Source organism: Staphylococcus sp. HMSC035D11 (assembly GCF_001836075.1).
Lineage (GTDB): Bacteria > Bacillota > Bacilli > Staphylococcales > Staphylococcaceae > Staphylococcus > Staphylococcus hominis.
On sequence record NZ_KV827283.1, the window covers coordinates 1 to 46,537 of the forward strand.

Annotated in this window: 62 protein-coding genes and 1 pseudogene; 53 read left to right on the forward strand and 10 right to left on the reverse strand. The window is 32.3% G+C overall.

What is annotated here, in order from left to right:
• Positions 1–46: 46 nt before the first annotated feature.
• The gene (locus HMPREF2647_RS09410; protein ID WP_019835268.1) at positions 47–829 is read right to left on the reverse strand and encodes a CHAP domain-containing protein; all 783 of its coding nucleotides are present in this window, start codon (positions 827–829) and stop codon (positions 47–49) included.
• 618 nt (positions 830–1,447) lie between these two features.
• On the opposite strand from HMPREF2647_RS09410, the gene HMPREF2647_RS09415 reads away from it, so the two are divergent.
• The 7 genes from HMPREF2647_RS09415 (at position 1,448) to HMPREF2647_RS09445 (ending at position 7,571) form a co-directional block, all read left to right on the forward strand.
• Positions 1,448–2,302 (forward strand): helix-turn-helix transcriptional regulator, encoded by an 855-nt coding sequence (locus HMPREF2647_RS09415; RefSeq protein WP_019835267.1) that lies wholly within the window; start codon positions 1,448–1,450, stop codon positions 2,300–2,302.
• A 177-nt stretch (positions 2,303–2,479) separates the two neighbouring features.
• Entirely contained in the window at positions 2,480–3,208 is a 729-nt protein-coding gene (locus HMPREF2647_RS09420; protein WP_019835266.1) for a transcriptional regulator, SarA/Rot family, read from the forward strand.
• A 273-nt stretch (positions 3,209–3,481) separates the two neighbouring features.
• Positions 3,482–3,826 (forward strand): transcriptional regulator, SarA/Rot family, encoded by a 345-nt coding sequence (locus tag HMPREF2647_RS09425; RefSeq protein ID WP_002448494.1) that lies wholly within the window; start codon positions 3,482–3,484, stop codon positions 3,824–3,826.
• A gap of 145 nt (positions 3,827–3,971) precedes the next feature.
• Entirely contained in the window at positions 3,972–5,117 is a 1,146-nt protein-coding gene (locus HMPREF2647_RS09430; protein ID WP_049334583.1) for an acyl-CoA dehydrogenase family protein, read from the forward strand.
• Positions 5,118–5,209: 92 nt separating this feature from the next.
• Positions 5,210–6,151 carry a nucleoside hydrolase gene (locus tag HMPREF2647_RS09435; RefSeq protein ID WP_070859993.1) on the forward strand — a complete coding sequence of 314 codons (942 nt, stop codon included), beginning with the start codon at positions 5,210–5,212 and terminating at the stop codon, positions 6,149–6,151.
• Positions 6,152–6,225: 74 nt separating this feature from the next.
• The gene (locus HMPREF2647_RS09440; RefSeq protein ID WP_002448536.1) at positions 6,226–6,771 is read left to right on the forward strand and encodes a biotin transporter BioY; all 546 of its coding nucleotides are present in this window, start codon (positions 6,226–6,228) and stop codon (positions 6,769–6,771) included.
• A gap of 35 nt (positions 6,772–6,806) precedes the next feature.
• Entirely contained in the window at positions 6,807–7,571 is a 765-nt protein-coding gene (locus HMPREF2647_RS09445) for a GNAT family N-acetyltransferase (RefSeq protein ID WP_049434073.1), read from the forward strand.
• Between the two features lie 38 nt (positions 7,572–7,609).
• Here the strand turns inward: HMPREF2647_RS09445 and fdhD are convergent, their stop codons facing one another.
• Positions 7,610–8,404, reverse strand: coding sequence for a formate dehydrogenase accessory sulfurtransferase FdhD (gene fdhD, locus HMPREF2647_RS09450; RefSeq protein ID WP_017174872.1), 795 nt, complete (start codon positions 8,402–8,404; stop codon positions 7,610–7,612).
• A gap of 187 nt (positions 8,405–8,591) precedes the next feature.
• Between fdhD and modA the strand changes: the two genes are divergently transcribed.
• The 5 genes from modA (at position 8,592) to HMPREF2647_RS09475 (ending at position 12,298) form a co-directional block, all read left to right on the forward strand.
• A complete protein-coding gene (gene modA, locus HMPREF2647_RS09455; protein ID WP_017174871.1) occupies positions 8,592–9,383 on the forward strand; it encodes a molybdate ABC transporter substrate-binding protein in 792 nt (263 codons plus the stop codon).
• 11 nt (positions 9,384–9,394) lie between these two features.
• Complete coding sequence (modB, locus tag HMPREF2647_RS09460) at positions 9,395–10,066, forward strand: molybdate ABC transporter permease subunit (RefSeq protein WP_017174870.1); 672 nt, start codon at positions 9,395–9,397, stop codon at positions 10,064–10,066.
• The gene (locus HMPREF2647_RS09465) at positions 10,067–10,672 is read left to right on the forward strand and encodes an ATP-binding cassette domain-containing protein (RefSeq protein WP_017174869.1); all 606 of its coding nucleotides are present in this window, start codon (positions 10,067–10,069) and stop codon (positions 10,670–10,672) included.
• 101 nt (positions 10,673–10,773) lie between these two features.
• Entirely contained in the window at positions 10,774–11,778 is a 1,005-nt protein-coding gene (locus tag HMPREF2647_RS09470; RefSeq protein WP_070859994.1) for a ThiF family adenylyltransferase, read from the forward strand.
• A gap of 13 nt (positions 11,779–11,791) precedes the next feature.
• Positions 11,792–12,298: a MogA/MoaB family molybdenum cofactor biosynthesis protein gene (locus HMPREF2647_RS09475; protein WP_017174867.1), complete on the forward strand. Its 507-nt coding sequence runs from the start codon at positions 11,792–11,794 to the stop codon at positions 12,296–12,298.
• A gap of 87 nt (positions 12,299–12,385) precedes the next feature.
• Here HMPREF2647_RS09475 and moaC read toward each other — a convergent pair whose 3' ends face one another.
• Complete coding sequence (moaC, locus tag HMPREF2647_RS09480; RefSeq protein ID WP_017174866.1) at positions 12,386–12,880, reverse strand: cyclic pyranopterin monophosphate synthase MoaC; 495 nt, start codon at positions 12,878–12,880, stop codon at positions 12,386–12,388.
• A 142-nt stretch (positions 12,881–13,022) separates the two neighbouring features.
• Here moaC and glp point away from each other — a divergent pair, with 142 nt between their 5' ends.
• From glp to HMPREF2647_RS09515, 7 genes are all read left to right on the forward strand, one after another.
• The gene (gene glp, locus HMPREF2647_RS09485) at positions 13,023–14,282 is read left to right on the forward strand and encodes a molybdopterin molybdotransferase MoeA (protein WP_070508203.1); all 1,260 of its coding nucleotides are present in this window, start codon (positions 13,023–13,025) and stop codon (positions 14,280–14,282) included.
• A complete protein-coding gene (gene mobB, locus HMPREF2647_RS09490; RefSeq protein WP_017174864.1) occupies positions 14,279–14,770 on the forward strand; it encodes a molybdopterin-guanine dinucleotide biosynthesis protein B in 492 nt (163 codons plus the stop codon). The genes glp and mobB overlap by 4 nt, the downstream gene beginning before the upstream one ends.
• The gene (locus HMPREF2647_RS09495; protein ID WP_017174863.1) at positions 14,757–15,206 is read left to right on the forward strand and encodes a molybdenum cofactor biosynthesis protein MoaE; all 450 of its coding nucleotides are present in this window, start codon (positions 14,757–14,759) and stop codon (positions 15,204–15,206) included. The genes mobB and HMPREF2647_RS09495 overlap by 14 nt, the downstream gene beginning before the upstream one ends.
• Entirely contained in the window at positions 15,207–15,440 is a 234-nt protein-coding gene (gene moaD / locus HMPREF2647_RS09500) for a molybdopterin converting factor subunit 1 (protein WP_017174862.1), read from the forward strand.
• A gap of 2 nt (positions 15,441–15,442) precedes the next feature.
• Complete coding sequence (gene mobA, locus HMPREF2647_RS09505; protein ID WP_017174861.1) at positions 15,443–16,048, forward strand: molybdenum cofactor guanylyltransferase MobA; 606 nt, start codon at positions 15,443–15,445, stop codon at positions 16,046–16,048.
• 14 nt (positions 16,049–16,062) lie between these two features.
• Positions 16,063–17,085: a GTP 3',8-cyclase MoaA gene (gene moaA, locus HMPREF2647_RS09510; protein ID WP_017174860.1), complete on the forward strand. Its 1,023-nt coding sequence runs from the start codon at positions 16,063–16,065 to the stop codon at positions 17,083–17,085.
• Between the two features lie 232 nt (positions 17,086–17,317).
• Positions 17,318–17,668 (forward strand): SarA family transcriptional regulator, encoded by a 351-nt coding sequence (locus tag HMPREF2647_RS09515; protein ID WP_017174859.1) that lies wholly within the window; start codon positions 17,318–17,320, stop codon positions 17,666–17,668.
• 74 nt (positions 17,669–17,742) lie between these two features.
• Here the strand turns inward: HMPREF2647_RS09515 and HMPREF2647_RS09520 are convergent, their stop codons facing one another.
• Positions 17,743–18,948 carry an MFS transporter gene (locus HMPREF2647_RS09520; protein ID WP_070813343.1) on the reverse strand — a complete coding sequence of 402 codons (1,206 nt, stop codon included), beginning with the start codon at positions 18,946–18,948 and terminating at the stop codon, positions 17,743–17,745.
• Positions 18,935–19,378 carry a MarR family winged helix-turn-helix transcriptional regulator gene (locus HMPREF2647_RS09525; RefSeq protein WP_070813344.1) on the reverse strand — a complete coding sequence of 148 codons (444 nt, stop codon included), beginning with the start codon at positions 19,376–19,378 and terminating at the stop codon, positions 18,935–18,937. Before HMPREF2647_RS09525 ends, HMPREF2647_RS09520 begins: the two co-directional genes overlap by 14 nt.
• A 170-nt stretch (positions 19,379–19,548) precedes the next feature.
• On the opposite strand from HMPREF2647_RS09525, the gene HMPREF2647_RS09530 reads away from it, so the two are divergent.
• From HMPREF2647_RS09530 to HMPREF2647_RS09545, 3 genes are all read left to right on the forward strand, one after another.
• Positions 19,549–20,319: a VOC family protein gene (locus HMPREF2647_RS09530; protein WP_019834797.1), complete on the forward strand. Its 771-nt coding sequence runs from the start codon at positions 19,549–19,551 to the stop codon at positions 20,317–20,319.
• Positions 20,320–20,733: 414 nt separating this feature from the next.
• Positions 20,734–21,996: a lipid II:glycine glycyltransferase FemX gene (locus HMPREF2647_RS09540; protein ID WP_017174855.1), complete on the forward strand. Its 1,263-nt coding sequence runs from the start codon at positions 20,734–20,736 to the stop codon at positions 21,994–21,996.
• A 106-nt stretch (positions 21,997–22,102) separates the two neighbouring features.
• Positions 22,103–25,276: an efflux RND transporter permease subunit gene (locus tag HMPREF2647_RS09545; protein ID WP_049420248.1), complete on the forward strand. Its 3,174-nt coding sequence runs from the start codon at positions 22,103–22,105 to the stop codon at positions 25,274–25,276.
• 67 nt (positions 25,277–25,343) lie between these two features.
• Here the strand turns inward: HMPREF2647_RS09545 and mspA are convergent, their stop codons facing one another.
• Together mspA and HMPREF2647_RS11230 are read right to left on the reverse strand one after the other, a co-directional pair.
• Positions 25,344–25,661 (reverse strand): membrane stabilizing protein MspA, encoded by a 318-nt coding sequence (gene mspA, locus HMPREF2647_RS09550; RefSeq protein ID WP_019834800.1) that lies wholly within the window; start codon positions 25,659–25,661, stop codon positions 25,344–25,346.
• A gap of 72 nt (positions 25,662–25,733) precedes the next feature.
• Positions 25,734–25,901: an SE1832 family protein gene (locus HMPREF2647_RS11230; RefSeq protein ID WP_101804312.1), complete on the reverse strand. Its 168-nt coding sequence runs from the start codon at positions 25,899–25,901 to the stop codon at positions 25,734–25,736.
• A 132-nt stretch (positions 25,902–26,033) separates the two neighbouring features.
• Between HMPREF2647_RS11230 and HMPREF2647_RS09555 the strand changes: the two genes are divergently transcribed.
• Positions 26,034–26,942 (forward strand): AEC family transporter, encoded by a 909-nt coding sequence (locus HMPREF2647_RS09555; RefSeq protein ID WP_070813345.1) that lies wholly within the window; start codon positions 26,034–26,036, stop codon positions 26,940–26,942.
• A 68-nt stretch (positions 26,943–27,010) separates the two neighbouring features.
• Here HMPREF2647_RS09555 and HMPREF2647_RS09560 read toward each other — a convergent pair whose 3' ends face one another.
• Positions 27,011–27,802 (reverse strand): glucose 1-dehydrogenase, encoded by a 792-nt coding sequence (locus HMPREF2647_RS09560; RefSeq protein WP_019834801.1) that lies wholly within the window; start codon positions 27,800–27,802, stop codon positions 27,011–27,013.
• Between the two features lie 21 nt (positions 27,803–27,823).
• Positions 27,824–28,687, reverse strand: a complete 864-nt coding sequence (locus tag HMPREF2647_RS09565; protein ID WP_017174849.1) for a GRP family sugar transporter — start codon at positions 28,685–28,687, stop codon at positions 27,824–27,826.
• Positions 28,688–28,973: 286 nt separating this feature from the next.
• Here HMPREF2647_RS09565 and HMPREF2647_RS09570 point away from each other — a divergent pair, with 286 nt between their 5' ends.
• Together HMPREF2647_RS09570 and HMPREF2647_RS09575 are read left to right on the forward strand one after the other, a co-directional pair.
• Positions 28,974–31,109: a DNA topoisomerase III gene (locus HMPREF2647_RS09570; RefSeq protein ID WP_070813346.1), complete on the forward strand. Its 2,136-nt coding sequence runs from the start codon at positions 28,974–28,976 to the stop codon at positions 31,107–31,109.
• A gap of 112 nt (positions 31,110–31,221) precedes the next feature.
• Positions 31,222–32,556, forward strand: coding sequence for an NCS2 family permease (locus HMPREF2647_RS09575; protein ID WP_002448576.1), 1,335 nt, complete (start codon positions 31,222–31,224; stop codon positions 32,554–32,556).
• Between the two features lie 57 nt (positions 32,557–32,613).
• On the opposite strand, the gene HMPREF2647_RS09580 is transcribed toward HMPREF2647_RS09575, so the two are convergent.
• The gene (locus tag HMPREF2647_RS09580) at positions 32,614–33,006 is read right to left on the reverse strand and encodes a hypothetical protein (protein ID WP_017174846.1); all 393 of its coding nucleotides are present in this window, start codon (positions 33,004–33,006) and stop codon (positions 32,614–32,616) included.
• Between the two features lie 385 nt (positions 33,007–33,391).
• Between HMPREF2647_RS09580 and rpsJ the strand changes: the two genes are divergently transcribed.
• The 28 genes and pseudogenes from rpsJ to HMPREF2647_RS09720 all read left to right on the forward strand — a co-directional run.
• The gene (rpsJ, locus tag HMPREF2647_RS09585) at positions 33,392–33,700 is read left to right on the forward strand and encodes a 30S ribosomal protein S10 (RefSeq protein WP_001118667.1); all 309 of its coding nucleotides are present in this window, start codon (positions 33,392–33,394) and stop codon (positions 33,698–33,700) included.
• A 27-nt stretch (positions 33,701–33,727) separates the two neighbouring features.
• Positions 33,728–34,390: a 50S ribosomal protein L3 gene (gene rplC / locus HMPREF2647_RS09590; protein WP_002448523.1), complete on the forward strand. Its 663-nt coding sequence runs from the start codon at positions 33,728–33,730 to the stop codon at positions 34,388–34,390.
• 27 nt (positions 34,391–34,417) lie between these two features.
• Complete coding sequence (gene rplD, locus HMPREF2647_RS09595) at positions 34,418–35,041, forward strand: 50S ribosomal protein L4 (protein ID WP_002448327.1); 624 nt, start codon at positions 34,418–34,420, stop codon at positions 35,039–35,041.
• On the forward strand, positions 35,041–35,316 hold the full coding sequence (gene rplW, locus HMPREF2647_RS09600; protein ID WP_002448403.1) for a 50S ribosomal protein L23: 276 nt from the start codon (positions 35,041–35,043) through the stop codon (positions 35,314–35,316). Before rplD ends, rplW begins: the two co-directional genes overlap by 1 nt.
• A 36-nt stretch (positions 35,317–35,352) precedes the next feature.
• Positions 35,353–36,186 carry a 50S ribosomal protein L2 gene (rplB, locus tag HMPREF2647_RS09605; protein ID WP_002448473.1) on the forward strand — a complete coding sequence of 278 codons (834 nt, stop codon included), beginning with the start codon at positions 35,353–35,355 and terminating at the stop codon, positions 36,184–36,186.
• A 64-nt stretch (positions 36,187–36,250) separates the two neighbouring features.
• A complete protein-coding gene (rpsS, locus tag HMPREF2647_RS09610) occupies positions 36,251–36,529 on the forward strand; it encodes a 30S ribosomal protein S19 (protein WP_002448348.1) in 279 nt (92 codons plus the stop codon).
• 30 nt (positions 36,530–36,559) lie between these two features.
• Complete coding sequence (gene rplV, locus HMPREF2647_RS09615; RefSeq protein WP_001829734.1) at positions 36,560–36,913, forward strand: 50S ribosomal protein L22; 354 nt, start codon at positions 36,560–36,562, stop codon at positions 36,911–36,913.
• Between the two features lie 23 nt (positions 36,914–36,936).
• Positions 36,937–37,590: a 30S ribosomal protein S3 gene (gene rpsC / locus HMPREF2647_RS09620; RefSeq protein WP_017174845.1), complete on the forward strand. Its 654-nt coding sequence runs from the start codon at positions 36,937–36,939 to the stop codon at positions 37,588–37,590.
• A 2-nt stretch (positions 37,591–37,592) separates the two neighbouring features.
• Entirely contained in the window at positions 37,593–38,027 is a 435-nt protein-coding gene (gene rplP, locus HMPREF2647_RS09625) for a 50S ribosomal protein L16 (protein WP_002448374.1), read from the forward strand.
• Entirely contained in the window at positions 38,017–38,226 is a 210-nt protein-coding gene (gene rpmC, locus HMPREF2647_RS09630; protein WP_000644737.1) for a 50S ribosomal protein L29, read from the forward strand. The genes rplP and rpmC overlap by 11 nt, the downstream gene beginning before the upstream one ends.
• Before the next feature lie 26 nt (positions 38,227–38,252).
• Positions 38,253–38,516 (forward strand): 30S ribosomal protein S17, encoded by a 264-nt coding sequence (gene rpsQ / locus HMPREF2647_RS09635; protein WP_002448443.1) that lies wholly within the window; start codon positions 38,253–38,255, stop codon positions 38,514–38,516.
• Positions 38,517–38,547: 31 nt separating this feature from the next.
• Positions 38,548–38,916: a 50S ribosomal protein L14 gene (gene rplN / locus HMPREF2647_RS09640; RefSeq protein ID WP_002432661.1), complete on the forward strand. Its 369-nt coding sequence runs from the start codon at positions 38,548–38,550 to the stop codon at positions 38,914–38,916.
• A gap of 35 nt (positions 38,917–38,951) precedes the next feature.
• Positions 38,952–39,269 carry a 50S ribosomal protein L24 gene (gene rplX / locus HMPREF2647_RS09645; RefSeq protein WP_002448459.1) on the forward strand — a complete coding sequence of 106 codons (318 nt, stop codon included), beginning with the start codon at positions 38,952–38,954 and terminating at the stop codon, positions 39,267–39,269.
• Between the two features lie 25 nt (positions 39,270–39,294).
• On the forward strand, positions 39,295–39,834 hold the full coding sequence (gene rplE, locus HMPREF2647_RS09650) for a 50S ribosomal protein L5 (protein ID WP_002448593.1): 540 nt from the start codon (positions 39,295–39,297) through the stop codon (positions 39,832–39,834).
• 22 nt (positions 39,835–39,856) lie between these two features.
• On the forward strand, positions 39,857–40,042 hold the full coding sequence (locus HMPREF2647_RS09655) for a type Z 30S ribosomal protein S14 (protein WP_001140799.1): 186 nt from the start codon (positions 39,857–39,859) through the stop codon (positions 40,040–40,042).
• Positions 40,043–40,073: 31 nt separating this feature from the next.
• On the forward strand, positions 40,074–40,472 hold the full coding sequence (gene rpsH, locus HMPREF2647_RS09660) for a 30S ribosomal protein S8 (RefSeq protein WP_002448514.1): 399 nt from the start codon (positions 40,074–40,076) through the stop codon (positions 40,470–40,472).
• 24 nt (positions 40,473–40,496) lie between these two features.
• The gene (rplF, locus tag HMPREF2647_RS09665; protein WP_002448579.1) at positions 40,497–41,033 is read left to right on the forward strand and encodes a 50S ribosomal protein L6; all 537 of its coding nucleotides are present in this window, start codon (positions 40,497–40,499) and stop codon (positions 41,031–41,033) included.
• Between the two features lie 31 nt (positions 41,034–41,064).
• Positions 41,065–41,427 carry a 50S ribosomal protein L18 gene (gene rplR / locus HMPREF2647_RS09670; RefSeq protein WP_017174843.1) on the forward strand — a complete coding sequence of 121 codons (363 nt, stop codon included), beginning with the start codon at positions 41,065–41,067 and terminating at the stop codon, positions 41,425–41,427.
• Between the two features lie 20 nt (positions 41,428–41,447).
• A complete protein-coding gene (rpsE, locus tag HMPREF2647_RS09675) occupies positions 41,448–41,948 on the forward strand; it encodes a 30S ribosomal protein S5 (RefSeq protein WP_002448405.1) in 501 nt (166 codons plus the stop codon).
• Positions 41,949–41,964: 16 nt separating this feature from the next.
• A complete protein-coding gene (gene rpmD, locus HMPREF2647_RS09680) occupies positions 41,965–42,144 on the forward strand; it encodes a 50S ribosomal protein L30 (protein ID WP_001096576.1) in 180 nt (59 codons plus the stop codon).
• Positions 42,145–42,163: 19 nt separating this feature from the next.
• Positions 42,164–42,604 carry a 50S ribosomal protein L15 gene (gene rplO, locus HMPREF2647_RS09685; RefSeq protein WP_017174842.1) on the forward strand — a complete coding sequence of 147 codons (441 nt, stop codon included), beginning with the start codon at positions 42,164–42,166 and terminating at the stop codon, positions 42,602–42,604.
• Positions 42,604–43,896: a preprotein translocase subunit SecY gene (secY, locus tag HMPREF2647_RS09690; protein WP_070859996.1), complete on the forward strand. Its 1,293-nt coding sequence runs from the start codon at positions 42,604–42,606 to the stop codon at positions 43,894–43,896. The genes rplO and secY overlap by 1 nt, the downstream gene beginning before the upstream one ends.
• Positions 43,897–43,914: 18 nt before the next feature.
• Entirely contained in the window at positions 43,915–44,565 is a 651-nt protein-coding gene (locus tag HMPREF2647_RS09695) for an adenylate kinase (protein WP_002448556.1), read from the forward strand.
• Positions 44,566–44,764: 199 nt separating this feature from the next.
• Positions 44,765–44,983, forward strand: coding sequence for a translation initiation factor IF-1 (gene infA / locus HMPREF2647_RS09700; RefSeq protein ID WP_001829792.1), 219 nt, complete (start codon positions 44,765–44,767; stop codon positions 44,981–44,983).
• A gap of 31 nt (positions 44,984–45,014) precedes the next feature.
• Positions 45,015–45,128 carry a 50S ribosomal protein L36 gene (gene rpmJ, locus HMPREF2647_RS09705; protein WP_001829709.1) on the forward strand — a complete coding sequence of 38 codons (114 nt, stop codon included), beginning with the start codon at positions 45,015–45,017 and terminating at the stop codon, positions 45,126–45,128.
• A gap of 22 nt (positions 45,129–45,150) precedes the next feature.
• Entirely contained in the window at positions 45,151–45,516 is a 366-nt protein-coding gene (gene rpsM, locus HMPREF2647_RS09710) for a 30S ribosomal protein S13 (RefSeq protein WP_002448629.1), read from the forward strand.
• A 23-nt stretch (positions 45,517–45,539) separates the two neighbouring features.
• On the forward strand, positions 45,540–45,929 hold the full coding sequence (gene rpsK, locus HMPREF2647_RS09715; RefSeq protein WP_000101625.1) for a 30S ribosomal protein S11: 390 nt from the start codon (positions 45,540–45,542) through the stop codon (positions 45,927–45,929).
• An 82-nt stretch (positions 45,930–46,011) separates the two neighbouring features.
• Positions 46,012–46,537, forward strand: a pseudogene (locus HMPREF2647_RS09720) (DNA-directed RNA polymerase subunit alpha); the annotation flags it as partial.

The window sequence follows — 46,537 nt, forward strand, 5'->3', positions numbered from 1 at the left end:
ATCTAGATACTTTATGTCCCGGACTCTTTTTTCTTTATCAATTTAATTAATGAATGAAATTATATGAAGCAGCTTCACTTGAAGAAAGTGTACGAGATGTTACTACACCTACACCATGTCCATAATTCATTTCAGATACTGTGATTGAACCATTACTATTTACACTTTCAACATATGCTACGTGACCGTAAGCACCAGCAGTAGATTGCATAATTGCACCTGCAGATGGACGGTTATTTACTGTGTAACCAGCAGATGCTGCAGCATTTGCCCAGTTATTTGCGTTACCCCAAGTCGAACCGATTTTACCACCTACACGGTCATATACATAATATGTACATTGGCCAGAAGTATAGTAGTTTCTACCTGAGCTAACAGAGTTAGAAATTGAAGCTCCCGTTGATGAAGGTGCAGTTACAGTAGTTACTTTTACATTATTATTAGAAGTAGAAGCAGAAGCTGAACCTAAACCACCAGTGTGTTGATTATTTGTTGTGTAAGATTGTGTTGGATTACTAGCAACTTGATTTGAGTTATTAGTATGATAGTTGTTATAACTATATGTTGAATTTGTATTAGAATAATTATTATATGTATTGTAGTTATAATTATAATTATAGTTAGAATGATTTAAACGATCTGGGCTCCAGTTACCTTTCCAAGTGTAATGGTAGTTACCTTGTTGATCGATAGTGTAAGAGTAGCTATATGAAGTAGGATCATTTGGATTATATCCTTGTTCAGCTGCATGAGCTTCATGTCCTTGTCCGGCGATAGCAATTGCGGCAACTCCTGCAGTAGCGATTGTAGCTGTAGCGATTTTTTTCATTATAAATTTCCTCCTGAGAATTAAATTAATATTATTTTATATTTAATAGTCATTTGTTAACTTAGTCTTTAAATCATTTTACTTAACGACAAGAATTACTTTATCAAAAAAATTACAATTTGTGGGGAATGTTAATGATTTGTAATTTTTCGATAATATAAAAGCTTGTAAATTTAATTATTAGTAATATTTTTTAATATAAAAAAAGCTATTATGACAGTGTTTACAGAAGAATATGAAAAAAATACTCATTTTCTTGTAATCTTTTTGTAAAATAATAGAAAAATAATTTATAACAAAATAATTTAGCCTATTGAATGATTCCTTGATTAAACAAATACTAAAAAATCATTTTATATGTCCTCTTTATATATAAATAAAGTAAGTTTATATTGAAAAATAATAAAATCATACTATAAGATAATAAAGTGATAAAATAAGTCAAAATATTGCTACTGCTAATACCGAAATAAAACATAAAATTGTATATGAAGATAGATCTCCGATACGCATACACAAGTATCGAAGCGATAATTCAATAGAATTAAGTGGTGAATAAAGGGGAGAAATGTCATCGCTTATATCTAGTCTTTATATTACAAACGAGAGGAAAGACGTATGATAGATAATTTTTCGGTAAAGCTTTTAAAAAATACGAGAATAGTAAAACAAAAAGAATCCAATATCAAACTTATATATTGGTTAAAGGGTTCTGGAAAAATAAATTTAGACTTAGATACATATAATATGAAAAAAAGAGATCTCGTATTTATTATGTTAAATGATTTATATTCGATAGAAGGCGAAACGAACTCTGTTATTGCAATAATTGAAATTTCATTCACAGATTATTTAAGATTTGCAGACGATTATATCAGACAAAAAGGATATAAATTTTCTTCTATTGAACGAAAACAATTAGAATCATTTATTATTAATCTTCTTGAATTTGAAAGTCGAAAACCTCGACTTCCACACATAAGGGATAAATTAGTTAAACATTTATGTGTAGAATTAGGTTATATTCAAAGAAAACATCGTCAAAACTATAAACTAGACAATCCACTTGTAGATGAAGTTCATGAATATATTATTGAACATCATCATGAAAAGATTAATAAACAAGCATTAGCGAATTCACTTGATATGTCTAACAAAGAGTTAAGTCAAGTGATTAAATTTCATACACCTTATCATAATATTGCTCAATATATTAATGATATTCGTTTGAAATTATGTTTACTTGATATTTTAGATAGCAGTGAATTTATTCAAGATATTGCTTATAAACATGGATTTAATCATTTTCCGAGATTTATTGCATTATTTAGTAAGAAATATGGGATGACTCCAGGTCAAGCACGAAAAAAACAATTTGCTCCAATATATAAGGCTACCGAAACGGTTGAAATATCTTTAGATTATGAAGCACAGTTACTTATAGCTGAGGCCAAAAGTAACTATCATACCTAAAATAGGATTAAGTCCATTAATAAGTAAAAAGATAAAGTATTTAGACCTTTACTCATACTTAATATGAAGTAAGTATATGTATGATATAGAGATAAACTTGTAACACTTTAAAATTGTATCGCAATACTAAAGTCTGTCTTCTAGAATTGTTGTATAAATTGCGAGGTGGCAACTATCATGACAAAAAACGATATGGATGTACTATTATTTTATCTTTTATTTTATAAAGCAGTCGATGAACTTCTAAAATATTCTAAAAACCTAAATATTGAACACCTAAATGTACTATATGCTATTATTGATTATCATAAAACGAACCATCAAGGTATGGATATTGAAACATTAATGAAAAAAACGTATTTATCTAAACGAACTTTATTCTATCTTGTTAGCCATTTATACCACGAAAATTGGATTTTTAAATCTTATGATGCAAATGATCAACGAAGATTAAGAATCTTACCTGTAGAAATGTATGAAAGAAAAATGAAACATTTATTATTAGAAATTGGAGAATTACTTGAAAATAACTATCTTAAAACATCAATCAAGAATATGAATTATTGTAAGTTAACATATCTAATTACTATTTATAAAGTTTTAAATAAGATTGAAAAGAGTATTAAGCATTATCAGTTAAGTTTAAATGATTTGCTTGTTTTAGGCATTATTTGGTCGAATCAAAATGATATCTCGTTGAAATCGATAAACTATTTTTCACGTTGTCAGTCTATAAATATAAATTTAGTAATTAAACGATTACAACAAAGTGGTTATATTTTGAAAGAAAGAGATGTTATAGATGAACGTAGAGTGTGTATAAAGTTAAATATGTCAAAAAAGGAAGAGATTCATGATATCTTGAGACATTGTAGTAAAATGATAAAAAAGGAATTAACATTATAATTTGTTTTAAAAATAACTAGTGATGTAAGAAAGGCTTATCTCTTACATTACTAGTTATTTTAGGTGTATAACGCATGAAATAATTATGTATAATTTAATTTGTCAAATGAGATTTTAATATATAATATCATTTTAATTTCATAAAAATATTGAAATATTATACTTAAATGTTATAAAATAATTTTTATAGCATAAGAAATGTTTAGTGTTGTAGTAGTTAGTATACATGAACCTTGTAGCAACTAGATGTACATCAGAGGAGTGGTTTAGAATATGGGACAAATTAAAGACATCAATGATTTAGTTAACGCAACATTTCAAGTGAAAAAGTTTTTTAAAGACACTAAGAAAAAATATAATCTGAATTATGAAGAAATTTATATTTTAAATTATATTGTTAAAAGTAAAAAAGATGAAATTACTTCAAAAGAAATTGCAACGTATTCAGAATTCAAACCTTATTACTTAACTAAAGCATTACAAAAATTAAAAGATTTACAATTATTATCAAAAAAACGTAGTATACAAGATGAAAGAACAGTTATTGTTTATGTAACAAAAGAGCAACGCGAGAGAATTAATGCTTTAATTGCTGAATTAGAGAAATATATACAATAGAATGATGATGGGGTAAATGAGTGAGACAGAATGTCTGTCCACTCTTTTTTAATTCTAATATACTATGTTAATTAGATACTTTATATTATTAAAACCGAGTGTTAAACTATGATTAAATATATCAAATATCGAATAGGTGGTAGTCATGTTAGATTCATTTTTAATAAGTAGTGATATTCAAAGAAAATGGATTAAAAAATTTAAAACAATTGAAGATACATTTAAACAAAGAGCAGCAGAAGAAGATATTGACTCTAAATTCCCATTTGACAATATAAAATGGCTTGTAGAGGAAGGTTATAGTGTGTTAACTTTACCTAAATCATATGGTGGAGAAGGTGCAACAATAGAAGATATGGTCGTTTTACAATCGTATCTTGGAGCTATAGATGGTGCTACAGCACTGTCTATAGGCTGGCATCTAAGCGTTGTAGGACAATTATATCAACAACATATGTGGAGTCAAACTATGCTTGATCAATTTGCAATAGAAGTAAAAAATGGTGCGCTTGTAAATAGAGCAGTAAGTGAAGCGGATACTGGTAGTCCTACTCGTGGTGGGAGACCTGCTACACATGCAATAAAAACTAAAGACGGATATAAATTAAATGGTGTAAAAACGTTTACTTCTATGAGTAAAGCATTGACACATTACATTGTTGCTGCATTTGTAGAAGATATTCAAGAAGTAGGCTTCTTTTTAATTCCTAGAGAGACTAAAGGTTTAGAAATTGCAGATAATTGGAATATGTTAGGGATGCGTGCAACGGAAAGTCATGATTTAGTATTAAATGATGTTATAGTTCCGTTTGAAAACTTTGTAGAAACAAAACATAAACCGCAACCCAATGGATGGATTTTACATATACCAAGTGTATATTTAGGTATTGCCCAAGCAGCGAGAGATTATGCTATTGAGTTTGCCAAAATACATTCTCCTAATAGTATTGAGGGAACAATTGCTACGCTACCTACTGTACAACAAAATGTTGGGAAAATGGAATCACTCTTATTATCTGCACGTCATTTTTTATGGAGTACAGCTAGAGGTTACAATCAATATAATGAAACACTTAATATTTGGAATGAAACATCTGCAAGTAAAATTTTAGTCATGAATCAAGGATTAGAAGTAGTGGATCTTGCTATGCGAATAGTAGGGGCAAAAAGTTTAGAAATGGATCGTCCATTACAACGCTATTATCGTAATATGCGTGCTGGCCTACATAATCCTCCTATGGAAGATGCAGCATATACGAATATTGCAAAGTCTATACTTGATTTAATGTAGAATGAATTTTTTATGTATAATATGTTTAAAGAAAGCTATGATTACGTATAATGTAGTCATAGCTTTTTTTACATATTTTTTGGAGGGATTTAATGACTAAAATATATTTTAATCATGATGGCGGCGTTGATGATTTAATATCGCTATTCTTATTACTACAAATGGATAATATTGAATTAGTAGGTGTAAGTACAATCGGTGCAGATTGTTATTTAGAACCTTCTCTAAGTGCGTCATGTAAAATTATAAATCGTTTTTCAAATTTATCTATTGATGTAGCTCCTTCATATGAAAGAGGAGTTAACCCTTTTCCGAAAGACTGGAGAATGCATGCCTTTTTTATGGATGCGCTGCCTATTTTAAATGAGGAATGGATTGATAAACGTTCTATAACGAGTACATTTGAAGCTTATGAGGATATTATTAATGTATTAAATAATAGTAAAGAAAAGGTGACTTTATTGTTTACTGGTCCGTTAACTGATTTAGCCAAAGCAATCAAATATGATAAAACAATAGTAAACAATATTGAAAAGTTAGTTTGGATGGGAGGAACATTTTTAGAAAAGGGAAATGTAGAAGAACCCGAACATGATGGCACAGCTGAATGGAATGCTTTTTGGGATCCTGAAGCTGTTAAAACAATATTTGATACGTCTATCAAGATAGAAATGGTAGCGTTAGAAAGCACTAATCAAGTACCATTGACACCAGCTATTCGTCAAATGTGGGCAAATCAACGTCAGTTTATAGGAGTTGATTTTTTAGGCATCAGTTATGCAGCTGTACCTCCTCTTACTCATTTTGTCACCAACTCTACTTACTTTTTATGGGATGTATTGACGACTGCTCAAATTGGTAAAGAAAACTTAACAGATTCTATAGAACTTAAAGTAGATGTATGTACAAAAGGACCAAGCCAAGGAGGCACATATGAGAGCGATGATGGACGTATGGTGCATGTCGTTAATCATGTCAATCATGATGAATTCTTCAACTATATCACGTCTTTAGCTAAAAAAGTAGTTCATTAACTTTAAATGTAAACTTTTTATATAAAATAGTTTACATAAGTGGTATAATTTTCTTCATAAAAGGAGGAAATCAAATGAGTACAAAAAATTTAGTATATACAGCGTTAATGACAGCGGTTATTTGTATTTTAGGTCTAGTACCCGGAATACCGTTACCATTTATGCCTGTACCAATTGTATTACAAAATATAGGTATCTTTTTAGCAGGAGTTATATTAGGACGTAAATACGGCGCACTCAGTGTTATTATCTTCTTATTATTAGCAGCCACAGGTTTGCCATTATTATCAGGTGGACGCGGTGGAATAGGTGTGTTTGCAGGTCCTTCAGCAGGATTTTTATTCTTATATCCAGTAGTGGCGTATCTTATAGGTTTAGTAAGAGATCGTTTTAAAAATCATATTAATTTCTTGACATTATTTATTGGTATACTTGTATTTGGTGTTTTATTATTAGATATTGTAGGAACAATCATTATGGGATTCATTATACATATGCCTATAAGTAAAGCATTTTTATTATCATTTACATTTATTCCAGGAGATATTATTAAAGCGATTATTGCGAGTTTAATCGGCACAACATTACTTAACCATTCACGTTTTAAGAATTTGATATAATAGTACAAAATATACATAGTTGGGTGATGGTTACTATGACATACATAACAATGAAGCAGATTAAAGAAAATGGAAAAATATACTTAGAAGATGAGTTGAATATTATATATTTAACACCTTCTGATCCAATGACATATCACATGAATAAGTGGCAGTACAAAACGTTACCTTCAATTAATCAGTGGTATTCAGATATGGAAAAACAACGAATTTTGCATAAAAAACAACATTCTTCTCATTTATCTTTTACATTTCCAGAAAACCAATTACTGCATTCTACATGGTTAGAAGCGATACGCAATGAAGGATTTCAATTAGGACTACTTGAATTGTACGCGATAGATAGTGTTACATTAAAACAATTTGAGAGCAATATTCAGGTAGATATTGAACCTGTAACTTCATTTAACATGGAAGATTATTTAAGTGTTTACAATGAATTTTCAAAACCGTATGGCGAAGCGTTTGTTAAAGAAAGTGAAGAACGAACGAGAGAGGCAATATTAAAGCAAATAGATGACGTCACTCGTATAGTTGCATATTATCTTCATAAATCTGTGGGGATTTTGGATGTTATAGTTACAGATGAAACTGTTGAAATTGATGGGTTCGGCGTTTTAGAAGACTATCGTCATAAAGGAATAGGTACTACGATGCAGTCCTATGTAGGCCATTTAGCCGGTTCTCGACCAGTCATATTAGTGGCAGATGGCGATGATACAGCAAAAGACATGTATATAAAGCAAGGCTATATTTTTCAAAGCTTTCAATATCAGATAGTTAAAGAAGATGCGATATAAATAAAAGTAGGGAGTGAAAAATGAATTTATAATAAATTCTATTTCACTCCTTTTATACGTTCTGGATGACTATAAATGTTAAAAGAATCACCTCTAATAAAACCAATAGCAGTAATATTTAAGTCATGTGCCAGTGTTATTGCCAATGTGGTAGGTGCAGATTTTGATAATATAACACCGACACCGATTTTAGCTGCTTTTAGTAAAATTTCAGATGATATGCGTCCACTAAAAATAAGTACTTTATTTCTAACAGGAATTTGATGAGTAAGACAAAAACCGTAAAGTTTATCTAAGGCATTATGTCTACCTATATCTTGACGATGTTCAAAAAATGCCTCACCATCACTAATTGCTGCGTTATGCAAGCCACCTGTTTGTTTAAATAAGGTACTTGCACTTTGTAAACCTGTCATCATATTTAAAATTTGTCTTGGAGTGAGAATGATATTAGACATAGACGTTTTAGCAATTGCTGCATCATTTTGAAAATAAAATTCTCGACTTTTTCCACAACATGAAGCAACCATGCGCTTTGTAGAATACTCAAAACGGTCGCTTAATGACTTAGTTAATTCTACATGAGCAAACCCTTTACTATCATCAATTTGTAAATGTTTAATTTCTTCTTTTTTATAAATGGCTCCTTCAGATGCTAAAAATCCTATGACTAACTCTTCTAAATGTGTCGGACTGCAGATTACTGTAGCAAATTCTTTTCCATTTACCATAATGGTTAATGGAAATTCGGTTACATAGCTGTCTTCAGTTTCGATGAGTTGCTCATCTTCATACCTAATAATTGGTTGATTTTGAACGGCATCTTTATCCATGAATGTCTCCCCTTTGGTTATAACTACTTTATACTGTATCATTATATTCACAAAAAGTATTTCAATGTTGAATGATTATATAAAACTTTATATTTTAAAATTTAGAAATAAATATAAAATACGGTAAAACTGTTCAAAAGATATAAAAAGCGTATAATATTTGATTGAATAGGGGGCATAAAAATAAATGACTGTAAAACGATTATTAGCGGTGTTAGGGACTTTCATTATCATTATAGCAGGTTGTTCAAATTCAAAAGATAATGACAATAGCAAGCAATCTTCAAAGTCAAATAATAGTGATAATCCTAAAACTGAATTGAAAGTTTCAGCAGCAGCAAGTTTAAGTGATGTAAGTAAAGCATTAAAGAAAGAGTTTGAAAAAACACATAAAAATGTAAATGTAACATTTAATTATGGTGGATCAGGGGCATTAAGACAACAAATTGAAAAAGGTGCGCCAACTGATGTCTTTATGTCTGCAAATACGAAAGATGTAGATATGTTGAAAAAACATAATCAAGCTCATAATACATATAAATACGCACATAATCAGTTAGTATTGATTGGTGATAAAAACAGTGATCAAGCTTCAGTAAAAGATTTAAAAGACAACGAAAAATTAGCTATTGGTGAAGTGAAAACTGTACCAGCAGGTAAATATGCGAAACAATATTTAGATAATCAACATTTATATAGTGATGTAAAAGATAAAATTGTATATGCCAAAGACGTTAAACAAGTATTAAATTACGTTGAAAAAGGTAATACTCAAATGGGATTTGTATATGAGACCGATTTATATACGAATAATGAAAGAACAGATAAAGTAAATGAGATTAAAAAAGCGGATTTGAAAAAACCTATCACTTATGAAGCGGGAGCAACATCAGATAACAAATTTGCTAAAGAATGGATAGAATTTTTAAAATCTAAAAAAGCGAAAGATATTTTAAAAGAATATCACTTTAAAGTATAGGGGGATGACATATGCCTGATTTAACACCTCTATGGATTTCTATTAAAGTAGGATTTATCAGTACGATAATTGTCTCTATATTAGGAATTTTTATTTGTAGAACGTTATATAAAAGAAAAGGGCATGCAACTCAATTTCTTGAAAGCTTAATATTATTACCTATTGTTTTACCACCGACAGTACTAGGGTTTATACTTATTATTGTTTTTTCACCTAGAACATTTGTGGGCCAATTCTTTCAAAATGTACTTCACTTACCCGTAGTATTTACAATGACAGGTGCAGTAATTGCATCTGTCATTGTTAGTTTTCCACTGATGTACCAACATACTATTCAAGGATTTCGAAGTATTAATCCTAAAATGTTAAATACTGCACGAACAATGGGAGCAAGTGAACGTAAAATCTTCTATCGTTTAATTCTACCATTATCTAAACGCTCAATTATTGCGGGTATTATGATGAGTTTTGCGAGAGCTATTGGAGAATTTGGTGCAACATTGATGGTTGCAGGATATATTCCAAATAAAACCAATACTCTGCCACTGGAAATCTATTTTTTAGTAGAACAAGGAAAAGAGAATCAGGCATGGTTATGGGTACTTGTACTCGTTGCATTTTCTATTACAGTCATTAGTATGTTGAATTTTGCGAATCGTGATAAAGTTCAGGAGGTAGACTAGATGTTACAAGTTAAATTACAACATCAGTTAAAGCAAACGTTGATTCATATTAACATTGAAGATACAAAAGCTAAAATATATGCAATACAAGGTCCCTCCGGTATTGGAAAAACGACAATATTAAATATCATTGCGGGATTAAGACAACCAGATGAGGCTTATATCAATATTGATAATCATCTATTAGTGGATACTGAAAACCATATTAATGTAAAGATTCAACAACGCCAAATTGGCTATTTATTTCAAGATTATCAACTTTTTCCTAACATGACGGTTCTTCAGAATATTACATTTATGACTAAACAGTCTAAACATATTGATGAGCTTATTCAACGTTTAAATATTAGCCATTTAATAAATCAATTTCCGCCGACACTGTCTGGTGGGGAAGCCCAACGTGTAGCACTCGCGCGAACTTTAAGCACGAAACCCAATTTAATTTTACTTGATGAACCTTTTTCAAGTTTAGATGATATTTCTAGAGATGAAGGCATCCATCTAGTTAAGCAAATTCATGAGGAATGGTGTATACCTATTATTTTTGTAACGCACTCTAATTATGAAGCAGAAGTATTAGCAGATGAAATTATTCAAATTAAATAAATAGGAGTAGGATATCGAAGTTTAGAACGTTTTAGATTTCTGTCCTACTCCTATTTCGTTATAATAAAAAGAAGAGAGAATGTTGAGAGAGGTTTCAAATAATGACTCAAGAACGTTATTCAAGACAAATTTTATTTAAAGATATTGGAGAACATGGACAACAAACCATTAATCAGAAACATGTATTGATTGTTGGAATGGGCGCTTTGGGTACCCATGTAGCTGAAGGACTTGTTCGTGCTGGTATTCAAGAGTTGACTATTGTGGATAGAGACTATATTGAATATAGTAATTTACAAAGACAGACATTGTTTACAGAAAGTGATGCAGATCGTATGTTGCCAAAAGTGGTTGCTGCACAAGATCACTTAAGACATATTCGTTCTGATATAAAAATGAATATTTATATTGAACATGTAGATGCCCAATTTTTAGAGCAATATGCAACGAGTGTAGATTTGATTATTGATGCAACGGATAATTTTGAAACAAGACAATTAATCAATGATTTTTCCTATAGATATCGCATTCCTTGGATTTATGGTGGAGTAGTTCAAAGTACCTATGTAGAAACTGCATTTATTCCAGGTCAAACCCCTTGCTTTAATTGTTTAATGCCTCAGTTACCAGTTATAAATCTGACATGTGATACTGTCGGTGTGATTCAGCCAGCCGTAACGATGACCACAAGTTTTCAATTACGGGATGCTTTAAAGATATTGATTGGTAAACAGATTCCCACAAAGCTGACATATGGAGATATTTGGGAGAATACACATTGTTCTTTTGGTTATAGTAAAATGCGTCGTGATGATTGCCCAACTTGTGGTAAGAATCCTAGCTTTCCGTATTTATATGCTCATTCGACTTCATATGCAACTTTGTGTGGTAGAGATACAGTTCAATATGAAAATAAAGACATTACAAAAAAAGTATTAGTTGATTTTCTTACAGCACTCGATATTCGTTACCATGAAAACCAATATATGTTAGTATTTGAATTTAAAAAACATAGAATTGTATATTTTGAGGGTGGGCGAATGTTGATTCATGGTACAACTAAGAAATCTGAAGCAATACATTTAATCAATCAACTATTTGGATAAGGAGAGAATGATGATGCATCAGCATGATAACAAAGAAGTTAAAAAAACAATTCAATGTGCAGTGTTAACAATTTCTGATACACGAAATAAAGAAACAGATAAAGGCGGTCAATTAGTTCAAAAGTGTTTGAAAGAACTGAATATAGAAGTGACAGAAGAACACTATCATATCATTAAAGATGACAAGGAAGACATCCAATCTCAAATTGACGAATGGTTAGCATCAGATATTGATGTCATTATAACGACTGGAGGCACTGGTATAGCACAACGTGATGTGACTATAGAAGCTGTAAAACCACTTTTAGATAAAGAAATTGAAGGATTCGGCGAACTTTTTAGATATTTAAGTTATACGGAAGATGTAGGAACAAAAGCGCTTCTCTCAAGAGCATTAGCGGGAACAGTTATGAGTAAATTAATCTTTACGTTGCCGGGATCAACTGGGGCAGTAAAGTTAGCAATGACTAAACTCATTATTCCGGAATTAAATCATATGGTTTATGAACTCCATAAATAAAATAGTCATAAAAAGCATTGTAAATCATAGGTTTCCCTAATTGAAAATGCTGCTTATGACTATCATAATAGAAGAAAATCATAAAGATTAATCTAATTGACGGTGATAATCTCCAGATTTACCTCCAGATTTTGATTCAAGGTATGTGTCACCAATGATCATTCCTTTATCAGCTGCTTTTGTCATATCATATACTGTGAGAGCTGTAACTGAAGCAGCTGTTAAAGCTTCCATTTCAACACCAGTCTTACCTGTAGTAGAAACCGTAGCAGTAATGCTTAATTGATAGTGGCGTGGTGTGTTTGCTTGATTCCAAGAGAATTCAATATCTATTCCAGTTAAGGGCAATGGATGACACATAGGAATAATAGTCGATGTATTTTTAGCAGCCATTATACCTGCAATTTGAGCAGTATTAAGTACATTACCCTTTTTATTTGTATTGTCTATAATTTGACGGTAAATCGTCTCATTCACTGTGATGCTTGAATGCGCTTTAGCGATACGTTTTGTAATACTTTTATTAGAAACATCAACCATTTTTGCATTACCTTGATGATTGATATGTGTAAAATTTGACATAAATAGCCTCCTATAGAAATATCTAAAAAATCATAACATATAAATAAAGTTATAAACATTTATTTTTAATGAGTACATCATTATCTTACTGAGTTTATAAAATAGTATAGCATGAATTTATCGTGTAATTGGAGTTGATAAAATGGTAGTTGAAAAAAGAAAACCAATACCTATTAAAGAAGCAATTGAACGTATTGTAAAACAAGATATATATACTCAACAAAATAATATATCATTAGAGGACAGTTTAGGATATGTCTTAGCAGAAGACATTGTAGCAACTTATGATATACCACGTTTCAATAAATCGCCGTATGATGGTTTTGCTATAAGAAGTGAAGATTCGGCTGGTGTCTTTTCAAAAAATCGTAAAACGTTTAAAGTGATAGATCATATTGGTGCAGGCACAGTATCTCATAAAACAGTTGGAGAAAATGAAGCAGTTCGTATTATGACAGGCGCTCAAATTCCTGAGGGTGCAGATGCAGTAGTGATGTTTGAACAAACTGTGGAAAATGGAGATACATTTACGATTAGAAAACCTTTTGAAGAGAATGAAAATGTGTCGCTAAAAGGAGAAGAAACTAAAACAGGAGATATCGTTTTAAAAAAAGGACAAGTCATTAATCCTGGAGCTATTGCAGTACTAGCGACCTATGGTTATACAGAAGTGCCTGTATTTTTAAAACCAAGTATTGCAGTTATTGCTACTGGAAGCGAATTATTGAATGTAGACGAAGAATTACAACCAGGAAAAATTAGAAATTCTAATGGTCCGATGATACAAGCGTTAGCTGATAAAATGAGATTAACGATAGAGCCTTATAGTATACAACAAGATGACTTAGAAAGTAGTATTCAAGTCATCACTAAAGCAATGAAAGATCATGATATTGTCATTACTACTGGAGGCGTTTCGGTAGGAGATTATGACTTTTTACCAAAGATATACAAAGCAATTCAAGCAGAAGTGTTATTTAATAAAATTGCGATGCGTCCTGGAAGTGTGACAACTGTGGCAGTTGCAAATAAGACGTATTTATTTGGTTTATCAGGGAATCCATCGGCTTGTTTTACTGGTTTTGAATTATTTGTTAAACCAGCAGTGCAACATATGATGCAAGCCAAAGCAGTTTACCCTCAAGTTGTGAAAGCAACATTAATGGAAGATTTTGCGAAAGCCAATCCATTTACAAGATTTATTCGAGCAACTGCATCTTTTACTCATAATTGTGCGACTGTGGTTCCATCCGGATTTAATAAATCGGGTGCTGTGGTAGCAATAGCACATAGTAATGCAATGATTATGTTGCCAGGGGGTACAAGAGGATTTAAAGCCGGCCATACGGTAGATGTTATTTTAACTGAATCGAATGTTTTCGAAGAGGAACTATCATTATGATTTTACAAATAGTTGGTTTTAAAGATTCGGGTAAAACAACGTTGTTACAACAATCTATTACATTTTTAAAATCTCAAGGCTATCACATTGTGACGATTAAACATCACGGACATGAAAAAGATGATATTACACTTCAATCATCTAATGTGGATCATATGAAACATTTTGAAGCTGGTGCAGATCAGAGTATTGTTCAAGGATCTGCTTATCAACAAACAGTAACACGTAGAAATCAGCCGTCGCTTGAACAACTGATAAAAGAAAGTGTAACTATTAGTTATGACGTTATTTTAGTTGAAGGGTTTAAAAATGAGGATTATGACAAAATAGTGGTATATAAAACCCAAGAAGAATTAGAAGAACTGAGACTTCTTACACATGTTCAATATTTTTATAATTATAATAATGAGAATGCTTTAAAAAACTATGAGCAATGGTTACTAAAATGGATGAAACGAAAGGATGAACATAAAAATGAAACAATTTGAAATCGTGACGAATCCAATTGAGCCCGAACAATATAGAACATTTACTTTAAATGAACATCAAGGAGCTGTTGTTGTATTTACAGGTCATGTTCGCGAATGGACTAAAGGGGTGAAAACAGAATATCTTGAGTATGAAGCTTATGTTCCAATGGCTCAAAAAAAACTAGAACAAATTGGAGAAGAAATTACACAGCGTTGGCCAGGAACGATAACAACGATTGTACATCGTATTGGCCCCCTACAAATCTCTGATATTGCAGTATTGATTGCTGTCTCTTCGCCACATCGTAAAGATGCCTATCGTGCAAATGAGTATGCGATTGAAAGAATTAAAGAAGTTGTGCCAATTTGGAAAAAAGAAATTTGGGAAGACGGTGCAGAATGGCAAGGACATCAAAGAGGAGATTATAGTCAAGCAACTAAAGGAGAGGCTTAAATGAGAGTATTATATTTTGCAGAAATAAAAGAAATATTAGAAATGAATTCAGAAGACATTGATTTAATAGAAGATATTACAGTAGAAACGTTTAAAGAATTATTATTTGAACGTCACCCATCCATTCGTGATAAAAAATTTCAAGTAGCTGTAAATGAAGAATTTGTTCAACTTAATGATATTGTAAAGCAAGATGATGTTGTTGCGTTAATACCTCCAGTTAGTGGTGGTTAAATATGAAAGCAATTATTCTAGCTGGGGGACACTCTAAACGTTTTGGTAGTCCTAAAGCATTTGCTTGTATTCACGGGGAAATGTTCTATAAACGAATTATTAACACATTAACAGAAACGAATTTATTTGACGATATTATTATAAGTACAAACAAACAACTTAAGAATGAATTTGAGTATAAACATATTATGGTAGATGAAGAAACACATGCAGATAAAGGCCCGTTATCAGGAATCTACACAGTTATGAAACATTATAATAATGAAGAATTATTTTTTGTGGTCTCTGTAGATACTCCTATGATTACTAAAGAAGCAATAAGTCAACTATATCAATTTACAATTTCACAGCGTATGGAACATCAAGCCGATATTATAGCTTATTCAGACGATGATAAACCTATACCGACCATTGCTTTTTATAGTCGAGGAGTCATTTCGAATATTGAAAAAGCACTCAATTCTAATGATTATAGTTTACAGCATGTATATAAAAATGTGATAACATGTTTTCTAGATACTAAAGAGGTTCAGCCTTTAAAAAATTGGTCTAAAAATATTAATTATCAAGATGATTTGAATACTTTACTTCATCAGATTAATGATTAAAGGGGGACACGTTAATGACGATCCAAATTAAAGATAAATTAGGACGTCCTATAAGAGATCTACGAATTTCTGTAACAGATCGTTGTAATTTCAGATGTGATTATTGTATGCCAAAAGAAATATTTGGTGATGATTTTGTTTTTTTACCTAAAGAGGAATTACTTACATTTGATGAAATTACAACAATTGCCAAAGTTTATGCTGAATTAGGCGTGAAAAAATTAAGAATTACTGGTGGAGAACCTTTATTACGACGTGATTTATATAAATTAATTGAAAAACTTAATCATATTGAAGGTATTGAAGATATTGGTATGACCACTAATGGTTTACTTTTAAAAAAACATGGTCAAAAGTTGTATGATGCAGGATTGCGTAGAATTAATGTAAGTTTAGATGCAATTGATGATGAAGTATTTCAAGCAATCAATAACCGTAACATTAAAGCTTCTACCATCTTGCAACAAATTGATTATGCAATATCTATTGGATTTCATGTAAAAGTAAATGTAGTGATACAAAAAGGAATTAATGATGATCAAATCCTACCTATGATTGAATATTTTAAAGATAAACATATTCAAATAAGATTCATTGAATTTATGGATGTAGGTAATGATAATGGTTGGAATTTTAGTAAAGTTGTTACGAAAGAAGAAATGCTATCTACTATTGAAGAAGAGTTTGATATAGAACCTCTTCCACCTAAATATTTTGGTGAAGTTGCCACATATTATAGACATAAAGATAATGGTGCACAGTTTGGTCTAATCACAAGTGTTTCAGCTTCATTTTGTTCTACTTGTACAAGAGCAAGATTATCATCTGATGGGAAATTTTATGGATGTTTATTTAGTGTGATTGATGGTTTTGATATTAAATCATTATTGCGTAGTGGTGCTACACATCAAAAATTAAAAGACACGCTCATTTCATTATGGCAAGCACGTGATGATCGTTATTCAGATGAACGAACAGAACAAACAGTAAGAAATCGACAACGAAAGAAAATTAATATGAATTATATTGGTGGTTAATCTATACAGAAACAAGTGATAATCATATGTGATATCACTTACTTCTGTATTTTAATTTGATAGTATCTTTAATTAATTTTAATAATTTCAAAGTAATTTATATTAATCACTAAACAGATATAAATTAATATTTGTAATAGATTAAATTGTGCATATGTTATATAATTAAATTAAGCAATTTTATTATATTATGTATTTATACAACTTAGAATCAACTTTGGAGGCATGTACTATGAATAATAAAGTGACTCGCTTTATTGAAGCGGAAAGAGAACTTAGTCAATTGAAGCATTGGTTGAAAATGACGTATAAAATTTCTATTGAGGAATTTGTTGTTTTATTTAAAGTGTATGAAGGTAAAAAAATTAGCGGAAAAGAGTTACGCGATACATTACATTTTGAAATGTTATGGGATACAAGTAAAATTGACGTCATCATCCGCAAAATTTACAAGAAAGAATTAATTTCTAAATTACGTTCTGAAACAGATGAACGACAAGTATTTTATTTCTTTAATGCGTCGCAACAAAAAGTATTAGATAAAATGAAAAATGAAATTGAAGCTATTAGTATTGCAAATTAATTAAATAAAAAGAGCACCTCTAATATTCTATAACGAATAATAGGGGTGCTTCTTTTTATATATTAAATGAAAGATTAATACGTATTACCATTCACTTTTCTACCATGAACAATTAAATAAAGTACCGTACATAAAGCGGCTACAATAGCCATAATGAAATAAACTTGAGTATACGTGATTGCACTTGTAAATAATCCAAGCAACGATGGACCAAAACCAATACCAATATCTAATCCAATAAAGTAAGTTGAAGTTGCAATTCCATATTTACTTGAAGGTGACACTTTAATTGCAATGGCTTGCATAGAAGAAGAGAGATTTCCATAGCCAATACCTAAGAACACGCCAGCAAGTAATAATACCCAACCATTATAGCTAAATACTAATAAAACAAATGTGATAATTAAGGCAAGAAATGCTGGATAAACCACAACATTTTCATTTTTTGCATCAATCATCCTACCAGCAATAGGTCGAGTGATTAATGAAGCGATCGCATAGAAAATAAAGAAATAACTAGATGCTTCTAACAAATGACGTTGCTCAGCAAAAGATTTTAAGAATGTTAGGATTGAAGCATAGTTCAACCCTATAATCATCATCACAATTGCTACTGGTACAGCTTCTTTAGCAATGAAATTATGAATGTTGAAACCAGAAGCTTGGGCTACTTTTCTATCAATTGCATTTTTAGTAGGATTAAAGTCAATTTTAATAAAGACTGAAACAATTAAACTTGTAATTCCTAGTATAAGACAGATAAGAAATAGTAAATTAATTGAGAATGATTTCAATAATAAAATTCCAAAGAAAGGACCAATGGCTGATCCAAGAACAAGACTTAGTGAAAATAAGCTAATGCCTTCACTTTTACGTTCTACAGGGGTAACATGTGCAGCAATTGTACCTGTAGCTGTCGTTGCGATAGCTGTAGCAATTCCATTTAGGAGTCGTACTAACATCAAGATGGTTATCGATCCAGAGATAAAATAAAGTAACTGAGTAATGATTAGAAAAATTAAACCAGCAATTAAAATCTTTTTAGGACCAAAACGATTGACATACTTTCCCGTTCCAAAACGTCCAATCAATGATCCGATAATAAATAGTCCTACAACAAGTCCAGATAAGCTGTCTGACACATGATAGAATGTTTTAGAATAATCAGCGATGATAACTAATAATAAGTACATACACAAATAAACAAAGAAATTAATCATAAAATTGATTGTAAAACTTTTAGTAAAAATAGGTTGTTTAGTAGTACTAGTCTGATTCATGAAGATCCCCCTTCGATAATGTGGTATGTAATTTTTTCATAATTGCTATGACGTGATCCAAATCATCATTAGATATATTAGATTGATGGATTAAATCTTCTTGAATAGGTGTAATACAAGCATTAATGTCCTCAAATAATTGCTGTCCTTTTTCAGATAAACTTAATAGCTTTTCACGTTTGTCAGTCCCTGGAGTAACCAAAAGTAAATCTTTTTCAAATAGTACTTTAATAATTTTACGCGCAGTCGGTTTTTCAATAAAACGACGTTTAGATATTTGAACTAAAGTCGTTTGGTCATATGTAGCAATATCTTTAAGCACTAACCACTGACCTGTATGTAGACCAAACTGATCTAATATAGATTGAGTACGTTTAATATAAGGACGATAAATACCAATAAAACTATTAAAAAATTCATTTGTGAGCATTTTGAATTATCTCCCTCAAAAATAGTTAGCAAGGCTAACTAATTGATGACGAAAAATATTATACGCCGATTTCATTCATTTTTCAACACTAAATATAAGTTATAGAGTAAAGTATAGTGAAATTTGTTAAAATACAATTAAGTTTAAATTAGTAAAGGGGATATTGATAAATGAAGTTGAAATTTGATCATATGATTCATTACGTCGATCAATTAAAAGGATTTAAATATCCAGGTGAGTTATTAAAAATTCATTCTGGAGGCAAGCATCATCAATATGGCACTTTCAATCGTTTAACTTATATAAATGGAAATTACATCGAACTCTTAGATGTTGAAGATGTCGAAAAGTTAAAGAAAGAAGCTAAAACTGAAGAGGGTAGAGTCGCTTTTGCAACGAAAATTGTTCAAGATGATTTTAAGCAAGGATTTAAAACAATGGCATTTAGAACGGAAGATATAGAGAGGGTAAAACAATCTTTAAACGAACGTCATATTGATACGATTGGTCCTATACATATGGACAGAGAAGATAAAAAGGGTGAAAAGATAAGATGGAAGTTACTCTATATCGCTGATCCCGACTATATGGTTAGGCCACCTTTTTTTATTGAGTGGAATAAAAATAAAGTCGATCATATGCAAAATTTAGACTCATTTTTTCAGAAACAATTTAAAATTGATAAAATTATTATAGATAGTTCTAAACGCTCTAAAACCTTAACTAAGTGGCAAAGCTGGTTTAATATGGACATTATAGAAGAAAATGAGAACTACACTGACTTAAAATTAGAGGGGGATACTATCGTTTATCGGATTCAAGATGCGGCTCAATCTGGATACAATACCATTGTTTTTAAAGATAATGAAACTACGACTCCTTATTCAATTATTATTAAAGGAGCCAAATATCGTTTCGAACCGAATGAAGGAACTAATTAAATAGATAGGTATAAGTACTATGTGCGATAAAAGCAATATGAATAAAAACTAGTACTAGAGAGATTAAGCTTAATATTAAAGAAAAACGATTTGTTTTTAATAATATAAATAAAATGGTAAGTACAAGTGATAAAGCGACAAACATCACTCTCAGACTAAAAAAATTTATAGTTAAAGGATGAGCCATTGTATAAATTATTGCAATAGCATTACATACAATAAATATAAGTAAAATTATATTTCTCAATTTTAAAAACCTCTTTAATAAAAAATAGTAGTGTTTTTCATTCATTAAGTATAACAAAAAGAATAGCTTTTTGAAGAAAATTCAACTTCTATTATGAGTTTGTCGACACTCTCAAATCTACAATGTATAATGATAAGTAATGCAAAGATAAAGGAGTTTTATATAGCATGGAAAAGATGAATATCACAAATCAGGAACATGACGAATTTGTAAAAACTCATCCGAATGGTGATTTATTGCAACTGACAAAGTGGGCAGAGACAAAGCGCTTAACTGGATGGTATTCAAAACGTGTGGCAGTAGGTGAAAATGGTGAAATTAAAGGTGTAGGACAGTTATTATTTAAAAAGATACCGAAGTTACCATTTACATTATGCTACGTATCACGTGGATTCGTAGCCGATTATAATGATAGAGATGTACTGAGAGCACTTTTAAATGAAACAAAAAAAATCGCTAAAGAAGAAAAAGCGTATGCGATTAAGATTGATCCAGATGTTGAAGTAGAACATGGCACAGAAGCACTTAAAAATTTAAGAATGCTTGGATTTAAACATAAAGGGTTTAAAGAAGGATTATCAAAAGACTATATTCAACCTCGTATGACAATGATTACACCTATTGATAAGACGGATGATGAAATTATTCAAAACTTTGAACGTCGTAATCGTTCTAAAGTTAGATTGGCGCTTAAACGAGGTACTAAAGTTGAACACTCAAATCGTGAAGGGCTTAAAACATTTGCGAAATTAATGCAAATTACGGGTGAACGTGATGGCTTCTTAACACGTGATATTAGCTATTTTGAGAATATTTATGACTCATTACATGAAGATGGGGATGCAGAATTATTCTTAGTGAAATTAGAGCCACAACAAGTGCTTGATGAAACGAATAAAGATCTAGAAGCTCAAGAAGCAGAAAAAACTAAACTAGAAGCGAAGTCAGAAGCACGTCCAAATGATAAAAAAACAGCTAACAAATTAAATGATGTAAAAAATAAGATTTCTAAGACAACTGAATTAAAAGAAGATTTAGAAAGATTAAATCAAGAACATCCAGAAGGCGTATATTTATCAGGCGCATTACTTATGTTTGCAGGTAAAAAATCATATTACTTATATGGAGCTTCTTCAAATGATTATCGTGATTTCTTACCGAACCATCATATGCAATATGAAATGATGAAATACGCAAGAGATCATGGTGCAACAACGTATGACTTTGGTGGCACAGATAATAATCCATCAAAAGATTCTGAACACTATGGATTATGGGCTTTTAAACGTGTATGGGGCACTTATTTAAGTGAAAAAATTGGTGAGTTTGATTATGTCTTAAATCAGCCGTTATATCAATTAATCGAACAAGTTAAACCAAGACTTACAAAAGCCAAAATTAAACTCTCTCGCAAATTAAAACGTAAATAATTAATTTACAGTATTGTAGATACAGTATTTAATCTGAACGATTCTATAAAGAAACGTTCAGATTTTTTTACCAATATTAATAACTTATTATAGGAGAAGTAATTAAATGATTAAAAAAATGCTTCAATTTTCATTAGGTAATAAGTTTGCTATTTTCTTAATGGTTCTTTTAGTCATTATAGGTGGCATATATTCAAGTGCTAAACTTAAATTAGAATTATTACCTGATGTTGAAAACCCAATTATTTCTGTCCAAACGACGATGCCAGGCGCTACACCTCAAACGACACAAGGTGAAATTAGCTCGAAAATTGATAAACAAGTCAGATCACTCGCTTATGTAAAAAGTGTAGAAACACAATCGATACCTAATGCTTCAATTGTGAAAGTTGAATATAACAACGGAACTGACATGGATAAAGCTGAAGAAGTACTGAAAAAAGAAATAGACAAAATCGATTTTAAAGATGGAGTAAGCGAACCAGAATTAATACGTAATTCTATCGATGCTTTTCCTATCGTAGCTTACTCATTTACAAATAAGAGTAATGACTTAAGAACCACTACAAAGGAAATTAATGAACAATTAATACCTAAACTTCAAACTGTTGATGGTGTTCAAAGTGCACAACTGAATGGACAAACTACACGTCAAGTTACTTTAAAATTTAAACAAAAGGAATTGGATAAAGTAAGGTTATCTGCGGAGGATGTTGAAAATTACATTAAGACAGCGACAAGAGAAACACCACTCGGTTTATTCCAATTTGGAAATAATGAAAAATCCCTTGTTGTGGATGGTCAATTTAAATCAGTCAGTGCATTAAAAGATTTAAACATCCCGCTTTCTATAGCAGGCCAAGGACAATCAAGTGATTCTAACGATAATAGTATTAGTAGTACTGGCCAAGAAGGTAGTCAATCATCTAGTGCAAGTCAATCGCAAACGAATAGCTCTTTAAAAGGAACAAATGGTCAAATGCCAAGCGTGCCACTTAAAGATTTAGCTAACATCACTGTGGGCGATGAACGAGATTCTATTTCAAAAACAAATGGTAAAGACGCAGTGAACGTACAAGTAATGAAAGCACAAGATGCAAATACAGTTCAAGTGGCTAGAGCAACGCAAAAGAAAATAGACGAGTTTGTTAAGAATAATAGTGATATCAAAGCTACAAAAACAATGGACACAGCTAAACCAATTGAAGATTCATTATATACTATGATTGAAAAAGCGGCATTAGGTACCATCGTCGCAATTATTGTTATTTTATTATTCTTAAGAAATATTAAAACAACAGCGATATCTATCGTTTCAATTCCGTTATCTATTTTGATTGCACTTATTGCACTGAAATTAAGTAATGTATCACTTAATATTTTAACTTTAGGTGCATTGACGATTGCGATTGGTCGGGTCATAGATGATTCTATTGTTGTAGTAGAAAATATCTATCGACGATTATCAGATCCAAGTGAACAATTAAAAGGGAACAATTTAGTTATTAGTGCAACGAGAGAGGTATTTAAACCTATTTTATCTTCTACGATTGTTACAATTATAGTTTTCTTACCGCTAGCTTTTGTTTCCGGCTCAGTAGGTGAAATGTTCCGACCATTTGCGTTAGCTATCACATTTAGTTTACTGGCTTCGCTTCTTGTTTCTATTACTGTTGTGCCAGCCCTTGCCTCAACATTCTTTAAAAATGGAATAAACATAAAGGGCAATGTTAATGAAGAAAATAAATTAGGAGGGATTAGTAAGGGATATAAACGAGTACTTGGTTGGTCACTTAATCATAAATGGCTTGTTCTTATTATTAGTATTGTTATATTAATTGCGAGTATAGGAATTGGTGCAGCTAAATTAGGAACAAGTTATATTTCTACAGGGGAAGATAAGTTTTTAGCGTTAACTTATACACCTAAACCAGGAGAAACTGAAGAAGCAGTACTTAAACATGCTGAAAAAGCTCAAAAATACCTTCAAAGTAAAGATAAAGTTAAAACAGTTCAATTTTCTGTAGGGGGACCTTCTCCAGCAGATCCAACGGGAAGTACGAATAGCATGGCTATTATGGTGGAATATGATTCGGATACGCCGCACTTTGAGGAAGAACCAGATAAAGTGGTTACACATCTTTCTAAAATGAAAAACCCAGGTAAATGGAAAAATCAAGACTTAGGTACAGGAGCTGGAAACAATTCAGTGGACGTAACTGTTAAAGGATCTTCTACTGATGCAATTAGAAGTACAGTAACTAAAGTTGAAAATAAAATGAAATCCATTAAAGGTGTAGCAGATGTCAATTCAGATTTATCACAAACCTATGATCAATATGAAATCAAAGTAGATCAAAATAAAGCAACAGATAAAGGTATTTCAGCTGCACAATTAGCATTGAATTTAAATGAGAACTTACCAGAAAAAACAATTACAACTGTTAAAGAAAATGGTAATAATATAGATGTAAAAGTAAAACAGAATAAACAAACAAATTGGTCTCAAAATAAACTAGAAAACATCGACTTACATGCACCAAGTGGAGAAACTGTTAAATTAAAAGATATTGCACGTCTAAACAAAACAACAACACCAAGTAAACTTGTTCAAGAAGATGGCGATTATGCTACAACAATTTCAGGTAAAATTACCGCTTCTGATGTTGGTGGAACTTCTAGTAAAGTGATGCGTGAAATCAATACAATTGATAAACCTAATAACGTTAAGTTTAATGTTGGTGGTGCAACAGATGATATTAATACAGCTATGAGCCAACTCGCTTTTGCAATGCTTATTGCTATTGTTATTGTGTATCTTGTGTTGGTTATCACATTCAAAGGTGGTTTAGCACCATTTACAATTCTATTCTCATTACCATTTACAGCTATTGGTATAGTATTTGCATTATTGATTACCGGAGAAACCATTTCAGTACCAAGTTTAATTGGTATGTTGATGTTAATTGGTATTGTTGTTACAAATGCAATTGTATTAATTGATAGAGTGATTTCAAATGAACAACAAGGTATGTTAATGAAAGAAGCTTTAATTGAAGCGGGTGGAACCCGAATTAGACCTATTTTGATGACTGCAGTTGCAACAATCGGTGCATTATTACCATTATTATTTGGGCAAAATAGTTCAATTCTAATTTCTAAAGGAATGGCCGCTACAGTCATAGGTGGATTAGTATCATCAACACTACTAACCTTAATCGTAGTGCCAGTTATCTATGAAATACTCTTTACTTTAAAAAACAAACTTACACGTAAATAAAGATAAATTTAGGATAAGTCAAAAAAAGCAATTGAGACGTATGCACATACGTTCAATTGCTTTTTTATTAATACATAGTAAAAGTTAAAATAATATATATTACAAAAATAATAATAGATATAATATTTAAAATTGAAACACCTTTATAATCGTTTTTAAGTGCTTTAAAAGCTGTAACTTCTACATTTCCTACAAGAAGAAGCAATACAACAAATACCCACCAATTTTCACTAGGAAATTGGATCGTAGTGATAGCTACTACAAATAATAATAATATTCCCATAATAAGACGTAAAATATGTACGAACATTGATTTCATTTTAAAAATACTGATATAACTTACAATAAGATACAGTATGGGTAATAAAATTAAGTATATTTTCACTTGATGACATCCTTTCTATTACGACTAATATCATAGCATTCATGAACTTTCATGCCTAGATATATTGAAAAATTATTTCTGATGTAATTTTGAACGTATGTCTGAAATTTCTTTTTCAATTTCTTCTAATTGTTTTACTAAAGGATCAATCTGTTGATTTAGTGATTCTTTTTTCTCTAAATCATTTTGTAAACGAATATAATCGTATTTAAGCTCAGCTAATTGTGATTCTAAGTCCATGTCTAGTCGAACTCCTTATTTATTAATATGATTAGTAATGATTATAGCATGAAACAAGTAACTTCTAAAAATACTGTTAATTGTGTTAGAGTAATTAGTTGTAATGGAATATTAGGGAAGAAGGGATGAATTGTGACTGAGCAATTTATAATCATTATTTTGTTAATTGCATTAGGTTACTTACTTAAACGTATTAATTTTATTAAGTCTGCAGATAGTCAAGTATTGTCTACGCTTGTATTGAATGTCACATTACCTTCTTTAGTTATTGTCAATTTAAATAGTGCGAATCTTGATTTATCATTTTCTATTTTACCAATTATGATGCTCATCTATGGCATATTGGCCAAAGTAATTATTGTTGCATTATTTAGAAAATATGATAATCATGTCAAGGGTTCAGTAGGTATGATGGCAGCGTCATTAAACATTGGTTTATTTGCTTATCCACTTGTAGAAACAATTTGGCCTGAAAATGGTATGATTTATTTTGGTATGGCCGATATCGGTGGGGCAATTATTATGTTTGGAGTCACTTACTTTGTAGGTAGTTATTACAGTGAAGGTAGTGATCAATTTAATTTCAAATTTTTAGGGAAAAAGTTAATTTCTTCAGTACCACTCGTTACTTATATTGTAATGTTTATACTTAATATGGCTAATATTCATTTACCAAAAGCTTCAATTGACTTTTTTACCATTATTTCTAAAGCGAACATGCCATTATCAATGATTTTACTTGGAATTATGTTGAGCTTCAGAATTGAAAAGCAATTTTTACCAATTGCAGTGAAATATTTAATTGTCCATTACGGACTTGGATGTATTGCTGGTTTATTAGTCCACTTTTTTTTACCAACATCGGATGATATGATTAAAACAACGTTATTAATTACATGGTTACTTCCTGTGGGTGTGGCAATTATTCCATATTCAATTCAATTTAAATATAAAACATTACCATTAGTTGGAATGGTTACTAATATTTCTATTGTGATAAGTATTATTATTATATATATTTATCAAGCTATCTTTGTATAAAAACTATATATATATGAAAAAAGCAAGCGATTTTTAATCATCGCTTGCTTTTTTACTTTATAGTATGATTACCCTTTTCCACCCATAAATGCAGGATAGTTCATCATACCACCATCAACATATAATGTTGTTCCATGAACATAACTAGCTAAATTAGAAGCTAAGAACAATGCACCGTTTGCTACATCTTTTGCATCACCGATTTCTCTAGCTGGAATCATTTCTAATGTTTCGGCACGTGTTTTTGGATCAGAGAATTTTTCTTTTGTATGCTCAGTCACAACGGCACCTGGAGAGATATTATTAATACGAATACCGTGTTGGGCATATTCCATTGACATTGTTTCCATCATTAACTTAAGACCGCCTTTACTTGCAGCATAGTTAACGTAATTTGGCCAAGGAATGGTATCATGCACGCTTGAAGTATTAATAATAATACCTTTCTTATCTTCTTTTAAAAATTGTTTTACCGCTTCACGTGAACCAATAAATGCACCAGTTAAGTTAATATCAAGAACTTTTTGCCATTCAGCCATAGACATTTCATGACTTGGAGTGGCTTTTTCAAAACCAGCATTATTAATCATGATATCAATTGTTCCAAATTCTTTAACAGCCGTTTCTACTAATCGTTTCACATCTTCTTCGACTGAAACATCGGCTTGCACCGTAATTGAGTCACCGCCAGATTTTTTGATTGTTTCTTGAAGGGCATCAAGTTCTTTCATATGACTTTCTGATCTATAATTTAAGACTACTTTCGCTTTTTCTTTACCAAAAACTTCCGCCATTGCTTTTCCTATGCCACTGCCAGAGCCAGTAATAACAACAACTTTATTTTCTAATTCAGAAAACATTGTATGACCTCCTCAATATACTTATTTTAAGTTTCCTAATATAATTGCTGCGATGATAATCAACGCAATACCTGACCAAATCCCAATCATTTGGCGTCGATCTTTTTTCTCACCTAATAAGAATATACCACCAAGAGTAGAAACTATAACTAATAATTGTGATAATGAGAAACTTGTTGCTACACCAACTTTAGGTTGAGAATAGAACATAAATAAGTTACCTATTCCCCAAACAATCCCTGGAATAATATTAAGTGTGGTAGATTTAATATTTGTTTCATGTCTCATTGAAAGTAAAAATCCACCAATAGCCATACCAACTGATTGGAAGAATAAGGCATCAGTACCATTTACGCCAAATATATTCCCGATTACTACATAACCTACATAACCTAATGTACCTACAACTAGAATCACCATTGCTTTACTAAAATTAGGATCTTTTGTAGAACGCTCATTTTTTCCTTTTAGTGATGTAAGGGCAATCCCTGTTACTAATAAAACCATTGCAATAAGTCCTAAAGTAACTTGTAATCCAGTACTCCATTCACCTAAAAAGATAGCACTAAATAAAGTTGTACCTACTAATTGTAAACCAGTAGAAATAGGCATTGTTTTAGATACGCCGACAAGGTTAACAGATTGTAATTGAGTTCCTTGACCGAATGCCCACATTGCACCAGAAATTAACCCTACAATGATGACAGTAGGGTTATCAAATTGTGCATGACCTGTAAGAAGTAAGATTAAACCAATAACCAATGTACCTAACGTTGTACCTCTAATTTGATTGTATGGACCTCCTCCTACAAATACATTGATTAATACGAGACTTCCCCAAAATAATGCAGGTAATAAGGCGATTAATATGTTAATAATCTGCATTTATTACTCACTCTCCTTTTCAAAAATAAGTGCTTTCCTTTCCATAACACTTGGTGAATATTTTATATTATTTGTGATTGATATAAAACGCAATTGCTCATTTTTTTATAAAATATAAAAGACTAATATTATAAAAATGTATAGCCTAAGTATTTTAGTAAGCTGAATTTAATATAGGAGTTTTACTTTAAATTAATAAGTTGAGATGGAAAGTAACACTATTGCTATACATGTTACAATATTAAACGTATGAAAATAAAAAGTAAGAATGCGAAAGGAAATTTGAATGAAATCATTAATTCTAGCGGAAAAACCCTCAGTAGCGAGAGATATTGCAGAAGCACTAAATATTAAAGAAAAACATAATGGATATATTGCAAATCATTGCTATATAGTGACATGGGCTTTAGGTCATTTAGTAACAAATGCGCAACCAGAACATTATGATAAAACATATAAAGAATGGAAATTAGAAGATTTACCTATATTACCTAAGCAAATGCATACTGTGGTCATAGGTAAGACAAGTAAACAATTTAAAATTGTAAAATCTTTAATATTAAATAAAGATGTGAAAGACATTATTATTGCTACAGATGCTGGACGTGAAGGAGAACTGGTAGCACGTCTCATCTTAGATAAAGTAAAAAATAAAAAGCCAATTAAACGTTTATGGATTAGTTCGGTGACTAAAAAAGCAATACAACAAGGCTTTAAACATTTAAAAGATGGACGTGAATATAATCACTTGTATCAAGCAGCTCTTGCACGAAGTGAAGCGGACTGGATAGTGGGTATTAATGCTACTAGAGCACTGACAACTAAATATGATGCTCAACTTTCATTAGGAAGAGTACAAACACCAACGATTCAACTGGTTTATCATCGACAACAAGAAATTAATCATTTTAAACCTCAAAAGTATTACACACTTTCTTTAAATGTAAATGACGCTATATTTGATATTCAAACGAATCAAAGATTTACTAATAAAGAAGAAATACAAAAATTATCTAAAAAAATAGAAGGACAATCAGGTCAGATTGAAGATGTTTCAATTAATCAAAAAAAATCTTACGCAAAACCTTTATATAATTTAACTGATTTACAACAAGCATCATACCAGCGATTTAAAATGGGACCCAAAGAAACTTTAAATACCTTACAGAGTCTTTATGAACGTCATAAACTATTAACATATCCAAGAACAGATTCTAACTACTTGTCTAACGATATGACAGATACCATACAAGAACGTCTCCAAGCCTTATTAGCGACTGATTATAAATCACATGCTCGTCAGTTATTGACTAAGTCATTTACAACTAAGATGCATATTTTTAATAATCAAAAAGTGTCAGACCATCATGCGATTATCCCAACTGAAATTAGACCCAACTTTGATACATTAACTAACAGAGAAACAAAACTATATTTAATGGTTGCACAACGATTTTTAGAAACATTAATGGATCCTTATCAGTATGAAGCGACACAGGTTATTTTAAAAGTAGGAGAATATCAATTTAAACATGCCAAAAACGTCACACGTAAATTAGGATTTAAAGCACTTAGTAACAATGATTCAACTGCTAATAAGACTATCACTTTTAGCAAGGATGAGACCTATCATGTACAACAAGTCAAAGTAAGCGAACATGAAACAACACCTCCTGAATATTTCAATGAAGGTAGCTTACTTAAGGCGATGGAAAACCCACAAAATTATATTCAATTGAATGACAAAAAGTACGCTAATACCCTTCATAAGACGGGAGGAATTGGAACAGTAGCGACGCGTGCAGATATTATTGAAAAACTATTCAATATTAATGCAATAGAATCAAAAGATGGAAAATTAAAAGTGACATCTAAAGGAAAACAAATATTAGAGCTTTCTCCTAAAGCGCTGACTTCTCCTTTAATGACTGCAGAATGGGAAGAAAAATTACTTTCTATTGAGAAAGGTAAATATAACGCTAAACAATTTATTAATGAGATGAAAGATTTTACTAAAGAAATTGTTGGGCAAATCAAACATAGTGATCAAAAATATAAACATGATAATTTAACTTCTACTGAATGTCCCAATTGCGGTAAATTTATGATAAAAGTAAAAACTAAAAACGGTCAAATGCTAGTGTGTCAAGACCCTAGCTGTCACACTAAAAAGAATATTCAACGTAAAACGAATGCACGTTGTCCTAACTGTAAAAAGAAAATGACATTGTTTGGAAGAGGAAAAGAAGCGGTCTACCGATGTGTATGCGGTCATACTGAAACCCAAGCACAAATGGATCAACGATTGAAAAATAAAAATAATGGTAAAGTTTCTAAAAAAGATATGAAAAAATATATGAATAATCATGATGAATTGGATAATAATCCTTTTAAAGATGCATTAAAGAACTTAAAATTTTAACTAAAATCGAACTTATAATGAAATAAGTCGATAAAAGTTCGCTTTTAGTATTGTTTTTTTAAGTAAGTAATATTAAACTATTAAAGTATTTCAAAAAAAGGAGTTTAAAGCTGTGAAAAAATACTTCCAATTCGACGAGTATGGTACTAACTACAAAAGAGAAATCATCGGTGGTATCACAACTTTCTTATCAATGGCTTATATATTAGCCGTGAATCCTCAAGTCTTAAGTTTAGCAGGTGTTAAAGGTATATCTGGTGATATGAAAATGGATCAAGGTGCCATTTTTGTAGCGACAGCATTAGCAGCCTTTGTAGGATCTTTATTCATGGGACTGATTGCAAGATATCCGATTGCGCTTGCCCCAGGGATGGGGTTAAATGCGTTCTTTGCATTTACAGTTGTTTTAACAATGGGAATTCCTTGGCAAATCGGTTTAACAGGTGTGCTGTTTTCAGGTATATTCTTTGCGATATTAACAGCAACTGGATTGAGGGAAATAATTATTAATGCAATACCCTATGAAATGAAAATGGCGGTTTCGGCAGGTATAGGGCTATTTATTACTTTTGTAGGTTTACAAAGTGCAGGTATTATTGTAAAAAATGATTCAACGCTTGTAACATTAGGTCATTTAACTAAACCATCAGTACTTTTAGCTATATTTGGGATTGCTATAACAATCATTTTATATGCTAGAAAGGTTCCAGGTTCAATCTTTATTGGTATGATTATAACTGCAATTGTAGGGATGATTACGGGTCAAATTCATACACCATCAGGTATTGTAGGTAAAATTCCAAGTATTACACCTACATTTGGAGCAGCTTTTGAAGCATTTAAAGATCCAGGCCAATTATTTACAATCCAATTTCTTATTGTTATTTTAACGTTCTTCTTTATTGATTTCTTTGATACTGCAGGTACTTTAGTAGCAGTAGCAACCCAAGCAGGTATAATGAAAGACAATAAATTACCAAGGGCTGGAAGAGCATTATTTGCAGACTCGCTTGCTACAATTGTTGGAGCTATTTTTGGTACAACAACAACAACCTCTTATATTGAATCTACTTCTGGTGTTGCAGTAGGAGCACGTACAGGTTTTGCAAGTATCATAACTGGTTTTTGTTTCTTATTAGCATTATTCTTTAGTCCGCTAATCGAAGTCGTTACAAGTGCAGTAACAACACCAGCGTTAGTTGTAGTTGGTATTTTAATGGCGGCAAACTTTGCTGAAATTAATTGGAAAAAATTTGAAGTAGCAGTACCAGCATTCATTACAATCATTATGATGCCTTTATCATATTCAATTGCTACAGGTATTGCATGTGGGTTTATCTTCTATCCAATAACAATGTTAATTACTAAAAAACATAAAGAAGTTCATCCTATCATGTATGTATTAATGGTATTATTTATTTTATACTTCGTGTTTGTACACGGTTAGACATAAAAAGACACATTTAATTTTTGAATTAAATGTGTCTTTTTAATATTGAAATTATTAATTATTTTTATCATCTTTTTTGTATTGTGTATAAATAACTTTAGAATCTTTATTAGGAATGTAAGTTGGGGCGTTGAGTACAACAAATATAAAGAATACCATTAAGAAAAATAGTATCCAATGCGTAAACATACCAATAATAGGTAGAAAAGCAACAAATGATCCAATTAATCCAATAAATGGAATCATTGCCATTGGCTTAATTGTGTTTTGAGAATCTACTAATAGAATGATTCCTAAAATAAGATAAAGTAAAGCATTTAATAATAAAGGTTGCCAACCAAACCCAAGAATAACTGAGCCTCCTAAAAAAGGAATACCATAGAAAAATTCACTAGCTATTAAGAAGATACTAATAATTGCTAAAGTAAGTTTCACATTTCTTTTCATTTATATTATATTCACCTCCGATAAAGTTCATGAATTTTAAAATAAATTAGCATTAAAAATGTATAGCTATAATTTCAAAATTCATTACTCTCTATATCTATTATAAAGGTTTATAGAAAAAAGGGAAAAAATTTACTCAAAATGGTTGAACTACATAAAAATTTCCAGTACAATACTTAAGTATGTGTTAGACGTAAATAAAAAAAGTTAAAGAAAAACCTTGATTTATCAGTGTTTTTCTTGTAACATATTTAATGTTGGACTTGAAGAAAGCGATGAAGCGAAAGGTTACTGACACACCCGGCCGCTTTGCCATGGCGTTGTGTGAGATAGTTTTCGTGGAGAAGTCTATCACTTCAATGTAGACGAACAAGGAGGGAAAATTATGGCAAAACAAAAAATCAGAATCAGATTAAAAGCTTATGATCACCGTGTAATTGATCAATCAGCAGAAAAGATTGTTGAAACTGCTAAACGTTCTGGTGCAGATGTATCTGGACCAATTCCGTTACCAACAGAAAAATCTGTTTATACAATTATTCGTGCGGTGCACAAGTATAAAGATTCTCGTGAACAATTCGAACAACGTACACACAAACGTTTAATCGACATTGTTAACCCAACACCAAAAACAGTTGATGCTTTAATGGGCTTAAACTTACCATCTGGTGTAGACATCGAAATTAAATTATAATAGATCAATTTAGGAGGTGGACTTTCGATGACCAAAGGAATCTTAGGAAGAAAAATTGGGATGACACAAGTATTCGGAGAAAACGGTGAATTAATCCCTGTTACAGTAGTAGAAGCAAATCAAAACGTAGTATTACAAAAGAAAACTGAAGAAGTTGATGGCTACAATGCTATCCAAGTAGGTTTTGCAGACAAACAAGCATATAAAAAAGATGCTAAATCAAATAAATATGCAAATAAACCAGCTGAAGGTCACGCTAAAAAAGCTGGCGCAGCACCTAAGCGCTTCATTCGTGAATTCAGAAACGTTAATGTTGATGAATACGAAGTAGGTCAAGAAGTCACAGTAGATACTTTTGAAGCTGGAGACATTATTGATGTTACAGGAACTTCAAAAGGTAAAGGTTTCCAAGGTGCAATTAAACGTCATGGTCAAGGTCGTGGACCAATGGCTCACGGTTCTCATTTCCACAGAGCACCAGGTTCAGTAGGTATGGCTTCAGATGCTTCAAGAGTATTTAAAGGTCAAAAAATGCCTGGACGTATGGGCGGTAACACAGTTACAGTTCAAAACTTAGAAGTTGTTCAAGTTGATACTGATAACAATGTTATTTTAGTAAAAGGTAATGTACCTGGACCTAAAAAAGGTTTTGTAGAAATTAAATCTTCAATTAAAAAAGGTAATAAATAATAAGTAGCGAAAGGAGGAAAAAGCATAATGGCTAATTATGATGTATTAAAAGTAGACGGATCAAAATCTGGTTCAGTTGAATTAAGCGATTCAGTTTTCGCAATCGAACCAAACAACAGTGTTCTTTTCGAAGCAATCAATTTACAACGTGCTTCTTTACGTCAAGGTACACACGCAGTGAAAAATCGTTCAGCTGTTCGTGGTGGTGGACGTAAACCATGGAGACAAAAAGGTACAGGACGTGCACGTCAAGGTACAATCCGTGCTCCACAATGGCGTGGTGGTGGTATCGTTTTCGGACCAACTCCAAGAAGCTATTCATACAAAATGCCTAAGAAAATGCGTCGTTTAGCATTACGTTCTGCATTATCTTTCAAAGTTCAAGAAAACAACTTTACAATCGTTGATACTTTTGGTTTTGATGCACCAAAAACAAAAGAATTTAAAAATGTTTTAACTACACTTGAACAACCTAAAAAAGTGTTAGTAGTAACAGAAAACGAAGATGTAAATGTTGAATTATCTGCACGTAATATTCCTGGCGTACAAGTAAGTACTGCTCAAGGATTAAACGTATTAGATATCACTAGCGCTGACAGTGTAATCATTACTGAATCAGCTGCGAAAAAAGTTGAGGAGGTGCTCGGATAATGGAAGCTAGAGATGTTCTTAAGCGCCCCGTAATCACTGAAAAATCTTCTGAAGCAATGGCTGAAGATAAATATACTTTTGACGTAGATACTCGTGCTAACAAAACTCAAGTTAAAATTGCAGTTGAAGAAATTTTCGACGTTAAAGTTGAAAGTGTAAATATCATCAACTACAAACCAAAGAAAAAACGTATGGGCCGTTATCAAGGCTATACAAATAAAAGAAGAAAAGCGATTGTAAAACTTAAAGAAGGTTCAATCGACTTATTCAACTAAAATAAAATAATATTACCATTAAGGAGGTAAGCGACAATGGCTCTTAAAAAATATAAGCCAATTACAAATGGTCGTCGTAATATGACTACGTTAGACTTCGCTGAAATCACGAAGACTACACCTGAAAAGTCATTATTACAACCGCTACCGAAAAAAGCGGGTCGTAACAATCAAGGTAAATTAACAGTTCGTCACCATGGTGGAGGACATAAACGTCAATATCGTGTAATTGACTTCAAACGTAATAAAGACGGAATCACTGCTAAAGTTGATTCAATTCAATATGATCCAAACCGTTCAGCTAACATTGCTTTATTAGTATATGCTGATGGTGAAAAACGTTACATTATTGCACCAAAAGGATTACAAGTAGGCCAAACAGTTGAAAGTGGTGCTGAAGCAGATATCAAAGTTGGTAATGCTTTACCATTACAAAATATTCCAGTTGGTACTGTAATTCATAATATCGAATTAAAACCTGGTAAAGGTGGACAAATTGCTCGTTCAGCAGGTGCAAGTTCACAAGTACTTGGTAAAGAAGGTAAATATGTATTAATCAGATTACGTTCTGGTGAGGTACGTATGATTTTATCTACTTGCCGTGCTACAATCGGTCAAGTTGGTAACTTACAACATGAACTTGTTAACGCTGGTAAAGCTGGTCGTTCAAGATGGAAAGGTATCCGTCCAACAGTTCGTGGTTCTGTAATGAACCCTAACGATCACCCACACGGTGGTGGTGAAGGTCGTGCTCCTATCGGTAGACCATCTCCAATGTCACCATGGGGTAAACCAACGCTTGGTAAGAAAACACGTCGCGGTAAAAAATCATCTGATAAACTTATCGTTCGTGGACGTAAGAGAAAATAATAACAACTTATTTGAGTGTGCGGCTTAACAGCTGCACGCACACAATAAGAAGGGAGGCGCCCAAATGGCTCGTAGTATTAAAAAAGGACCTTTCGTTGATGATCATTTAATGAAAAAAGTAGAAGCTCAAGACGGAAGTGAAAAGAAACAAGTAATCAAAACATGGTCACGTCGTTCTACAATTTTCCCAAATTTCATCGGTCATACTTTTGCAGTATATGATGGTCGTAAACATGTACCTGTTTATGTAACTGAAGATATGGTTGGTCACAAATTAGGTGAATTTGCTCCAACTCGTACATTTAAAGGACATGCAGCTGACGATAAAAAAACTAGTAGATAATAATATATATAAGTAGAGGAGGATATCCTAATGGAAGCAAAAGCGGTTGCTAGAACAATCAGAATCGCACCTCGTAAAGTAAGATTAGTTCTTGACTTAATTAGAGGTAAAAATGCTGGAGAAGCTATTGCTATTTTAAAATTAACTAATAAAGCTTCATCACCAGTAATTGAAAAAGTATTAATGTCCGCTTTAGCAAATGCTGAACATAACTATGACATGAATACAGATGAATTAGTTGTTAAAGAAGCATATGCAAATGAAGGACCAACTTTAAAACGTTTCCGTCCACGTGCACAAGGTCGTGCAAGTGCAATCAACAAACGTACAAGCCACATTACAATCGTCGTAAGTGACGGTAAAGAAGAAGCTAAAGAAGCTTAATAACTATTTAAGGAGGGAATACTGTGGGTCAAAAAATTAATCCTATCGGACTTCGTGTTGGAGTTATCCGTGATTGGGAAGCTAAATGGTACGCTGAAAAAGATTTCGCTTCTTTATTACACGAAGATTTAAGAATCCGTAAATTCATTGATAACGAATTAAAAGAAGCGTCAGTTTCTCACGTTGACATTGAACGTGCTGCTAACCGTATTAACATCGCAATCCACACTGGTAAACCTGGTATGGTAATTGGTAAAGGCGGTTCAGAAATTGAAAAACTTCGTAATAAATTAAATAACTTAACTGATAAAAAAGTACACATCAACGTTGTGGAAATTAAAAAAGTTGATATGGATGCTCGTTTAGTAGCAGAAAATATCGCACGTCAATTAGAAAATCGTGCTTCATTCCGTCGTGTACAAAAACAAGCTATTACAAGAGCTATGAAACTTGGTGCAAAAGGTATCAAAACTCAAGTATCAGGTCGTTTAGGCGGAGCTGACATTGCTCGTGCTGAACAATATTCAGAAGGAACTGTTCCACTTCATACTTTACGTGCTGACATTGATTATGCACATGCTGAAGCAGACACTACTTATGGTAAATTAGGTGTTAAAGTATGGATTTATCGTGGTGAAGTTCTTCCTACTAAGAATACTAGTGAAGGAGGAAAATAATAATGTTACTACCAAAACGTGTTAAATATCGTCGTCAACATCGTCCAAAAACAACTGGTCGTTCTAAAGGCGGTAACTTTGTAACATTTGGTGAGTATGGTTTACAAGCTACAACAACTTCTTGGATCACATCTCGTCAAATCGAATCTGCTCGTATCGCTATGACACGTTACATGAAACGTGGCGGGAAAGTTTGGATTAAAATCTTCCCACATACGCCTTACACTAAAAAACCTTTAGAAGTACGTATGGGTGCTGGTAAAGGTGCTGTTGAAGGCTGGATCGCAGTTGTAAAACCAGGTCGTATTTTATTTGAAATCGCTGGTGTATCTGAAGATGTAGCTCGTGAAGCATTACGTTTAGCAAGTCACAAACTTCCAGTAAAAACTAAGTTTGTAAAACGTGAAGAATTGGGTGGTGAAACAAATGAAAGCTAAGGAAATTAGAGACTTAACCACTTCAGAAATCGAAGAACAAATCAAATCTTCAAAAGAAGAGCTTTTTAACCTACGCTTTCAGTTAGCTACAGGTCAATTAGAAGAAACTGCACGTATTCGTACAGTTAGAAAAACAATTGCACGTCTAAAAACTGTTGCTCGTGAAAGAGAAATTGAACAAAGTAAAGCTAATCAATAAAGTATAAGAAAGAGGAGGTTACAAAAGTGAGTGAAAGAAACGATCGTAAAGTTTATGTAGGTAAAGTTGTTTCTGATAAAATGGACAAAACAATTACTGTACTTGTTGAAACTTACAAAACACACAAATTATACGGTAAACGAGTAAAATACTCTAAAAAATATAAAACTCATGATGAAAACAATTCAGCTAAATTAGGAGATATTGTTAGAATTCAAGAAACTCGTCCTTTATCAGCATCAAAACGTTTCCGTTTAGTAGAAATTGTTGAAGAATCAGTAATTATTTAATACAAGATTAGAGATAAGGGAGGTTTAACTAATGATCCAACAAGAAACGCGTTTAAAAGTAGCAGACAACTCTGGTGCTCGTGAAGTACTTACAATCAAAGTATTAGGTGGATCTGGTCGCAAAACAGCGAACATTGGCGATATCATCGTATGTACTGTTAAAAATGCAACACCAGGTGGCGTTGTTAAAAAAGGCGACGTTGTGAAAGCTGTTGTTGTTAGAACTAAATCAGGCGTACGTCGTAACGATGGTTCTTATATCAAATTTGATGAAAATGCATGTGTCATTATTCGTGATGACAAAGGCCCACGTGGTACTCGTATCTTTGGTCCTGTTGCTCGTGAATTACGTGAAGGTAACTTCATGAAAATCGTATCATTAGCACCAGAAGTACTATAATTTATTAAAACCATAATATTTAAGGAGGTGCCCACATGCATATCAAAAAAGGTGACAACGTTAAAGTTATCGCAGGTAAAGATAAAGGTAAAGAAGGTAAAGTAATCGCTACTGAACCTAAAAAAGACCGCGTCGTTGTGGAAGGTGTTAACGTTATTAAAAAACACCAAAAACCAACTCAATTAAATCCTGAAGGTGGAATCTTAGAAACAGAGGCAGCAATCCATGTTTCTAACGTACAATTATTAGATCCTAAAACAAATGAACCAACTCGTGTTGGTTACAAATTTGTAGATGGTAAAAAAGTTCGTATCGCTAAAAAATCTGGCGAAGAAATCAAATCTAATAATTAATAACTAGTTGAAAGGAGGATCCACTTTGAACCGTTTAAAAGAAAGATATAATACTGAAGTTACTCAAAACTTAGTTAAAAAATTCAACTATAGTTCAGTAATGGAAGTACCAAAAATCGAAAAAATCGTTGTAAATATGGGTGTTGGTGATGCAGTTCAAAACTCTAAAGTGTTAGATAATGCTGTTGAAGAGTTAGAATTAATCACTGGACAAAAACCATTAATCACTAAAGCAAAAAAATCAGTTGCAACATTCCGTTTACGTGAAGGTATGCCAATCGGTGCAAAAGTAACACTTCGCGGAGAAAGAATGTATGAATTCTTAGATAAATTAATCGCAGTTTCATTACCTCGTGTACGTGACTTCCAAGGTGTTTCTAAAACAGCTTTCGATGGTCGTGGTAACTACACTTTAGGAATTAAAGAACAATTAATTTTCCCAGAAATCGATTATGATAAAGTAAGTAAAGTAAGAGGAATGGATATTGTTATCGTAACAACTGCTAACACTGACGAGGAAGCTCGTGAATTGTTAACAAACTTCGGTATGCCATTTCGTAAATAATCTCTAAAAGGAGGCTAATTAAGTGGCTAAAACTTCTATGGTTGCTAAGCAACAGAAAAAACAAAAATATGCAGTACGTGAATATACTCGTTGTGAACGCTGTGGTCGTCCACATTCTGTATATCGTAAATTTAAATTATGCCGTATTTGTTTCCGTGAATTAGCTTATAAAGGCCAAATTCCTGGCGTACGTAAAGCTAGCTGGTAAGATAAAAGAGTTTGAAAGGAGGCAACAATAAATGACTATGACAGATCCAATCGCAGATATGCTTACTCGTGTAAGAAACGCAAACATGGTGCGTCACGAGAAATTAGAATTACCTGCATCAAATATTAAAAAACAAATTGCTGAAATCTTAAAAAATGAAGGTTTCATTAAAAACGTAGAATACGTTGAAGATGATAAACAAGGTGTTATTCGTTTATTCTTAAAATATGGTCAAAATAATGAACGTGTTATCACAGGATTAAAACGTATCTCAAAACCAGGTTTACGTGTATATGCTAAAGCGAACGAAGTGCCTAAAGTATTAAATGGTTTAGGTATCGCATTAGTTTCAACTTCTGAAGGTGTTATCACTGATAAAGAAGCTAGAAAACGTAACGTTGGTGGAGAAATCATCGCATACGTTTGGTAATAATAAATAAGGAGGTGCCATAACATGAGTCGTGTTGGTAAGAAAATTATTGACATCCCTAGTGACGTTACAGTAACTTTTGACGGACAAACAGCTACTGTAAAAGGTCCTAAAGGTGAATTAACTAGAACTTTTGATGAAAGAATGACTTTTAAACAAGATGAAAACACTCTAGAAGTTGTAAGACCTACTGATTCTAAAGAAGATAGAACAGTTCACGGTACAACTCGTGCGTTATTAAATAATATGGTACAAGGTGTTTCTCAAGGTTTTGTTAAAACTCTTGAACTTGTTGGTGTAGGTTACCGTGCTCAAATGCAAGGTAATGACTTAGTATTAAACGTTGGTTACTCTCATCCTGTTGAAATTAAAGCTGAAGATGGCATTACTTTCGCAGTAGAGAAAAATACAACTGTTACAGTATCTGGTGTATCTAAAGAACAAGTTGGAGCTATCGCTTCTAATATTCGTTCAGTAAGACCTCCAGAACCTTATAAAGGAAAAGGTATCCGTTACCAAGGTGAATATGTTCGCCGTAAAGAAGGTAAAACTGGTAAATAATAGATAACTCTCTAAAGAAAGGAGTAATACAATGATCAGTAAAATTGATAAAAACAAAGTGCGTTTGAAAAGACATGCTCGTGTGCGTACTAAATTATCAGGTACAGCTGAAAAACCACGTTTAAATGTATACCGTTCAAACAAACATATTTATGCACAAATTATTGATGATGTTAAAGGTGAAACTTTAGTACAAGCTTCATCTCAAGATAAAGATATCGCTAGTGATTCTACTTCTAAAGTTGATTTATCAACTAAAGTTGGTGAAGTAATCGCTAAAAAAGCTTCAGATAAAGGTATCAAAGAAATCGTATTTGATCGTGGTGGCTATTTATATCATGGTCGCGTTAAAGCGTTAGCTGAAGCTGCGAGAGAAAACGGATTAGAATTTTAATTTAAAGGAGGGACAAATACATGGCTCGTAGAGAAGAAGAAACGAAAGAATTTGAAGAACGCGTTGTTACAATTAATCGTGTTGCTAAAGTTGTTAAAGGTGGACGTCGTTTCCGTTTCACTGCATTAGTAGTAGTAGGAGATAAAAATGGTCGTGTAGGTTTCGGTACTGGTAAAGCTCAAGAGGTACCAGAAGCTATTAAAAAAGCTGTAGAAGCAGCTAAAAAAGATTTAGTAGTAGTTCCACGTGTAGAAGGAACAACTCCTCACACTATCACTGGCCGTTATGGTTCTGGTAGCGTATTTATGAAACCAGCTGCACCTGGTACAGGAGTTATCGCTGGTGGTCCAGTACGTGCCGTATTAGAATTAGCAGGTATCACTGATATCTTAAGTAAATCATTAGGTTCAAATACACCTATCAACATGGTACGTGCGACATTAAATGGTTTACAAAACCTTAAAAACGCTGAAGATGTTGCGAAATTACGTGGCAAATCAGTAGAAGAATTATATAATTAAGGAGGGAAAATAAATAATGGCTAAATTACAAATTACCCTCACTCGTAGTGTTATTGGTCGTCCTGAAACACAACGTAAAACTGTTGAAGCGTTAGGTCTTAAAAAGACTAATAGTTCAGTAGTTGTTGAAGATAACCCTGCAATTCGTGGGCAAATCAACAAAGTTAAACACTTATTAACAGTTGAAGAAAAATAATTAAGGAGGTGCCTAAATAATGAAATTACATGAGTTAAAATCAGCTGAAGGTTCACGTCGTGTACGTAATCGTGTAGGTCGTGGTGCTGGTACAGGTAATGGTAAAACTAGTGGTCGCGGTCAAAAAGGTCAAAAAGCACGTTCAGGTGGTAGCGTAAGACCAGGATTTGAAGGTGGACAATTACCTTTATTCCGTCGTTTACCAAAACGAGGTTTCACTAACATTAATCGTAAAGAATATGCTATTGTTAACTTAGACCAACTTAATCAATTTGAAGATGGTACTGAAGTAACTCCAGCTTTATTAGTTGAAACTGGTGTGGTTAAGAATGAAAAATCTGGTATTAAAGTACTAGGTAATGGTTCACTTGATAAAAAATTGACAGTGAAAGCTCACAAATTCTCAGCTTCAGCGGTTGAAGCTATCGATGCTAAAGGTGGAGCACACGAGGTGATCTAATGTTTCAAACGTTTGTGAGCTTCTTTAAAACTAAAGAAGTTCGAAACAAGATTTTCTTCACATTAGCAATGTTAGTAATATTCAAAATAGGAACTTATATTCCGGCTCCTGGAGTTAATCCTGAGCCTTTTGAACAGCAAGGTTCTGATCAAGGTGTCGCTGCTCTTCTTAATACGTTTGGTGGCGGAGCCTTAAAGAACTTTTCTATCTTTGCTATGGGTATAATGCCGTACATCACTGCTTCTATCGTAATGCAATTATTACAAATGGACATTGTCCCTAAATTTACTGAATGGGCTAAACAAGGTGAAGTAGGTAAAAGAAAGCTTAGCAATGTAACACGTTATTTCGCTATCATATTGGCATTTATACAGTCAATTGGTATGGCATTTCAATTTAATAACTATTTAGGCGGTAAATTGATTATTCATCAATCTGTCATGAGTTATTTATTGATTGCTGTAGTTTTAACAACTGGAACTGCATTTTTAATTTGGCTTGGTGATCAAATTACACAGTTTGGTGTAGGTAATGGTATTTCAATCATTATCTTTGCAGGTATTTTATCAACGTTGCCATCATCAATTATCCAATTTGTGCAACAAGCATTTGTTGGTAATGACGATACAACGTTAGCATGGTTAAAAGTCATCGGTTTAATTGTTGGATTAATTTTATTAACAATTGGAGCGATTTATGTATTGGAAGCGAAACGTAAAATTCCAATTCAGTATGCTAAAAAACAATCTGCACAACGTTTAGGATTACAAGCAACATATCTACCTTTAAAAGTAAACTCTGCAGGGGTTATTCCAGTCATCTTTGCGATGGCATTCTTCTTATTGCCAAGAACATTAACATTGTTCTTCCCTAAAGCTGATTGGGCGCAAAATATTGCAGAATATGCTAACCCTTCAAACACTTATGGTATGATTGTTTATGTTATATTAATTATTGCATTTGCATATTTCTATGCCTTTGTTCAAGTTAATCCTGAAAAAATGGCTGACAACTTGAAAAAACAAGGTAGTTATGTACCAGGAATTAGACCTGGGGAACAAACAAAAAAATATATTACTAAAGTACTTTATCGCTTAACTTTTGTAGGCTCTATTTTCTTAGCAGTTATTGCTATTCTTCCAATTATAGCGACAAAATTTATGAATTTACCTCAATCAATTCAAATTGGTGGTACAAGTTTATTAATCGTTATTGGTGTAGCAATTGAAACTATGAAATCACTTGAAGCACAAGTGAGTCAAAAAGAATATAAAGGCTTTGGTGGTAGATAATTTGTAGGAGGGCAATTTATGAATATCATTTTAATGGGTTTACCTGGAGCTGGTAAAGGTACTCAAGCGAGTGAAATTGTTAAGAAATTCCCAATACCACATATATCTACTGGTGACATGTTCAGAAAAGCGATTAAAGATGAAACTGATTTAGGTAAAGAAGCTAAATCATACATGGATCGTGGAGAATTAGTCCCTGATGAAGTTACTGTAGGTATCGTTAAAGAAAGAATTTCTGAAGACGATGCAAAAAAAGGTTTCTTATTAGATGGATTCCCTAGAACGATTGAGCAAGCTGAGGCATTAAACAATATTATGTCTGAGCTTGACAGAAATATTGATGCTGTTATCAATATTGAAGTTCCTGAGGAAGAGCTAATGAATCGTCTTACAGGTCGTCGTATCTGTGAGAAATGTGGTACAACTTATCATCTTGTATTTAATCCTCCAAAGGTTGATGGTGTTTGTGATATCGATGGTGGAAAACTTTATCAACGTAAAGATGATAATCCAGAAACAGTATCTAATCGTTTAAGCGTTAATGTTAAACAATCTAAGCCAATTTTAGAGTACTACGATGAAAAAGGCGTATTGAAAAACATTGATGGTGCGAAAGATATTGACGAAGTAACCAAAGATGTCATTGATATCTTAGATCAATTAAAATAGTTCAACTAATGTGCGATCTAGATTTATGTGAACTTTGATTAGGTTTCTCTGGCAAGAATTTATTTTTTGAGTGTCGTATGACGATCATAATTCCCGCATTTTGTTAAACTTATAATAACTATTCACTATATTAGATTCGTATCGTTGAAGTTGTCTATTGACGATTACCTTACTATTGTAAAAAGGGGGAAGTTAATCAATGGCGAAACAAGATGTAATAGAATTAGAAGGTACAGTACTTGATACTTTACCAAATGCTATGTTTAAAGTAGAATTAGAAAATGGTCATGAAATTTTAGCACATGTAAGTGGTAAAATTAGAATGAATTATATTCGTATTCTACCTGGCGACAAAGTAACAGTAGAAATGTCTCCGTATGATTTATCACGCGGTAGAATTACGTATCGTTATAAATAATCGTCACTCCATAATATAGGGAGGTATAAAAATGAAAGTAAGACCATCAGTAAAACCTATTTGCGAAAAATGTAAAGTCATTAAACGTAAAGGTAAAGTTATGGTAATTTGTGACAATCCTAAGCACAAACAAAGACAAGGTTAATAAAAGAGAGGTGTAAAAATATATGGCACGTATTGCAGGAGTAGATATTCCACGTGAAAAACGCGTAGTTATTTCATTAACTTACGTATATGGTATCGGTACTTCAACAGCTAAAAAAATTGTTGAAGAAGCTAACGTATCAGCTGATACACGTGTAAAAGATTTAACAGATGACGAATTAGGTCGTATCCGTGAAGTAGTTGACGGTTATAAAGTAGAAGGTGACTTACGCCGTGAACAAAACTTAAACATTAAACGTTTAATGGAAATTTCATCATACCGTGGTATTCGCCACCGTCGTGGTTTACCAGTTCGTGGTCAAAAAACTAAAAACAATGCTCGTACTCGTAAAGGCCCAGTTAAAACTGTAGCTAATAAGAAAAAATAATAGGTAAAGGAGGCAAAATATAAATGGCACGTAAACAAGTATCTCGTAAACGTAGAGTTAAAAAGAATATTGAAAATGGTGTAGCACACATCCGTTCAACATTCAACAATACAATCGTAACTATCACTGATGAATTTGGTAATGCTTTATCTTGGTCATCAGCTGGTGCATTAGGTTTCAAAGGATCAAAAAAATCAACACCATTCGCTGCTCAAATGGCATCTGAAACTGCTTCAAAATCAGCAATGGAACATGGTTTGAAAACTGTTGAAGTAACAGTAAAAGGACCTGGACCAGGTCGTGAATCAGCTATTCGTGCATTACAATCAGCTGGTTTAGAAGTAACAGCAATCAGAGACGTTACTCCAGTACCTCACAACGGTTGTCGTCCACCAAAACGTCGTCGCGTATAATTTTTATTGATTGTTATTGTTACAAATCACTGAGCGAAACAATTTTAAAATTAATTCGACGTTATTAAGGAGGATTTTGTAAATGATAGAAATTGAAAAACCTAGAATTGAGACAATTGAAATTAGTGAAGATGCTAAATTCGGTAAGTTCGTTGTTGAACCACTTGAACGTGGCTACGGTACTACACTAGGAAACTCCTTACGTCGTATCCTACTATCTTCATTACCAGGTGCAGCCGTTAAGTACATCGAAATTGAAGGTGTTTTACACGAATTTTCAGCTATAGACAATGTTGTTGAAGATGTTTCTACAATTATTATGAACATCAAAAAATTAGCATTAAAAATCTATTCTGAAGAAGATAAAACATTAGAAATTGATGTGAGAGATGAAGGCGAAGTAACAGCAAGTGATATTACTCACGATAGTGATGTTGAAGTTCTAAACCCAGAACTTAAAATTGCAACAGTGTCTAAAGGTGGACATTTAAAAATTCGTCTTGTTGCTAATAAGGGTAGAGGTTACGCATTAGCAGAACAAAATAATACTAGTGATTTACCAATTGGTGTAATTCCTGTAGATTCACTATATTCACCTGTTGAACGTG

Coding starts and splice junctions, on each gene's coding strand:
- rpmC (WP_000644737.1), top strand. CDS start 38,017: ATGAAAGCTAAGGAAATTAGAGACTTAACCACTTCAGAAATCGAAGAA.
- modB (WP_017174870.1), top strand. CDS start 9,395: ATGCCTGATTTAACACCTCTATGGATTTCTATTAAAGTAGGATTTATC.
- HMPREF2647_RS09440 (WP_002448536.1), top strand. CDS start 6,226: ATGAGTACAAAAAATTTAGTATATACAGCGTTAATGACAGCGGTTATT.
- moaD (WP_017174862.1), top strand. CDS start 15,207: ATGAGAGTATTATATTTTGCAGAAATAAAAGAAATATTAGAAATGAAT.
- rplO (WP_017174842.1), top strand. CDS start 42,164: ATGAAATTACATGAGTTAAAATCAGCTGAAGGTTCACGTCGTGTACGT.
- rplN (WP_002432661.1), top strand. CDS start 38,548: ATGATCCAACAAGAAACGCGTTTAAAAGTAGCAGACAACTCTGGTGCT.
- HMPREF2647_RS09540 (WP_017174855.1), top strand. CDS start 20,734: ATGGAAAAGATGAATATCACAAATCAGGAACATGACGAATTTGTAAAA.
- HMPREF2647_RS09435 (WP_070859993.1), top strand. CDS start 5,210: ATGACTAAAATATATTTTAATCATGATGGCGGCGTTGATGATTTAATA.
- rplW (WP_002448403.1), top strand. CDS start 35,041: ATGGAAGCTAGAGATGTTCTTAAGCGCCCCGTAATCACTGAAAAATCT.
- rplV (WP_001829734.1), top strand. CDS start 36,560: ATGGAAGCAAAAGCGGTTGCTAGAACAATCAGAATCGCACCTCGTAAA.
- glp (WP_070508203.1), top strand. CDS start 13,023: ATGGTAGTTGAAAAAAGAAAACCAATACCTATTAAAGAAGCAATTGAA.
- rpmD (WP_001096576.1), top strand. CDS start 41,965: ATGGCTAAATTACAAATTACCCTCACTCGTAGTGTTATTGGTCGTCCT.
- HMPREF2647_RS09570 (WP_070813346.1), top strand. CDS start 28,974: ATGAAATCATTAATTCTAGCGGAAAAACCCTCAGTAGCGAGAGATATT.
- fdhD (WP_017174872.1), bottom strand. CDS start 8,404: ATGGATAAAGATGCCGTTCAAAATCAACCAATTATTAGGTATGAAGAT.
- rplC (WP_002448523.1), top strand. CDS start 33,728: ATGACCAAAGGAATCTTAGGAAGAAAAATTGGGATGACACAAGTATTC.
- HMPREF2647_RS09415 (WP_019835267.1), top strand. CDS start 1,448: ATGATAGATAATTTTTCGGTAAAGCTTTTAAAAAATACGAGAATAGTA.
- HMPREF2647_RS09525 (WP_070813344.1), bottom strand. CDS start 19,378: ATGCTCACAAATGAATTTTTTAATAGTTTTATTGGTATTTATCGTCCT.
- HMPREF2647_RS09445 (WP_049434073.1), top strand. CDS start 6,807: ATGACATACATAACAATGAAGCAGATTAAAGAAAATGGAAAAATATAC.
- HMPREF2647_RS09515 (WP_017174859.1), top strand. CDS start 17,318: ATGAATAATAAAGTGACTCGCTTTATTGAAGCGGAAAGAGAACTTAGT.
- rpsH (WP_002448514.1), top strand. CDS start 40,074: ATGACTATGACAGATCCAATCGCAGATATGCTTACTCGTGTAAGAAAC.
- moaA (WP_017174860.1), top strand. CDS start 16,063: ATGACGATCCAAATTAAAGATAAATTAGGACGTCCTATAAGAGATCTA.
- rplP (WP_002448374.1), top strand. CDS start 37,593: ATGTTACTACCAAAACGTGTTAAATATCGTCGTCAACATCGTCCAAAA.
- HMPREF2647_RS09520 (WP_070813343.1), bottom strand. CDS start 18,948: ATGAATCAGACTAGTACTACTAAACAACCTATTTTTACTAAAAGTTTT.
- rplB (WP_002448473.1), top strand. CDS start 35,353: ATGGCTCTTAAAAAATATAAGCCAATTACAAATGGTCGTCGTAATATG.
- rplR (WP_017174843.1), top strand. CDS start 41,065: ATGATCAGTAAAATTGATAAAAACAAAGTGCGTTTGAAAAGACATGCT.
- HMPREF2647_RS09420 (WP_019835266.1), top strand. CDS start 2,480: ATGACAAAAAACGATATGGATGTACTATTATTTTATCTTTTATTTTAT.
- HMPREF2647_RS09580 (WP_017174846.1), bottom strand. CDS start 33,006: ATGAAAAGAAATGTGAAACTTACTTTAGCAATTATTAGTATCTTCTTA.
- HMPREF2647_RS09530 (WP_019834797.1), top strand. CDS start 19,549: ATGAAGTTGAAATTTGATCATATGATTCATTACGTCGATCAATTAAAA.
- rpsM (WP_002448629.1), top strand. CDS start 45,151: ATGGCACGTATTGCAGGAGTAGATATTCCACGTGAAAAACGCGTAGTT.
- secY (WP_070859996.1), top strand. CDS start 42,604: ATGTTTCAAACGTTTGTGAGCTTCTTTAAAACTAAAGAAGTTCGAAAC.
- rpsS (WP_002448348.1), top strand. CDS start 36,251: ATGGCTCGTAGTATTAAAAAAGGACCTTTCGTTGATGATCATTTAATG.
- HMPREF2647_RS09565 (WP_017174849.1), bottom strand. CDS start 28,687: ATGCAGATTATTAACATATTAATCGCCTTATTACCTGCATTATTTTGG.
- HMPREF2647_RS09695 (WP_002448556.1), top strand. CDS start 43,915: ATGAATATCATTTTAATGGGTTTACCTGGAGCTGGTAAAGGTACTCAA.
- HMPREF2647_RS09560 (WP_019834801.1), bottom strand. CDS start 27,802: ATGTTTTCTGAATTAGAAAATAAAGTTGTTGTTATTACTGGCTCTGGC.
- moaC (WP_017174866.1), bottom strand. CDS start 12,880: ATGTCAAATTTTACACATATCAATCATCAAGGTAATGCAAAAATGGTT.
- rpsE (WP_002448405.1), top strand. CDS start 41,448: ATGGCTCGTAGAGAAGAAGAAACGAAAGAATTTGAAGAACGCGTTGTT.
- infA (WP_001829792.1), top strand. CDS start 44,765: ATGGCGAAACAAGATGTAATAGAATTAGAAGGTACAGTACTTGATACT.
- mobA (WP_017174861.1), top strand. CDS start 15,443: ATGAAAGCAATTATTCTAGCTGGGGGACACTCTAAACGTTTTGGTAGT.
- HMPREF2647_RS09470 (WP_070859994.1), top strand. CDS start 10,774: ATGACTCAAGAACGTTATTCAAGACAAATTTTATTTAAAGATATTGGA.
- rplF (WP_002448579.1), top strand. CDS start 40,497: ATGAGTCGTGTTGGTAAGAAAATTATTGACATCCCTAGTGACGTTACA.
- rpmJ (WP_001829709.1), top strand. CDS start 45,015: ATGAAAGTAAGACCATCAGTAAAACCTATTTGCGAAAAATGTAAAGTC.
- rplX (WP_002448459.1), top strand. CDS start 38,952: ATGCATATCAAAAAAGGTGACAACGTTAAAGTTATCGCAGGTAAAGAT.
- HMPREF2647_RS09495 (WP_017174863.1), top strand. CDS start 14,757: ATGAAACAATTTGAAATCGTGACGAATCCAATTGAGCCCGAACAATAT.
- rpsJ (WP_001118667.1), top strand. CDS start 33,392: ATGGCAAAACAAAAAATCAGAATCAGATTAAAAGCTTATGATCACCGT.
- mobB (WP_017174864.1), top strand. CDS start 14,279: ATGATTTTACAAATAGTTGGTTTTAAAGATTCGGGTAAAACAACGTTG.
- modA (WP_017174871.1), top strand. CDS start 8,592: ATGACTGTAAAACGATTATTAGCGGTGTTAGGGACTTTCATTATCATT.
- HMPREF2647_RS09425 (WP_002448494.1), top strand. CDS start 3,482: ATGGGACAAATTAAAGACATCAATGATTTAGTTAACGCAACATTTCAA.
- HMPREF2647_RS09465 (WP_017174869.1), top strand. CDS start 10,067: ATGTTACAAGTTAAATTACAACATCAGTTAAAGCAAACGTTGATTCAT.
- HMPREF2647_RS09545 (WP_049420248.1), top strand. CDS start 22,103: ATGATTAAAAAAATGCTTCAATTTTCATTAGGTAATAAGTTTGCTATT.
- rplD (WP_002448327.1), top strand. CDS start 34,418: ATGGCTAATTATGATGTATTAAAAGTAGACGGATCAAAATCTGGTTCA.
- HMPREF2647_RS09475 (WP_017174867.1), top strand. CDS start 11,792: ATGCATCAGCATGATAACAAAGAAGTTAAAAAAACAATTCAATGTGCA.
- HMPREF2647_RS09410 (WP_019835268.1), bottom strand. CDS start 829: ATGAAAAAAATCGCTACAGCTACAATCGCTACTGCAGGAGTTGCCGCA.
- HMPREF2647_RS09430 (WP_049334583.1), top strand. CDS start 3,972: ATGTTAGATTCATTTTTAATAAGTAGTGATATTCAAAGAAAATGGATT.
- HMPREF2647_RS11230 (WP_101804312.1), bottom strand. CDS start 25,901: ATGGACTTAGAATCACAATTAGCTGAGCTTAAATACGATTATATTCGT.
- rpsK (WP_000101625.1), top strand. CDS start 45,540: ATGGCACGTAAACAAGTATCTCGTAAACGTAGAGTTAAAAAGAATATT.